This is a genomic window from Paenibacillus vini (assembly GCF_018403325.1).
Classification (GTDB): domain Bacteria; phylum Bacillota; class Bacilli; order Paenibacillales; family Paenibacillaceae; genus Fontibacillus; species Fontibacillus vini.
The window spans coordinates 56,494-110,694 of the sequence record NZ_BOSL01000017.1 but is presented as its reverse complement, the minus strand read 5'-3'; the positions used below and the strand labels follow the sequence as shown (position 1 = coordinate 110,694).

45 protein-coding genes, 2 pseudogenes and 1 other annotated feature (1 of these 48 only partly in view) are annotated in these 54,201 nt (G+C 43.9%); of the genes and pseudogenes, 27 read left to right on the top strand and 20 right to left on the bottom strand.

Going from position 1 to position 54,201, the window contains the following annotated elements; all coding sequences use genetic code 11:
• A partial coding sequence (locus tag KJS57_RS26735) for an HTH domain-containing protein (RefSeq protein ID WP_306434205.1) occupies window positions 1-114 on the bottom strand: 114 nt, incomplete at its 3' end.
• 112 nt (window positions 115-226) lie between these two features.
• Window positions 227-1,930: a biosynthetic-type acetolactate synthase large subunit gene (gene ilvB, locus KJS57_RS21710; RefSeq protein ID WP_213656329.1), complete on the bottom strand. Its 1,704-nt coding sequence runs from the start codon at window positions 1,928-1,930 to the stop codon at window positions 227-229.
• Between the two features lie 130 nt (window positions 1,931-2,060).
• On the opposite strand from ilvB, the gene KJS57_RS21705 reads away from it, so the two are divergent.
• Window positions 2,061-3,161, top strand: a complete 1,101-nt coding sequence (locus tag KJS57_RS21705; RefSeq protein WP_213656328.1) for a TIGR04053 family radical SAM/SPASM domain-containing protein — start codon at window positions 2,061-2,063, stop codon at window positions 3,159-3,161.
• 442 nt (window positions 3,162-3,603) lie between these two features.
• Here KJS57_RS21705 and KJS57_RS21700 read toward each other — a convergent pair whose 3' ends face one another.
• The 3 genes from KJS57_RS21700 to KJS57_RS21690 are packed head-to-tail and all read right to left on the bottom strand — an operon-like array spanning window position 3,604 to window position 4,475.
• A complete protein-coding gene (locus tag KJS57_RS21700; RefSeq protein ID WP_213656327.1) occupies window positions 3,604-3,858 on the bottom strand; it encodes a DUF2249 domain-containing protein in 255 nt (84 codons plus the stop codon).
• Window positions 3,855-4,217, bottom strand: a complete 363-nt coding sequence (locus tag KJS57_RS21695) for a hypothetical protein (RefSeq protein ID WP_211025372.1) — start codon at window positions 4,215-4,217, stop codon at window positions 3,855-3,857. Before KJS57_RS21695 ends, KJS57_RS21700 begins: the two co-directional genes overlap by 4 nt.
• Before the next feature lie 21 nt (window positions 4,218-4,238).
• On the bottom strand, window positions 4,239-4,475 hold the full coding sequence (locus KJS57_RS21690) for a DUF2249 domain-containing protein (protein ID WP_211025374.1): 237 nt from the start codon (window positions 4,473-4,475) through the stop codon (window positions 4,239-4,241).
• Window positions 4,476-5,451: 976 nt separating this feature from the next.
• On the opposite strand from KJS57_RS21690, the gene KJS57_RS21685 reads away from it, so the two are divergent.
• Entirely contained in the window at window positions 5,452-6,789 is a 1,338-nt protein-coding gene (locus KJS57_RS21685) for a DRTGG domain-containing protein (protein WP_211020989.1), read from the top strand.
• 10 nt (window positions 6,790-6,799) lie between these two features.
• Here KJS57_RS21685 and KJS57_RS21680 read toward each other — a convergent pair whose 3' ends face one another.
• The 3 genes from KJS57_RS21680 to KJS57_RS21670 form a co-directional block, all read right to left on the bottom strand.
• Window positions 6,800-7,099 (bottom strand): YtpI family protein, encoded by a 300-nt coding sequence (locus KJS57_RS21680; RefSeq protein ID WP_211020990.1) that lies wholly within the window; start codon window positions 7,097-7,099, stop codon window positions 6,800-6,802.
• A gap of 97 nt (window positions 7,100-7,196) precedes the next feature.
• On the bottom strand, window positions 7,197-7,703 hold the full coding sequence (locus KJS57_RS21675) for a sporulation membrane protein YtrI (RefSeq protein ID WP_211020991.1): 507 nt from the start codon (window positions 7,701-7,703) through the stop codon (window positions 7,197-7,199).
• Window positions 7,700-8,029: a YtrH family sporulation protein gene (locus tag KJS57_RS21670; RefSeq protein ID WP_211020992.1), complete on the bottom strand. Its 330-nt coding sequence runs from the start codon at window positions 8,027-8,029 to the stop codon at window positions 7,700-7,702. Before KJS57_RS21670 ends, KJS57_RS21675 begins: the two co-directional genes overlap by 4 nt.
• A gap of 127 nt (window positions 8,030-8,156) precedes the next feature.
• On the opposite strand from KJS57_RS21670, the gene KJS57_RS21665 reads away from it, so the two are divergent.
• The 9 genes from KJS57_RS21665 to argS all read left to right on the top strand — a co-directional run bounded on the left by KJS57_RS21665 (window position 8,157) and on the right by argS (window position 19,781).
• Complete coding sequence (locus KJS57_RS21665) at window positions 8,157-11,825, top strand: DNA polymerase III subunit alpha (protein ID WP_213656326.1); 3,669 nt, start codon at window positions 8,157-8,159, stop codon at window positions 11,823-11,825.
• 456 nt (window positions 11,826-12,281) lie between these two features.
• Complete coding sequence (locus KJS57_RS21660; protein WP_211020994.1) at window positions 12,282-12,770, top strand: phosphatidylglycerophosphatase A family protein; 489 nt, start codon at window positions 12,282-12,284, stop codon at window positions 12,768-12,770.
• A 178-nt stretch (window positions 12,771-12,948) separates the two neighbouring features.
• Window positions 12,949-13,137, top strand: a complete 189-nt coding sequence (locus KJS57_RS21655; protein WP_036624401.1) for a hypothetical protein — start codon at window positions 12,949-12,951, stop codon at window positions 13,135-13,137.
• Window positions 13,138-13,226: 89 nt separating this feature from the next.
• Complete coding sequence (gene accD, locus KJS57_RS21650) at window positions 13,227-14,132, top strand: acetyl-CoA carboxylase, carboxyltransferase subunit beta (RefSeq protein ID WP_211020995.1); 906 nt, start codon at window positions 13,227-13,229, stop codon at window positions 14,130-14,132.
• Complete coding sequence (locus tag KJS57_RS21645; RefSeq protein WP_213656325.1) at window positions 14,122-15,144, top strand: acetyl-CoA carboxylase carboxyltransferase subunit alpha; 1,023 nt, start codon at window positions 14,122-14,124, stop codon at window positions 15,142-15,144. Before accD ends, KJS57_RS21645 begins: the two co-directional genes overlap by 11 nt.
• A gap of 110 nt (window positions 15,145-15,254) precedes the next feature.
• Window positions 15,255-16,676, top strand: a complete 1,422-nt coding sequence (gene pyk / locus KJS57_RS21640) for a pyruvate kinase (RefSeq protein WP_211020997.1) — start codon at window positions 15,255-15,257, stop codon at window positions 16,674-16,676.
• A gap of 128 nt (window positions 16,677-16,804) precedes the next feature.
• Window positions 16,805-17,227 (top strand): acyl-CoA thioesterase, encoded by a 423-nt coding sequence (locus KJS57_RS21635; RefSeq protein ID WP_306434260.1) that lies wholly within the window; start codon window positions 16,805-16,807, stop codon window positions 17,225-17,227.
• 87 nt (window positions 17,228-17,314) lie between these two features.
• A complete protein-coding gene (locus KJS57_RS21630) occupies window positions 17,315-17,707 on the top strand; it encodes an FxsA family protein (RefSeq protein ID WP_211020998.1) in 393 nt (130 codons plus the stop codon).
• A 42-nt stretch (window positions 17,708-17,749) separates the two neighbouring features.
• Window positions 17,750-17,988, top strand: a binding site (T-box leader).
• A gap of 50 nt (window positions 17,989-18,038) precedes the next feature.
• Window positions 18,039-19,781, top strand: a complete 1,743-nt coding sequence (argS, locus tag KJS57_RS21625; protein ID WP_213656324.1) for an arginine--tRNA ligase — start codon at window positions 18,039-18,041, stop codon at window positions 19,779-19,781.
• 15 nt (window positions 19,782-19,796) lie between these two features.
• Here the strand turns inward: argS and ytvI are convergent, their stop codons facing one another.
• Window positions 19,797-20,915: a sporulation integral membrane protein YtvI gene (ytvI, locus tag KJS57_RS21620; protein WP_213656323.1), complete on the bottom strand. Its 1,119-nt coding sequence runs from the start codon at window positions 20,913-20,915 to the stop codon at window positions 19,797-19,799.
• A gap of 396 nt (window positions 20,916-21,311) precedes the next feature.
• On the opposite strand from ytvI, the gene KJS57_RS21615 reads away from it, so the two are divergent.
• From KJS57_RS21615 to KJS57_RS21600, 4 genes are all read left to right on the top strand, one after another.
• Window positions 21,312-22,424, top strand: coding sequence for a citrate/2-methylcitrate synthase (locus KJS57_RS21615; RefSeq protein ID WP_211021001.1), 1,113 nt, complete (start codon window positions 21,312-21,314; stop codon window positions 22,422-22,424).
• A gap of 104 nt (window positions 22,425-22,528) precedes the next feature.
• Window positions 22,529-23,824, top strand: a complete 1,296-nt coding sequence (gene icd, locus KJS57_RS21610) for an NADP-dependent isocitrate dehydrogenase (protein ID WP_211021002.1) — start codon at window positions 22,529-22,531, stop codon at window positions 23,822-23,824.
• 15 nt (window positions 23,825-23,839) lie between these two features.
• Entirely contained in the window at window positions 23,840-24,781 is a 942-nt protein-coding gene (mdh, locus tag KJS57_RS21605; protein ID WP_213656322.1) for a malate dehydrogenase, read from the top strand.
• Window positions 24,782-24,919: 138 nt separating this feature from the next.
• Window positions 24,920-25,342, top strand: coding sequence for a hypothetical protein (locus tag KJS57_RS21600; protein ID WP_211021491.1), 423 nt, complete (start codon window positions 24,920-24,922; stop codon window positions 25,340-25,342).
• A 65-nt stretch (window positions 25,343-25,407) separates the two neighbouring features.
• On the opposite strand, the gene KJS57_RS21595 is transcribed toward KJS57_RS21600, so the two are convergent.
• Complete coding sequence (locus KJS57_RS21595; RefSeq protein ID WP_211021004.1) at window positions 25,408-25,746, bottom strand: helix-turn-helix domain-containing protein; 339 nt, start codon at window positions 25,744-25,746, stop codon at window positions 25,408-25,410.
• Between the two features lie 175 nt (window positions 25,747-25,921).
• On the opposite strand from KJS57_RS21595, the gene KJS57_RS21590 reads away from it, so the two are divergent.
• Window positions 25,922-26,803 carry a glycosyltransferase family 2 protein gene (locus tag KJS57_RS21590; RefSeq protein WP_213656321.1) on the top strand — a complete coding sequence of 294 codons (882 nt, stop codon included), beginning with the start codon at window positions 25,922-25,924 and terminating at the stop codon, window positions 26,801-26,803.
• A 173-nt stretch (window positions 26,804-26,976) separates the two neighbouring features.
• Window positions 26,977-27,846, top strand: coding sequence for an SDR family oxidoreductase (locus KJS57_RS21585; protein ID WP_211021006.1), 870 nt, complete (start codon window positions 26,977-26,979; stop codon window positions 27,844-27,846).
• Between the two features lie 131 nt (window positions 27,847-27,977).
• Here KJS57_RS21585 and yfbR read toward each other — a convergent pair.
• Window positions 27,978-28,388: pseudogene (gene yfbR / locus KJS57_RS21580) on the bottom strand (5'-deoxynucleotidase); the annotation flags it as partial.
• Window positions 28,389-28,597: 209 nt separating this feature from the next.
• Window positions 28,598-28,927: a hypothetical protein gene (locus KJS57_RS21575; RefSeq protein ID WP_213656319.1), complete on the bottom strand. Its 330-nt coding sequence runs from the start codon at window positions 28,925-28,927 to the stop codon at window positions 28,598-28,600.
• 513 nt (window positions 28,928-29,440) lie between these two features.
• Here KJS57_RS21575 and KJS57_RS21570 point away from each other — a divergent pair.
• From KJS57_RS21570 to KJS57_RS21555, 4 genes are read left to right on the top strand one after another with little or no spacing between them, the layout of a single operon-like run.
• Window positions 29,441-30,970 (top strand): type I restriction-modification system subunit M, encoded by a 1,530-nt coding sequence (locus KJS57_RS21570; RefSeq protein WP_213656318.1) that lies wholly within the window; start codon window positions 29,441-29,443, stop codon window positions 30,968-30,970.
• A gap of 8 nt (window positions 30,971-30,978) precedes the next feature.
• Window positions 30,979-32,229: a restriction endonuclease subunit S gene (locus KJS57_RS21565; protein ID WP_213656317.1), complete on the top strand. Its 1,251-nt coding sequence runs from the start codon at window positions 30,979-30,981 to the stop codon at window positions 32,227-32,229.
• A 42-nt stretch (window positions 32,230-32,271) separates the two neighbouring features.
• Entirely contained in the window at window positions 32,272-35,406 is a 3,135-nt protein-coding gene (locus KJS57_RS21560) for a type I restriction endonuclease subunit R (RefSeq protein WP_213656316.1), read from the top strand.
• A 12-nt stretch (window positions 35,407-35,418) separates the two neighbouring features.
• Window positions 35,419-36,144 (top strand): M48 family metallopeptidase, encoded by a 726-nt coding sequence (locus tag KJS57_RS21555; protein WP_213656315.1) that lies wholly within the window; start codon window positions 35,419-35,421, stop codon window positions 36,142-36,144.
• 169 nt (window positions 36,145-36,313) lie between these two features.
• On the opposite strand, the gene KJS57_RS21550 is transcribed toward KJS57_RS21555, so the two are convergent.
• Window positions 36,314-36,511 (bottom strand): hypothetical protein, encoded by a 198-nt coding sequence (locus KJS57_RS21550; RefSeq protein ID WP_213656314.1) that lies wholly within the window; start codon window positions 36,509-36,511, stop codon window positions 36,314-36,316.
• Window positions 36,512-36,825: 314 nt separating this feature from the next.
• Here KJS57_RS21550 and KJS57_RS21545 point away from each other — a divergent pair, with 314 nt between their 5' ends.
• From KJS57_RS21545 to KJS57_RS21530, 4 genes are all read left to right on the top strand, one after another.
• Entirely contained in the window at window positions 36,826-39,465 is a 2,640-nt protein-coding gene (locus KJS57_RS21545; RefSeq protein WP_213656313.1) for an AAA family ATPase, read from the top strand.
• A gap of 326 nt (window positions 39,466-39,791) precedes the next feature.
• The gene (gene merR / locus KJS57_RS21540; RefSeq protein WP_001863748.1) at window positions 39,792-40,184 is read left to right on the top strand and encodes a mercury resistance transcriptional regulator MerR; all 393 of its coding nucleotides are present in this window, start codon (window positions 39,792-39,794) and stop codon (window positions 40,182-40,184) included.
• A 28-nt stretch (window positions 40,185-40,212) separates the two neighbouring features.
• Window positions 40,213-41,853 carry a mercury(II) reductase gene (gene merA, locus KJS57_RS21535; RefSeq protein ID WP_002440486.1) on the top strand — a complete coding sequence of 547 codons (1,641 nt, stop codon included), beginning with the start codon at window positions 40,213-40,215 and terminating at the stop codon, window positions 41,851-41,853.
• Between the two features lie 159 nt (window positions 41,854-42,012).
• On the top strand, window positions 42,013-43,335 hold the full coding sequence (locus tag KJS57_RS21530; protein WP_009374086.1) for an ISL3 family transposase: 1,323 nt from the start codon (window positions 42,013-42,015) through the stop codon (window positions 43,333-43,335).
• Window positions 43,336-43,420: 85 nt separating this feature from the next.
• On the opposite strand, the gene KJS57_RS21525 is transcribed toward KJS57_RS21530, so the two are convergent.
• Window positions 43,421-44,419 (bottom strand): DGQHR domain-containing protein, encoded by a 999-nt coding sequence (locus tag KJS57_RS21525; protein WP_213656312.1) that lies wholly within the window; start codon window positions 44,417-44,419, stop codon window positions 43,421-43,423.
• Between the two features lie 134 nt (window positions 44,420-44,553).
• On the opposite strand from KJS57_RS21525, the gene KJS57_RS21520 reads away from it, so the two are divergent.
• Window positions 44,554-44,919, top strand: coding sequence for a helix-turn-helix domain-containing protein (locus KJS57_RS21520; protein WP_244861662.1), 366 nt, complete (start codon window positions 44,554-44,556; stop codon window positions 44,917-44,919).
• A gap of 86 nt (window positions 44,920-45,005) precedes the next feature.
• On the opposite strand, the gene KJS57_RS21515 is transcribed toward KJS57_RS21520, so the two are convergent.
• From KJS57_RS21515 to KJS57_RS21490, 6 genes and pseudogenes are all read right to left on the bottom strand, one after another.
• The gene (locus tag KJS57_RS21515) at window positions 45,006-46,145 is read right to left on the bottom strand and encodes a YfbR-like 5'-deoxynucleotidase (protein WP_213656311.1); all 1,140 of its coding nucleotides are present in this window, start codon (window positions 46,143-46,145) and stop codon (window positions 45,006-45,008) included.
• A gap of 20 nt (window positions 46,146-46,165) precedes the next feature.
• Window positions 46,166-46,891: a hypothetical protein gene (locus KJS57_RS21510; protein ID WP_213656310.1), complete on the bottom strand. Its 726-nt coding sequence runs from the start codon at window positions 46,889-46,891 to the stop codon at window positions 46,166-46,168.
• Window positions 46,884-48,518 carry a tyrosine-type recombinase/integrase gene (locus tag KJS57_RS21505; RefSeq protein ID WP_213656309.1) on the bottom strand — a complete coding sequence of 545 codons (1,635 nt, stop codon included), beginning with the start codon at window positions 48,516-48,518 and terminating at the stop codon, window positions 46,884-46,886. Before KJS57_RS21505 ends, KJS57_RS21510 begins: the two co-directional genes overlap by 8 nt.
• 12 nt (window positions 48,519-48,530) lie before the next feature.
• Window positions 48,531-50,819, bottom strand: a complete 2,289-nt coding sequence (locus KJS57_RS21500) for a hypothetical protein (RefSeq protein ID WP_213656308.1) — start codon at window positions 50,817-50,819, stop codon at window positions 48,531-48,533.
• A gap of 24 nt (window positions 50,820-50,843) precedes the next feature.
• Window positions 50,844-52,070, bottom strand: coding sequence for a site-specific integrase (locus KJS57_RS21495; RefSeq protein ID WP_213656307.1), 1,227 nt, complete (start codon window positions 52,068-52,070; stop codon window positions 50,844-50,846).
• A gap of 218 nt (window positions 52,071-52,288) precedes the next feature.
• Window positions 52,289-52,498: pseudogene (locus KJS57_RS21490) on the bottom strand (YfbR-like 5'-deoxynucleotidase); the annotation flags it as partial.
• 164 nt (window positions 52,499-52,662) lie between these two features.
• Between KJS57_RS21490 and KJS57_RS21485 the strand changes: the two are divergent.
• Window positions 52,663-54,201, top strand: the 5' portion of a protein-coding gene (locus KJS57_RS21485; protein ID WP_213656306.1) for a fumarate hydratase. 9 nt of this gene lie beyond the right edge of the window; the window shows 1,539 of its 1,548 coding nt (coding positions 1-1,539); it begins with the start codon at window positions 52,663-52,665; its stop codon lies off the right edge, out of view.

Sequence of the window (54,201 nt, the reverse complement as noted above, 5' to 3'; positions counted from 1 at the left end):
GAAAAGCTGCTTAAATTCATCTGAATAAGTTATGGCCTTCGCACTTACATTCACCACGTACTTGTTTTGTGATAGGACCTCACGGTCCTCTTCGGTAAATCTCTTCTTGCTCATGCAATCCCCCCCCGATGCTTATTCCAGTATACAAAAAGGTACCCACAGCCTGAACACCTTTTTTCAAAGTGTCCAAACTATGGGTACCAGTTTACTTTAAGACAGCCTTTTTTTAATTTCGTTCATCCATGATCATCTTGTCATTGCTCTCTCCCGGAGGCACCATAGGAAATACATTTTGCTCTTCTTTGACGTTGAATTCCATCAACACCGGTCCCGGGATCTCCAGGCTTTGGCGGATGATGGATTCCGCCTCGTCCAAGGTTTGAGCCCGAAGTCCTGTCACTCCGTAGGCTGACGCAAAGGCTACGTAATCGGGCGACGAGATCTGGACGGAGGAGTAGCGGCGCTTATAAAACATTTGCTGCCATTGCCGTACCATTCCCAGATACCCGTTATTCAGCAAGGCAATTTTGATCGGGAGCTGATAATCTACCGCCGTCATCAATTCCTGCAGGTTCATCTGGAAGCTTCCATCTCCAGTAACACAGATGACCGGACTGCCGTCGCCTGCAATCGCCGCCCCGATCGCGGCGGGAAGTCCGAAGCCCATCGTACCGAGTCCGCCTGAGGTCAGGAAAGAACGGGTATGCTTGAATTTATAATGATGTGCCGTCCAAATCTGGTGCTGGCCTACATCGGTGGCCACGACCGCGTTTCCTTCCGTAAACTTGTGGAGCAGCTGGATAACCTCCTGCGGACACAACGTACCGGCCTCTGCGGTAAAATGAGGGACCTTCTTCTGCCAGCGGGTCGTTTCCTTGGCCCATGCTTCTGCCGCAGTAAGCCGGCCGGTCAGCGGGTTTAATTTCATCAGCAGGTCCCGGATATTGCCGTGTACGGCAACATCGACAGGGATATTTTTGCCGAGCTCCGCGTCATCGATGTCAACGTGAACCTTCCAGGACTCCGGCGAAAAGGATTTGATCTTGCCGGAGAGCCGGTCATTAAATCTTGCACCCAGCGACAGCAGGACATCCGCTTGATGAACGGCCCGGTTAGCCGCATAAGTGCCGTGCATTCCCAGCATCCCGAGATAAAGGGGATGATCGGACGGGAACGCGCCGATCCCCATCAAGGTGCTGACGACCGGAATTCCGGCGTTCACCGCCAAGTCTAGGAGGGCATCCGATGAGCCCGAAGAGACAACGCCGCCGCCGGCAAGAATGACGGGCCGCTCAGCGGAACCAAGCCGGTTTGCGATCTGTGCGACGGTTTCTTCGGGAATTTCCGGCGCAGGCTCATACCCGCGGATCGAGATTTTTTCCAGCGTTCCCAATGCCGTTTTGGCGTTCATGATATTTTTCGGTAAATCGATCAGCACCGGGCCGGGTCTGCCTGTAGATGCGATATGAAAGGCCTCCTTAATAATTCGGGGCAACTGCTTCACGTCCATGACTACGTAATTATGCTTGGTTACGTCCATGGTCATGCCGAATATATTTACCTCCTGGAAGCTGTCGCGTCCGATCAGGTCCGTGGAAACCTGGCCGGTCAGGACCACCAGCGGAACGGAATCCATGAATGCGTTAGCGATGCCCGTGACCGCGTTCGTAGCTCCGGGTCCGGAAGTCACCAGCGCCACACCGGGCCGGCCGGTTACCCGGGCGTAGCCGTCCGCCGCATGAACGGCAGCTTGCTCATGCCTCGTCAAAATATGACGGATATCGGAGCAATCGTAAAGGGCATCGTAAATCGGGATGACCGCGCCGCCGGGATAACCGAATATCGTGTCAACCTGTTCTCCCATCAGGCATTCAATGAGCAGCTCCGCACCGGTTATCGTTTTTTGCTGCCGAATAAGATCGTTAGCCATATGGTTCTCCCCCAGTTTTTTTTCTGACAATTCTATCTTAAATGTGAAGGACTCAAAGTGACTCCAGTCATAAGGGGGCAATAAAAATCCGGATATGATAGGTGAATACAATTGCCGGGAGATGAATGTAATGCAACCTAATTTCACTCAGGAACGGGATTATAACCACAATCCGTTCATCGTCATATGGGAAGTAACGCGTGCCTGCGCATTGAAATGTCTGCATTGCCGGGCTGAGGCGCAATATCATCCCGATCCGCGTCAGCTTACGCTGGAAGAAGGCCGAAAGCTGATCGACGATATCGCGGAAATGGATCGGCCGCTGTTTGTATTCACCGGTGGCGATCCGCTGATGCGCCCGGATCTCTTCGAGCTGGCCAAGTACGCGATCCATGAGAAAGGTCTGCCTGTTTCCATGACGCCAAGCGCAACGCCGAGAGTAACCTTTTCGGCTGTGGAAAAAGCCAAAGAAGTCGGCTTATCCCGCTGGGCGTTCAGTCTGGACGGTTCTACGGCGGAGATTCACGATCATTTTCGCGGAACTCCGGGTTCCTACCAAATGACGATGCGGGGAATAGATTACCTGCATGAGCTTGATATACCGATTCAGATCAATACAACCGTATCGCGTTATAACCTGGATGATCTGCCGCGAATTGCGGAGAAAGTCAAGGGAATGGGGGCCGTTCTATGGAGCGTCTTCTTTCTCGTGCCGACAGGGAGAGGCATGGTTGGCGACATGATCTCGCCGGAGGAGCATGAGAAGGTCATGGAATGGCTGGCTCGCTTGCAGAAGGAAATGCCGTACGGCGTGAAGGCGACGGAGGCTCCTCATTATCGCCGGGTCTTTATGCAGCAAAAGAAGAGGGAGGCCCAGGAGGGGCGGCAGGCCGAAGCTGTAAAGCGGGCCGATGTACTGGGCCGCTCACCGAAGGGTGTGAATGATGGAGACGGCTTTGTTTTCATCAGCCATACGGGCGACGTATATCCTAGCGGTTTTCTGCCGGTAAGCTGCGGAAATGTCAGAGAGTCCTCTTTACCTGAAATATATCGGAATTCTCCGATCCTAAGGGAGCTGCGTGACAAATCCCTCCTGAAAGGCAAATGCGGAGTCTGCGAGTTCAAGCAGCTGTGCGGCGGTTCAAGAGCGAGAGCCTATGCCGTGACCGGAGATTATCTGGAGAGCGATCCTTACTGCGCGTATGTGCCTAAGGCATATACAAATGGATGAAGTGTGTATGGAGCGTGGATAATGCGTTGGTGAATCGTGCGAGAGGCGTGGGTGATGTGTGTATGGAGCATGAATGTAACCTATGCTGTTGTATGAAGCGTATTAGCGAACCTCAGAAATGCTATTTGGCGAAAAAGCGTCATCAAAAGTTTCTAACGAACTGAGTTGGCCTTATACCCGTCAAATTCGTTTGATTCCCCTGATTTTTCACTAAATAAGCACGGTACGATTCCTTAGCCTAAATTTTGAGCGTTTATTCGGTAAATAAGGAACGTGGAGTTCTTTAGAGCTGGGACTGGGGGCCGGGGCAGGAACCTGAGGAGAGCAAGAGGAAGTAAGAGGAGAGCAAAAGGAAAGCTAACGTAACCGATAACAAAAAGCAAACGACCGCACACCGGATTTCTTCGGAGGCGGTCGTTTTTGTATGAAAGAAAGAATTGATTTAGTTGGTTTGCGGAACGAAGGTAACGATCCAGTGATCGCTGCTGACCTGCTCACAAGTGCTGGTGTATCCTTTTCCCTCAAGGAGGGGGATCAGCGGAGCCGGCTTCATGATCGCATGCAGTACAAAAGTTTCGCCGGGCTGCAGGTTTTTAAACGTATCCATGATGATGCTGAACGGTTCCTCGCCCGCTCGAAGCTGCGGACGTACATCCAACTCTACGATTCCGGTGCCGGGGTTGTTTTCCGAGCTCATCCTTCATTCACCTCCAGTTCCGTTTGCTCCATTGTCAGAACGCTGGACAGGCGGGCCATGCCGCTAAGTCCCTTCATACCGCCGTAAAGCGTGTAAAAGAAAGAGTCGGGCGCATCCAAGGAAAATGACAGGTACTGCTTCGGGTCGATCCCCAGCATTTTCTCAAACAGCATCGCCGTATCGTAGGCGTAAAAGCAAAAATAAGTATATTGGAATTCAGGCATTTTTTCGGCGATCATCAGAATCTCAGCAGCGTATTGTTCCAGATTGCTCTCCGCTTCCGCTATCATGCTAAGTGCATCTTCAAGATCCACCGCTATTTTGATGGTTTTCTCATCAATGACCGTTATGGTTGCCATGAACAGCGCCCCCCCGGATTATTAGTTTTTGCCGATTTTAACTTGAAATGTCTCAGGGCCTTGTTCAAGATATTCCCAAGAAAATTGTCCGGGATGCATCGCTTCGAATTGAAAACGCAAAGGTACCGGATCGTGGTCGTTCACCAGCAGCATCGCTTCACCAGACTCAAGGCTGTTGTAGGCGGCAAAGATCGTTTTATGCTTTAATTGCGGCGGATATTCCGTAGCATTGACCGTAACTTTAATATTTTCACTCATGATTAGTCCTCCTGATATTAAAAATTTTATGTTTCGCGTTCATTATATCAACGCACCTGACATGGATTGTGATACAAGTCACAAATTAGTCGCACCCATAAAAATGCTCTAAACAGCTTTGATTTTCCGTCAAGGTTAGTGTGACGAGTCTCACAAATAACCAACGCAATTCCTCTGCATAGAACAGATGACATCGATAATGACCATTTACCTCTCGTAATCAGCTGCAATTTCTACAGTTAATTTTCATCAAACGTCGATCAAAATGAAATTAGCTGGATTTTCTACATCTAATTTTGCGTTTTTACCTTCTTAGTCGCAAAAAGGGGTAAATTAAATGTAGTTTTTACAGTTATTTCGTAGCAAGAGCAACTTTGTCCTGAAATACCTGTAGTTTTTACAGCTATTTTAAATCGCAATGGAGAATTCGCAGGGGGAGACTCGCAAAAGTGATATCTGAAGAGAAAATTAGCCAGAGAAAATCCTCAAGCGAAGGTCCTCAAGTGAAAATCTTTAAGCTAGCTCTTTTAGCGAAGTCAGACAAGATTAACTGCAATTACTACAGTTAATTTTCATCAAACGCCGATCAAAATGAATTTAGCTGGAATTCCTACATCTAATTTTGAGTTTTTACCCTTCAAGTCGCAAAAAGGGGTGAATTAAAGGTAGGTTTTACAGTTATTTCGTAGTAAGAGCAACTTTGTCCTGAAATACCTGTAGGTTTTACAGCTATTTTAAAATCGCAATGGAGAATTCGCAGGAGGAGACTCGCAAAAGGGATATCTTCAAGAGAAGATTTTCAAAACGCAATAAGAGATTTGCGACTCCCCTTGCCTCTCCCTCAGCAAGCTGCCATCACCCATACAAAACGGTGCTGCTTCGGGAGTTTTCGCTCACGGAATGTCCGTTTTTATTTAATTCCAAAACGTGTATAATGAATACAGAATAGTACAGATTTAGATGGGGGGTATAACAGTTGCAGGGACATGAGGAGAGCGTCACAAAACACGAGCAGCTGCTGCAACACATCGAGAGTCTCAAGATCGGAACGAAAATATCGGTGCGCAAATTGGCCAAAAGCTTAGGTGTCAGCGAAGGGACGGCGTATCGTGCCGTCAAGGAAGCGGAGAATCTGGGAATCGTCATCACCAAGGAGCGGATCGGTACGGTTCGCGTGGAAAAGAAGCCGCGGAACATTTCGGATCAGCTGACGTTCGGCGATGTGGTAGAGATCGTGGAAGGGCATGTGCTCGGCGGAGCGGACGGGCTTGACAAGACGCTGCACAAATATGTCATCGGCGCGATGAAGATCGAGGCCATGGCCCGGTACATTGACGCAGGCAGTCTCCTTCTCGTCGGCAACCGGGAGAACGCTCATTCTCTAGCTCTGGAACAGGGGGCGGGCGTGCTGATCACCGGCGGTTTCGGGACAAGCCGTGACGTCAAAACGCTAGCGGACCGGTTATCCCTTCCGATTATTTCCTCCCGTCATGATACGTTTACGGTAGCCTCGATGATCAACCGGGCGATTTTCGACCGTCTCATCAAGAAAAAAATCATGCTGGTGGAAGATATCGTGGTGAGCAAGCCGAAGGTAAATATGCTTAAGGTGAACAGTAATATTTCCGATTTCGATCAGCTCTCGATCGAGACCGGGTATCAGCACTTTCCGGTCGTTGACGAGTGGAATCGCGTCATCGGCATCGTCAGCCGCAAGGATGTCGAGGAATTGAGCGGAGATCAAAGCATTGAGAAATGTCTGATCCGTCATCCGATCACGGTCGGACTGCAGACTTCACTCGCTTCGGCGGCACAAATAATGGTATGGGAAGGAATCGACTTCTTGCCGGTGGTGGACCGCAACCGAAAACTGATCTCGTCGGTGACCCGCCGGGAAGTGCTGCAGGCGATGCGGGACGCCCGGAACCAGCCGCAGTTGGGGGAAACGTTCGAGCATTTGATGTGGAACGGGTTTGCGGAGGAACGGGATGAAAGCGGAAGGTTGTTCTTCCATGGGGTTATTACACCGCAGATGGCAACCGATATCGGGACAATCTCTCATGGGGTTCTGACATCGTTAATGACCCAAGCGGGATTAAGCGCGGCGAAAGATGCCAGCGGCGGCGGGGATTATGTCGTCGATAATCTGACGACTTACTTTGTGCGTCCGGTTCAAATCGAGAATTCGATCGTCATCAATCCGGTATTGTTGGAGATGAGCCGCAGAGCCTGCAAACTGGAGATCGTCATGACGTATCAGGACCATTTGGTGTCCAAAGCCGTCATGACGCTGCAATCGATCGACCATTCCTAACCAGCCGGTCCTACTCGGGGCTTTGGCGGGAAATGATACCTAGGTTACGGATTCCGGCGAATATATTAAACGCGCCGATCACCATAAACAAGGCCCCAACCACAACGCGTACCGTCGAGCCGCTGAACATGAACATCTGGATCAATGCCAGCACGATGAGCATGAAGCCCATACTGATGTTCATTTTGGCTTGCGACAGTCCGCGGGTCCGAGGATCCAAAGAGCGGCGGGACTTTAAGCTGAAGACAATCGAACAGACGCTGGAGACGATCAATGCGGCGTACAAGACGTACAATAAACCTTCGATCATGGGAAGAGTCACTGCTCCTTTTTAAAAATAATAGTTAAAGAAAATTCAACCTAAGGTCACAGCTTGTCTGTGATCTTTTTCATTGTAGCATGAAAACTCAGCTCCGCACATAGGGCCGGATATCGACCCACACTTGCAGTACGCCCTCGCTTACCAGCATTGTTTTTACTTGAATCGCGTATTCCTTGTCACGGACGGCATAGATCTTCCTGTTTAATAGAGTTCGCGCCATTTTGGCGTCGGAGTCGATTTCAAAAATACTCCGTCCGCGCAGCACCTCCAGCTCCTCATGCAGCTGCTGCACGACCTCCTTGACCGCCAGCGTGTCCAGAGGGGGATCCCTCTCTTCCACGCGTACCTGAATCTCCTTGATGACGGTGGAGCGCTTGTGGTATTTTTTCAGCGTTTTATTGTCTTCTTCCGCCTGATAGAGCTGGATTTGCAGATCCTTATTCTCAACCCAGAGCTTGTTGTAGCTTGTCTGGAAGACGATATTGAAGGTGATGCTGCCTGCGACCATACCGAGCAGGAATACGGCGGTCAATTGCAAAAACCGTTTGAAGCCTTTTAGTGTCGGAGGCGTCGGCAGATTCCGTTCATTCATCCCCGGTTTCCTCCACACATCCATCTAACCAGTTCGGCCCCCATATGAGCGCCCATGAAGGCGAACAAGAGATACAGGATTTGCTTGATAGCTGGAGACAGGTTTCCGTCGAAAAAGTTGCTTTCGATGACCCTCATAGGATCAATGGTTCCGCCTACCGCGGCGGCGAGGGCCCAGATTTTGATCCGCCCCGCGATATCAAGCATGGTATGGGTCGGCGGCTGCATGGATACGATCGCACCGAGTCCGCCCACCATCGCTCCCCCGACGACGATGCCGAAGGCCACGAAAAAGTCCATGACAGCTTTGGTCAAAAATGTGCTCATAACCGGTGAACTCCCCTTTCCAGGACTGCGCTTGTCCTCTCCATACCATTCTATGGGCGCAATTCCGCAATGTATGATAAAATATTTAAAAAGGGAACAAATGTTTTGATTGAAAGGAAGGTTACGGATGGAAAGCTTCGTTCATTTACATGTACATAGTGAATACAGTCTCCTTGACGGCGCAGCCCGGCTGGAGGAGCTGGTCGCCAAAGCGGCCGGGTTTGGCATGAAATCGCTGGCACTGACCGATCACGGTGTGATGTACGGGGCCATTCCTTTTTATAAATTATGCAAGGCGCACGGCATCAAGCCCATCATAGGCTGTGAGATGTACTTTACCGCGGCGTCGCGGAAGGAAAGGGGAAGCCGGAAGGATCAGCCTATCCATCATTTGATCCTGCTTGCCAAGAATGAAACCGGCTATCAGAATCTGATGCGCCTCTGCTCGATCGGTCATCTGGAGGGATTCCATTACAAGCCTCGGATCGACTGGGAGGTACTCGAGCGCCATAAAGAAGGGCTGGTCTGCCTCAGTGCCTGTCTTGGCGGAGAAGTGCCGCAGCACCTGCTGAACGGCCGTATGGAAGAGGCGAAGCGCGCTGCGCTCCGGTACAGGGAGGCGTTCGGGGAAGATTTTTATCTGGAGCTTCAAGACCATGGAATGGCCGAGCAGAAAAAGGTGAATACGCTGCTGGTCGATTTGGCCAAGGAAACCGGAATTTCCCTCGTGGCTACGAATGATGTGCATTATCTCGGAGAGAGCGATGCCGAGGTCCAGGATGTGCTCATCTGCATCGGGACGGGCAAATCGGTGGATGACGAAGACCGATTCAAAATCGGAACGAACCAGCTATATTTGAAAAGCGGGGAGCAAATGGCGGCGCTGTTTCCGCATCTTCCGGAAGCGATCGCGAACACAGCGGAAATTGCCGATAAATGTCGGCTGGAGCTGGAATTCGGCCGTCATATTTTGCCGGCATTCCGTCCTATTCCCGATGGGATGACTCCCGAGAGCTATCTGGCATCGCTTTGTGAACAGGGGCTGGCCGAGCGTTACGGGCATCTGGAGGAATGGCAGGAAGAGGCCGAAAAGACCAAACTGAAGGAACGCCTTGATTATGAACTTAAAGTTATCGCGAGCATGGGCTTTTCCGATTATTTCCTCATCGTTTGGGATTTCATCGCCTATGCGCATCGTCATGATATAGCCACCGGGCCCGGGCGGGGATCCTCCGCAGGCAGCCTTGTCGCGTATGTATTGCATATTACGAATGTAGACCCGATGAAATACAAGCTTTTGTTTGAACGGTTTCTCAACCCGGAGCGGATCACAATGCCGGATATCGATATCGATTTCAGCGACGAGCGGCGGGACGAAGTCATCGCCTATGTGGCGGACAAATACGGACCGGAGCATGTCGCTCAGATCATTACCTTCGGTACGATGGCCGCGCGGGCGGCTGTCCGCGATGTGGGCCGGGCCTTGAACGTACCTTTCGGCGAGGTGGATAAGGTCGCCAAGCTGATTCCCGGGAATATGGGGATGACGATTGAGCGGGCCATCAAGGAAAGCCCCGATTTGAAGCAGCTTTACGATTCGCAGAACCGGGTTAAAGGATTGCTGGATATGGCACGTAAGGTGGAAGGGATGCCGCGTCACGCCTCCACGCATGCCGCCGGGGTGGTTATCTCGCGTGATCCGCTTACGGACGCCGTGCCGCTTCAGACGGGCAGCGAAGGTACGGCCTTAACCCAGTATTCCATGGAAAATCTGGAGGCGGTCGGGCTGCTGAAAATGGATTTTCTGGGTCTTCGCACCCTCTCCATTATTGAGCGCTGCATGCGTTGGATCGGGGAACAGACCGGACAAACGCCCGATTTTCGACTCATTGCCGACGATGATCCGCTGACTTATGAAATGCTCGGGCACGGCGAGACGACAGGGGTGTTCCAGTTAGAGTCCGCCGGCTGCCGCCGGGTTCTCCGCGATCTCAAGCCGTCGGTATTCGAGGACGTTATTTCGGTCGTGGCGCTGTACCGTCCGGGACCTATGGATTTTATCCCGAAATTTATTTCGGCCAAGCACGGGCAGACGACCGTGGACTATCCTCATCAGGATCTGGAGCCGATTCTAAAGGATACTTATGGCATCATCGTTTATCAGGAACAGATCATGCAAATTGCATCGCGTATGGCTGGCTTCTCCCTCGGGGAAGCGGATTTGCTTCGGAGAGCCGTTTCGAAAAAGAAACGCGAAGTGCTGGATGAGCAAAGAGAGCACTTCGTAGCCGGCAGCATCAAGCAGGGATACCGCGAGGAGGATGCTAACGCGGTATACGATATGATCGTACGCTTCGCTAACTATGGCTTCCCGCGCGCCCATGCTGCCGCGTATGGGGTGCTGGCCTTTCAAACGGCTTATTTGAAGGCCCATTATCCGGTGCATTTCATGGCATCGATGCTGACGGCCGTCATGGGCAGTCATCGCAAGGTGGCTGAATACATCGTTGAATGCCGTCGTATGGGCATTACCGTGCTTCCGCCCGATGTCAATGAGAGCCGCGTGCTGTTTACACCGCAAGCTGAGGCGGGCATCGGCTTTGGTACGGCATCTCTGGAGGTTCAATCTTCTTCTGACTTGGAAGGAACGGCTGCACCTTCACTCGGCGTGATCCGATTCGGGTTGGCCGCGATCAAGAATGTCGGGACCCAGGCGATGGAAAGCATTTTGCAGGAACGCGAGGAGCGTCCTTTCGACAGTTTGCTCGATTTTTGCCGCCGTGTCGATTTGCGCGTGTGTAACAAGCGCGTGATCGAATCTCTTATCCAGGCCGGAGCGTTTGACGGATTGCCCGGCCACCGGGCGCAACTGCTGGCGATGCTGGACGAGACGGTCGAAGCGGCTATGAAATGGCGTAAAGAGCGGGAGGACCTGCAGATTCAGCTGTTTGATTTCGTGGAGACGCCGAATTGGGATATCGAATATCCCGACATTCCTAAGTTTTCCGGTACCCAGCAATTGGAGCTGGAAAGGGAATTGCTCGGACTTTATTTGTCGGGCCACCCGCTGGACGATTACGATGAGCTATTGGAACAGGAAGGCACCGACCGGCTGATGGATTTGGCCGAAGCTCCGGACGACAGTAAAGCTATCGTTGCGGGTATGGTCGTTTCGGTGAAGGCGATTACGACCAAGCAAGGAAAAGCGATGGCCTTCATGGAGCTCGAGGATCAGATCGAGCGCTGCGAGGTCGTGCTGTTCCCGGAAGTGTGGCGGCGTTGCTCGCCGCACGTCGGCAAGGGCGCTCTGCTAGCGTTGCGCGCCACCGTCCAGCAGCAGGACGAAGGCTTCAAGCTGCTGGCCGACGAGGTGGCGCCGCTCAGCGCGCAGAGCCTTGCGCAGCTGAAGCGCGGCCTGGCTGCGCGCTCGGGCCGCGCAGCGGCCGGGACGCCGCCGGGCGCCGCCGCCAAAGGCGCCCGCAGCGCCGGCGCAGCTGCGCCTAGCGCGGCGCCAACGCCAGCGCCGCCTGCACCCGCGGCGGGCGGCCGCGAGCGCAAGACGCCTGCGGAGCAGCGCGTCTTCGTCAAGATCACGGCGGCGGCGGAGAACGCCCGCCTGCTGGAGCAGCTCAAGTCGCTGCTCGAGCTGCACCACGGTCCGGTAGGTACCGTGCTGTTTTACGAGAGCACCGGCAAGCTGCTCGCCTTGAATGAACGGTACAGCATCAAGCCGTCGCCGGAGCTGTTCCGGCAAATGGAACAGCTGCTCGGACCGGATACGGTAAAAGTGAAGTAAGCGGCGGCGGCCGGGATCCTTAAATCCGGCAAGAAAGATTGAAGCTTTTAATTAGAAGGAATCCTCTCCATACGGACAAATAGTTAAAATGTCCACCTAAAAGTGGACATAAGGGTCATCCTGACGATCTTTGGAGTAAATCACTATCTAGTTAGTGATAAGACTCACAGTTACTATATGTAGAATTTTGAGACGAAGCAGAGATTCTTTCATCTATGGAGTTTTGTCCACTATTTGAAAGACATTTTCATAGTTTGTCCACCTATCAAAGACAACCCTTGATTTCGATCACTGGTTTTTAATGAACATTTTACCATCCCTTTGCATACACTTAGGAACACGATGGACATAAAACCCCAGTAACTAAGTTCGGAGAAATGCGGCTCGGACAGATGCTTACACGCTGCTGCGACCGAAGTGCCGGGGAGTGTTTATCGCTATCCGGGAGGGATGCTCATGTCATATGAAATCGCGGTGGAGCAGCTGCAAAGACGGGGAGTCCGGCTGGAGGAAATCGCCGAAATCGTGTATGCTCTGCAAATCCCCTATCATGATGGTCTGGAGATGGAGCAGTGCATGGACAGTGTTAAAGCCGTGCTGCGTAAGCGCGAGGTACAGTACACCTTATTTACGGGTATCGCATTGGATGAGTTAGCGGAGAAAAAGCTGCTGCCCGAGCCGCTTCAATCGATTCTTGAGGCGGATGAGCCGTTATATGGAGTGGACGAAACGATGGCCCTGGGCATAACGAGCGTATTCGGAATGATCGGACTTACCAGCTTTGGTTATTTGGACAAGGAAAAGCCGGAAATTATCGGGATGCTTAATAACAAAGGGGATAGTATCCATGTTTTTCTCGATGATTTGGTAGCCGGTCTCGCTGCTGCCGCTTCGGCAAGAATTGCCCACAGGGACAGCAACGCAGCTACTTACCCTTCCGATTGATGCGGCCTATGCCGGAAAGCGTCTGAATACAGGAATTCCATTTTCTAGCGGAACTGCCGCGGTCAAGGCCTCCCTGACACTTTCTCCTTTGTTGCGGTATTTTTGAAAATTATGTTATCATAGCTCTATTATATAGGCTCAAAGATAAGGTCAGGAGTTGGGGGGCTTAGAAAAGGACATGTGGACTGTAATGTACATTGCGCCTACCGCAAAAGTTGCGGATATGATCAAGACGAAACTCACCGAAGAAGGCTTTCTTGTCCAAACACGTCCTGTTAATTTATCCAAACAACAGTTTGAAATTTTAGTTCCGTCTGGTGAACTGGAAGAGGTTCAGGAAGTTCTTAATTCGATATTGCATCCTTAGAGGCAAGGAAATAGGCCGGCTTATCGAAGCTATATTTCCTTGTCTTGCTGTGATGCGGCCAATAAATTAACGGCTGAAGAGGTGTAGTAGTGTTTAAAGACTTGTTTCAGAAAAAAAGAAAATACGCGACCATTCCTTCAGAACGTTTGGGGAACGATCTCAGTTCGCAGCCGGGGGACCGGCCGAAGCGTGAAATTCCGGAAGGTCTGATGAATAAGTGCAGCCGCTGCGGCACCATACAATACAGCAAAGAATTGGAAAAGAATCTTAAAGTGTGTCCTTCTTGCGGACATCATATGCGGCTGAATGCTTTGGAACGGATTCGCATGACTATGGATGAAGGAAGCTTTTTGGAATACGACGAGGACTTGGTTTCCGTCGACCCCTTGAACTTTCCGGGGTATGCCAGCAAGCTGGAGCAGCAAAAACTCAAATCCGGACTGCGCGAAGCGGTGGTCACCGGAGAGGGGACGATCGGCGGCTTTCCGGCCGTCGTGGCCGTGATGAGCTTTGACTTTTTCACCGGCAGCATGGGTTCCGTCGTCGGAGAGAAAATTACCCGTGCGATCGAAGCGGCCACGGAGAAGCGTCTCCCGATGATTATATTCTCTACTTCGGGCGGAGCGCGGATGCAAGAGAGTATATTAAGTCTGATGCAAATGGCTAAGACGAGCGCGGCCCTGGCCCGCTTGGACGAGCAGGGCGGCCTTTATATCTCGGTCATTACGGACCCGACTACAGGGGGCGTCTCGGCCAGTTTTGCTATGCTTGGCGACGTAATTATCGCCGAGCCGGGAGCGGTCTTCGGGTTTGCCGGCCGGATCGTTATCGAACAGACGATTCGCCAGAAGCTGCCCGATGATTTCCAGACGGCCGAATTCAATTTGCAGCATGGTCAACTGGATATGGTTGTCCACCGCAAAGAACTGAGAGCCACGCTGTCACAATTGCTAGATTTGCACGGAGTGAAGGGAGGAGCAGCCAATGGCGGGTGAATTGCCTTTTGAATCGCCTCTCGTGAAACTCCGCGAGAAGATACAGGAACTGGAGCAGTTCGGCAATGAAAAAGGGATCGATTTCAGCGAGGAAATCGCCCGGTTGGAAGAGCGATATAAGCAGCTGGAGCAGGAAATTTACAGCAATATCTCGCCCTCGCAAAAAATGCATTTGGCCCGGCATCATCAACGTCCGACTTCGCTCGATCTGATCTCTCTTATTTTCGAAGATTTCATCGAGCTGCACGGCGACCGGCTCTTCGGAGACGATCTTGCCGTTGTCGGCGGATTGGCCAAGCTGAGCGGTGTGCCGGTGACGGTGCTAGGTCAGCAGCGGGGCAAGGATACGAAGGACAATATTGCCCGCTTCTTCGGCAGCGCGCATCCGGAAGGCTTCCGTAAAGCGTTGCGTCTGATGCATCAGGCGGATAAATTCGGCCGTCCGATCATTACCTTCATTGATACGAAGGGAGCCTACCCGGGCATCACGGCGGAGGAGAGAGGGCAGTCGGAAGCGATTGCGCGCAACTTGCTGGAAATGGCCAGACTGCGCGTGCCCGTCATCTGTGTGGTTATCGGGGAAGGCGGCAGCGGCGGGGCACTCGCGCTTGGCGTCGGCAACCGGGTCCTAATGCTGGAAAACGCGATTTACTCGGCGATTTCTCCGAACGGAGCGGCTTCGATTCTTTGGAAGGATGCTTCCAAAGCGGACCAAGCGGCTGAGGCAATGAGAATTACCGCTCAGGATCTTCTGGAAATGGAAGTGATCGAGGAGATCGTACCGGAGCCGAAAGGCGGCGCTCACCGGGATTATGAGACTACGGCATCGGCGATCAAGGACGGGCTAATCCGACATTTGGAAGAGCTTACCGTAATGAACCCGGACGAGCTGGTAGAAGACCGTTACCGCAAATTCCGCAAAATCGGTGAGTTCGCCGAAGGAACGCCAAAAGAGAATCCCGTACAGGTGGAAGAATCCATTATAGATTCGTCCCTAGTGGGTAATGACTAGGTAGACTGTTACAATATGAGAAACTTCCTATACAAAACGGGTATTTTGTAGTAAATTTAGTTGTTGGAAAAGATGTATAGAGAGAACTTAATAAACGGAGGAAACCCAAAATGCGCAAAACAAAAATCGTCTGTACTATCGGTCCTTCAAGCGAATCGTTAGACAACACCAAGAAACTGATCATGGCCGGGATGAATGTCGCTCGCCTGAACTTCTCCCATGGAGATTTTGAGGAGCATGGCAACCGGATCAAAACGATCCGCCAAGCGAGCGAAGAGCTGGGGAAATCAATCGCCATACTGCTGGACACAAAAGGTCCTGAAATCCGCACCGGCAAATTGAAGGAAGAACCGATTGAGCTTGAGCAAGATGAGTTCATCACGCTGACTACAGAAGAAATTCTCGGCGACAAAGACCGCCTCTCCATCACATACAAAGAATTGCCTGGAGACGTGGAAGTGGGTTCGACCATTCTGATCGACGACGGTTTGATCGGTTTGACTGTAGTGGATATTCAAGGAACGGAAATCAAGTGCCGCATCGTCAACGGCGGTACGATCAAGAGCAAGAAGGGCGTAAACGTACCCGGCGTAAACATTTCCCTGCCAGGCATCACAGAGAAAGATGCTAACGATATCAAATTCGGGATCGAACAAGGCGTCGATTTCATTGCGGCTTCCTTCGTTCGTAAAGCCAGCGACGTGCTCGAAATTCGCGAGCTGCTGGAAAGTCATAATGCAACTCATATCCAAATCATCTCCAAAATCGAGAACCAGCAAGGTGTCGATAACCTGGATGAAATTTTGGAAGTGTCCGACGGTCTGATGGTAGCGCGCGGTGACCTTGGCGTGGAAATTCCAGCTGAAGACGTGCCTCTCGCGCAAAAACGCATGATCGAAAAATGTAACCGCGCTGGCAAGCCTGTAATCACAGCTACTCAAATGCTGGATTCCATGCAGCGCAACCCAAGACCTACACGCGCTGAGGCGAGTGACGTAGCGAACGCGATCTTCGACGGTACAGATGCTATCATGCTGTCCGGAGAAACAGCTGCAGGGAAATATCCTGTAGAATCCGTTCTGACGATGTCCCGCATCGCAGAAAAAGCGGAATCCGCTTTGGAATATCGTGAAATTTTCATTAAACAAAGCAATGCACAACAAACAACGGTTACCGAAGCGATCAGCCAAGCGGTTGCTAACTCCGCTCTGGAGTTGAATGCCAAAGCGATCATCACTTCGACCGAAACCGGCTATACGGCTCGTATGGTATCGAAATACCGTCCAAAAGCCCCAATCATCGCCGTAACTACCGTTGACCAAACTTGCCGCCGTCTTGCCCTTAATTGGGGTGTGACACCGGTGAAGGGTCAAGTAGCTACTTCCACCGATGAGATGTTTGATAACGCCATGAAGGGCGGACTGGACTCCGGCCTCGTTAAAGAAGGCGACCTCGTTGTTATTACAGCGGGTATTCCGCTGGGCCGTTCCGGCTCGACGAACTTGGTTAAAATCGGCCAAGTCCGTAAATAATAGCAACCATATACTTGAAAGCAATGGGACGTCCGGAAACGGTCATTCCATTGCTTTTTTGATATATTAAGAACTATGGATTCATAATGCGCTGAAAAGCGGATATTCTCGGCAAAAGGGGCGTAATCATGATGTATATCAGTGAATTGGAAATCAAGCCTAAATATTTTGAATTCGATATGATGGGGATTATTTATCATGCTCATTATCTGGGATGGTTTGAAGCCGGCCGAACCAAGCTGATCGAGGATTTGGGCTTCAATTATATCCATATGGAACAGGCTGGCTATATTTCACCCGTGCAGGAAATGCGGATCGAGTACAAGAAAGGCATCCGTTACGGAGACGAAGTCCTGTTAAAGACATGGATCAGAAATAACGGCGGGGTAAAGACCGAATACGGTTATGAAGTCTGGAACGGGGAAGGGGAGTTATGCGTAGAAGGCGTCTCCACTCACTATGTGGTCCGGCGAGAGGATTTTAAACCGGTCCAGTTTAAAAAGGTTTTCCCTGATTGGTATGCGGCTTTTGAGGAAGCGAGTAAATTTTGATTCTGCTAAACCAAAACGGTACAATACTCTTAGAATCGATTGTCGGCATCATAAAGTAGATATGCTGCAAGAAAAAGGAGTTATTATATGCGTAAATGGATAGCCGTTTTGATTGTTGTGGTCCCGATCGTTGAATTTTGGGGTTATGTGGAAGTTGCGGAAAGACTGGGCGTAGGCAAAACGATCTTCTTGACATTGGCCACATCGGTTATCGGCGGCTTAATGATGCAGTTTGAAGGGCGAAAAGTGCTTGCGGATGCGAAGGCGCAGATGAACGGCAGGCAGATTCCGGGCAAGACTATGATTGAGGGAATGTGCGTATTCGGCGGAGGAATTTTGCTGCTGATTCCGGGTTTCGTGACCGATATCATCGGATTTACAATGGTCTTTCCGTTGACTCGGCCGCTATATCGGCTATTGCTAATGAAGTGGATCGGCAAAAAAATCAAGGACGGCTCGATCACTTTTTTCCGGCGTTGACTTTTCTTTGATTTTGCTATATATTAAGTTCCAATTATTTTCTTAATATCTGTGAACGGGATAGTATGTTGCGTGAATCCATGACAGCGAGCCGGAAGGGTGGAAGCCGGTATGGAGGCCGCGAAGGAATCGGACCCGGGAGATGGTTTGCCGAATTGAAGCCGGTATTGGGCGGCTTAACGTAGGCAAATCCGGTGGTTGGCCGTTATCCTACAGAGTGGCTGATGCAAGTTTCAGCACTTAGAGTGGTACCGCGGGAATTTCAAGCTCTCGTCTCTTATTTGAGACGGGGGCTTTTTGTATTTTAACAATTGGAAGGAGCGTCGCTGTAATGGAGTTGTTCAAAAAGACGATTGCCGCAAAATTGTCCCCTTTGCTGGACGGAATTTCTGAGGAAGAGGTGCTCGCGTTGCTGGAGTACCCGCCGGATAACACGATGGGCGACATTTCGCTGCCTTGCTTCAAATTGAGCAAACGTCTCCGCAAGTCCCCAGCGGCCATTGCGGATGAACTGGAGGCCGGTATTCAGGGAAGGGATGAGAAGCCCGGTGAAATAGCCCGGACCTCCTCGGTGTCGGGGTACTTGAACTTTTATTTGGATCCGGCAGTTATTGGAGACCAAGTTATTAGCGGAATTTTGTCCTCCGGGGATCGTTATGGCTCGCAAAACATCGGAAAGGGAAAAACGATTGTTATCGATTTTTCTTCTCCCAATATCGCAAAACCATTTCATGTCGGACATCTTCGGTCCACGGTGATCGGGAACGCGCTCTATCAAATATTTTCGTTTCTGGGATATACCTGCATCGGGGTCAATCATCTCGGCGACTGGGGTACCCAGTTCGGCAAGCTCATTACGGCTTATCGGATGTGGGGAGATCCGAAAAGGCTGGAGGAGGGGGCCATCGATGAACTTCTGAGTCTGTATGTTCGTTTTCATGAGGAGGCCGATAAGAATCCCGGACTGGATGACGAAGCAAGATCGTGGTTCACGAAAATAGAGCAGGGCAATCCGGAGGCGTTAAAGATTTGGCGTGAATTCGTGGAACTTAGCCTGGCCGAATTCGAAAAAATTTACGATCTGCTCGGCATTCGGTTTGATCACGTCACCGGAGAGAGCTTTTATAATGACAAACTGGAGCCCGTCATCCGCGAACTGAAGCAAAAGGAGCTGCTTGAAGAAGATGGAGGAGCCTGGCTGGTCAGGCTGGAGGATTATGATATGGCCCCCGCGCTGATGCTGAAACAGGATGGCAGCTCGCTTTACCATACACGCGATGTGGCGGCGGCTTTGTACAGGAAGAGTGCCTATCAATTTCATAAGGCTGTTTATGTTACGGACTACTCGCAGAGTCTGCATTTCCGCCAGTGGTTTAAAGTTGTGGAATTGATGGGCTACGAGTGGGCGGAGGACTTGGTCCACGTTCCATTCGGACGTGTAAGCCTGGAAGGGGCAAGCCTTTCGACGAGAAAGGGAAATGTCGTCAAGCTGGAGAATCTTTTGCACCAGGCTGTTTCGAAGATCAGGGATATTATTGAACAGAAGAACCCCGGGCTGAAGAGCAAGGAAGAAGTGGCAAGACAGGTCGGCGTCGGCGCGGTCATTTTCAATGATTTGAGCGCGAACCGGATCAAGGATATCGTGTTCTCCTGGGAGGATGCGCTCAGCTTTGAAGGAGAGACCGGGCCTTATGTTCAGTATACCTATGCGAGAGCCTGCAGTGTGCTGCGGAAAGCGGTGGGGGAAGCGGGGCGGAAGACGGCTGCGGCGCCGGGCCAATTCTTAGACTTTAATTCTTCGCTTGTCACCGGGGAAGCCGAGTTTGCTCTTGTCAAGCAACTGTCTCTTTTTACCGAGAGAGTCGAGCAAGCCGCAACCAAAATGGAACCGTCCATGGTCACCCGTTATCTCGTGGATACGGCCCAGGCTTTTAACCGGTTTTATCATGATTGTCCGATATTAGTCGAAGACTCCGATTTACGCACGGCAAGGCTTGCTTTGGTGGAAGGGGTGCGAATTACGCTTCGAAACGGACTCAAGCTGATCGGGCTGCAGGCTCCCGAAGAGATGTAGGTCTATCGTACACGATTAACGCAGCCTTCCGTTTACGATGTAGTTGCGCAGGTCGCGAAGTACGCCCGCACGAACGATTGCCCCAAAAACAACGAAAGAAACCGGGCCGATAATCAGTCCGAGCACTCCGAACAGCTTCAGGCCGACGAACATGGAAATCAGGGTGGGCAAAGGATCGAGCCCGACGCTGCTGGCCAGTACTTTAGGCTCGATCAATTGCCTTGCCACCAGGATGATGCCATACAGAATGGACAATCCGATGCCGAAGCCCGTGTCGCCCGACATATAGGCATACACCAGCCAGGGAACCATCACCGTTCCGACGCCAAGATAAGGAAGCAGGTCCACAAAGCCGATCAGGATCGCGTAGGTGAAAGCCGAATCCACACGCAGAATAAGCAGTCCGATCAGAACGATAACTGCGGTAATCGATATCATGATAAATTGGGCGCGAAGATACCCGAAGAGCGCTTTTTGCAGGTCTTTCCATACCTCGCTTCCGGTTTTTCGGAACGGGGAAGGAACTAGGCCGACAAGAAAAGTCATGTTTCTATCCCAATTTTTACTGATAAAAAAAGTCGCCAGCAGGATGACGATCAGAATGACACCCAAATTCGGTAGCGAGGTGAGCAGGTTCACGATCCCGCTCAGAAACCCGCTGAGGAGGCGTGAAATAGCGGAGCTTATCGTTGATGTAGTGTTGTCGATATTTTTGTTGATCGTATTTTCATAGCCGGGATTGCTTGCGATAAAACTGTTGATCTCATTAATAATATTTTGAATTCCCTCGCTCTGGCTCCATTCGACGAACCAGCCTCTCCATTCCTCTATGTGGAGGTCCAGCGACTCGGCCAAGGTAATCAGTTCTTTTACAAGCCGGGTAACGGCCGCGGAGAGAACGATGCCGGCACTGCCGAAATATAGAAGCAGCGAGGCGGTAACAGCCAGCCATCGAGGCAGCTTTGCCGCGGACTGGAGCCAGCGGACGAGCGGATTCATGGCGTAGGCGATCAGCCAGGCGATCAGGAACGGATAAATTAACGGCAACAGCCAATAGAATAGAGCGGTCAGCGCGATCAGCACGATACAAACCCAACTGCCGCGCAGCAGGCGCTTTGTCATCACATGATCCAAACGACATCCCTCTTTTCCGGACAGGTCCTCTTCTACCCTATTACTTAGCCTATTTTTATATTCCGGAAACAAGGATCACGGTTACCTCTCTCAAAAAAAATATTACTATATATACACAAATTGGAATTTGGTATGTGACAATTGTCGTTGCTAACGAAAACGATTACAAAAAATTATTTATATACGTGATAAAACAATTTGATGCAGATGTCCGCGTTGAACGTGTTCCTTTGATCTCTAAAATCCAGTATGATTATTTTGCAGGCCATAAATGTTTCATTTTTTTGTCATTACGGGCTACGTATTGCGCAGCTCTGGAAATTTTAAACTTTTAAATTGAAAATGTTTTCATTGGCTTGTTTGGCTCATATTTCGGTTCCAAAGGAGAGATGTATTATGACAGCTACCAAAGGCCTCGAAGGTATTGTGGCAGCTACTTCATCGATCAGTTCCATCCACGACGGGGTTCTCGCTTATCGCGGGATTAACATTGACGACCTGGCGGAACGTGCGAGCTACGAAGAGACTGCTTATTTGCTTTGGTACGGCAAGCTGCCTTCCAAAAACCAATTGGCAACCCTGCAGGAGCAGCTAAGCGATTATGCTCCGGTTCCTGAAGCGGTACTAGAGCAAATGAAGTTGTATCCAAAAGACGCCAACACGATGGCTGTCCTGCGTACGGCTGTGTCGGCTCTTGCTTTGTATGATGAGCTTGCTAACGACAATACCCGGGAAAGCAATCAGAAAAAGGCGATCAAGCTGCAAGCCCAACTGCCTACATTGATAGCCGCCTTTGCCCGGATCCGCGAAGGGAATGAGCCGGTCGCTCCGCTGAAAGGCGTATCCATCGCTCATAATTTCCTTTACATGCTGTCCGGCCAAGAACCGGACCCAGTTGCCGTTCACGCACTGGATCAAGCACTCGTACTGCATGCGGATCATGAACTGAACGCATCCACCTTCTCGGCTCGTGTTACGATCGCTACGTTGTCGGACATCTATTCCGGCGTGACCTCCGCAATCGGAACGCTGAAAGGGCCGCTTCACGGGGGAGCTAACGAAGCAGTCAGCCGGATGCTGAGCGAAATCGGCACCCTGGATAAGGCTGAGCCTTACATTCAGAGCAAACTCGCAAACAAGGAGAAAATCATGGGCTTCGGCCACCGCGTTTATAAGAACGGGGATCCGCGGGCGAAGCACCTTCAAAAAATGTCCCGCCAGCTCGGGCTGATGAAGGGAGACACCACGCTTTATGACATCTCGGTCAAAGTGGAAGAACTCGTTACCGGCCAAAAGGGACTGAAGCCGAACGTCGACTTTTATTCTGCTTCCGTTTATACGATGCTGGGCATTCCGATGGATCTGTTTACTCCGATTTTTGCGATCAGCCGCCTTTCCGGATGGACCGCGCATATTCTGGAGCAGCTGGACGACAACCGCATTATCCGCCCGCGCGCGGAATATACGGGAGCGACCAATCAGCAGTACATTCCGATCGATCTTAGATAAACACTTGGCCAACCCGGGTAACCGGGTTGCCATTTATGTTAGAATGAATACCGTAACGAGAAAATTGAGCTACGCCAAATTATTATGAGGAGGAAACCATAGACATGTTGCAATTAGAAAAGTTCAGCCTTCCTACCGAAGGGGAAAAAATCGTTATCGAGAACGGCAAGCTGCAAGTACCTAACAATCCGATCATTCCTTTTATCGAGGGTGACGGCACAGGCCGTGATATTTGGAAAGCTTCCAAACGCGTACTGGATGCTGCGGTCGACAAAGCATATGGCGGCGAGAAAAGCATCGCCTGGTACGAGGTATTCGCGGGAGAGAAGGCCTTCAATACATACGGTGAATGGCTTCCGGCGGATACGCTGACTGCTATCCGCGAGTATATTGTGGCTATCAAAGGACCTCTTACAACACCGATCGGCGGCGGTATCCGCTCCCTGAACGTGGCGCTGCGCCAAGAGCTTGATCTGTACGTATGTCTTCGTCCGGTACGTTACTTCGACGGCGTACCATCTCCGGTTAAGCGTCCTGAGCTTGTGGACATGGTCATTTTCCGGGAGAATACGGAAGATATTTATGCCGGAATCGAATACAAAGAAGGCTCCGAAGAAGTGAAGAAGGTGCTTCAATTCCTTCAAAACGAAATGGGCGTCAATAAAATCCGTTTCCCTGAAACGTCCGGAATCGGCATCAAGCCGGTATCGGCAGAAGGTTCGAAACGTCTGGTCCGCGCTGCTGTCGAATATGCGATCAAGCACGGCCGTAAGAGCGTGACGCTGGTTCACAAAGGCAACATCATGAAGTTTACCGAGGGTGCGTTCAAAAACTGGGGTTACGAAGTGGCTGAAGCCGAGTTCGGCGATAAAGTGTTCACTTGGGCACAGTACGACCGGATCAAGGAAGAGTCCGGCACCGATGCGGCTAACCAGGCTCAGAAGGAAGCTCAGGATGCAGGCAAGATCATCATCAAGGATGCGATTGCTGATATCGCGCTGCAACAAGTGCTGACGCGTCCGACCGACTTCGACGTAATCGCTACATTGAACTTGAACGGCGACTACTTGTCCGACGCTTTGGCGGCTCAAGTCGGCGGGATCGGTATCGCGCCTGGAGCGAATATCAACTATGTGACGGGTCATGCGATTTTCGAAGCGACGCACGGTACGGCTCCTAAATACGCAGATCTCGACGTAGTAAATCCGGGTTCGGTTATCTTGTCCGGCGTAATGCTTCTTGAGCACTTGGGCTGGAATGAAGCGGCTGACCTCATTTATAAAGGCCTGGAGACCTCCATCAACAACAAAACGGTAACCTACGACTTCGCCCGCCTGATGGAAGGCGCAACCGAAGTGAAATGTTCCGAATTCGCGGATCAGGTCATTAAGAATATGTAGGAGGTCCTGTTTAACGTGGCCATTCAACGCAAAAAAATTACGGTTGTCGGCGCCGGCTTTACCGGCGCGACGACCGCGCTGATGCTGGCGCAAAAAGAACTCGGCGATGTCGTATTGCTCGATATTCCGCAACTGGAGAACCCGACCAAGGGGAAGGCGCTCGACATGCTTGAAGCGAGTCCGGTTCAAGGGTTTGACAGCAACATTATCGGCACTTCTTCTTATGAGGACGCTGCCGGTTCCGACATCGTCATCATAACAGCTGGCATCGCGCGCAAGCCGGGTATGAGCCGGGATGATCTTGTGAATACGAATGCGGGTATTGTGGCTTCCGTTTGCGAAAACGTGAAGAAATATTGCCCGGATTCCATTGTCCTCATCCTGAGCAATCCGGTCGATGCGATGACTTATGCGGCTTATAAGGCGCTGGGCTTCCCGAAAAACCGCGTCATCGGCCAGTCGGGCGTGCTCGACACCGCGCGGTATTGTACGTTTATTGCCCAAGAGCTTGGCGTTTCCGTTGAAGACGTGCGCGGCTTCGTGCTCGGCGGACACGGTGACGACATGGTTCCGCTCGTCCGGTATTCCAGTGTCGGCGGCATTCCGATCGACACGCTTATATCGCAGGAGCGGATCGAGGCGATCGTACAGCGTACGCGCGTCGGCGGCGGTGAAATTGTGAGCCTGCTGGGTAACGGCAGCGCTTATTATGCTCCGGCTGCCTCGCTCGTGCAAATGACGGAAGCGATCCTGAAGGACAAGAAACGGATTCTGCCCGTCATTGCTCTGCTGGAAGGCGAATATGGCTACGACGGATTGTTCATGGGCGTACCGGCTCTCCTGGGCGGCGAAGGCATCGAGAGAGTATTCGAGCTGGAGCTAACGGCGGAAGAAAAATCGGCCTTGGACAAATCGGCGGTATCCGTTCGCAACGTAATTGCGAGCATTAAAGGCTAACCATGTCCGAAATGTGAACATATGAAAATGAGGAACCCTTCCGGAATGGTAGGGTTCCTTTCTTTTGAGGTAAACAATGGGTATAATAGATTATAATAAATCTAATTGACTGAGAAAGGGTGGTGTGATATGGAAACGATGTTTGTGATTATGTTGTTCTTGCATATCGTAGGGGCATTGGCACTGGGCTTTTACCTGATTTTGCCGATCGTATTCAGTAAAGTGACCAAATTGACTCCGGCTGCGCAGGAAGGCACGGTATCTGCCGTAAAGACACTGAATACATACGCTCAGATCGGACTGGTTATCCAATTGCTGACTGGCGGATATTTGATGACCAAGGGCGAATATTCGACGGCTTGGATGGTTATCGTTGTGATTCTTTTTCTCGCAATCGGCGCATTCAGCGGCATTATGGGCAAACCTCTTCGCCAAGCTTTGGAGGGAATTCGCTCCAATAAAGGAATTGCGGAAGTCGCAGGTAAACTCCGTATGTTCGGTACGCTTTTGTGCGTATGCGTTTTGTTAATTTCGTTCTTCATGGTTTACAGAGTAATTTAATCTGGATATATTGCAATTGCAAAAGCCTGCCGGTAATCCGGCAGGCTTTTTTGTGTGCATAGCGATTATGATGGATCCATATCGTCCAGGTGGGCAAACATCAATTTGATGACGTCCAGCGCAAGCTGTTTTTCTTTAGGCGACCGGCTCAGCATAATTTGCCGGATTTGATTCATAAACCGGTCATCGGTGATCTCAATCGAATCATGCAGCAAATAATCAACGGTTACCCCTAGTTGGTTCGCCAGCTTGACCAGAGTTTCCAAAGACAGGCTCCGCTCGCCACGCTCGATTTGTCCTATGTATGCGTCGGAAACCTCGACTTTTTCAGCGAGTTTTTCCTGGGTCCAATTCATTTTATGCCGTTCCTGCCGCAATCTTCTGCCTAGAGCATCGTAGTCCATAACACCCCTCCTGTATTTACCATAGTTAGTATGAGAGGTAAAGATAATAAACTATCAGTTTTGTTTTTGTTTACTGAAAGCATGAAATGGGTTATTATGGAATCCAGAAGCAGTTATACTAACTCATCCTAATGTCGCGCATAATTTATGATTTCCGACCCTAAGGAGAATTATCATGCCTTCCCAAGCCCAGGTATCAATCATTATCACGGTCAAAAATAGCGGAGTAGATCTCCTCATGACGATGGAATCGCTAAAGGTTTCTATGACCTCGTTACGTTATGAAGTGATCATTGTAAACGAAGGCTCTGTTGACGGATGCTGCGATTTTTTGATGAATTACAATTTCCCCCGGCCTATCAAGCTCCTAAAAGGCCAGCCCGGTCTTCCTTCGCGCAATCTGGCTGCCGCTCACGCCTCAGGAGACTATCTGATCTTTTGCAGCCCCCGACTTTATTTCGAAGATCATTGGATGGAATCGCTGCTGGAACCAGTAATCCTTGGAGAAGCGGACTGCGTTTCGCCCGAAGTGGAACTTCACGAAACTTCCCGGATTGAGCCCGAGTATCGCTACGAAGGAGCGCTGCTTCAGTCGCTCCAAGTTTTTTCGGAGAACAAAGCGCTTGGCGAAATACCTTGGTTATCTAGGGAATGTTTTGCCGTCGGTCACGCCAGATTTCAGGAGATCGGAGGAATGGAGGAAGGATTTCTTGGCAAAGAGCTGGAGACGGCCGAGTTTTCCCTCCGGCTCTGGTTGCTTGGAGGAAGCTGCCGGTTCGTTTCCGGAGTTTCGTTAAAGGTGGTCTATCGGCAAAATTATCCTTGCGACGACAGCGGCAGCAGATGGGGGGAAGACCTGCTGAATATCGCTTATCTTCACTTCACCAGTACGCGAATCGAGCGTTGCAGAGAGCTGGTTTCCCTGATCTTTGGACCCGCAATATTACAAAATGAAAGCGAAATTTTGGAGCGGACGGCCTTGTCCAGAAGTAAATACGAAGAGAGACGAATTCGGGATGACTCCGCGTTTTTTCAGCATTTTGACATATCAGCTTAAAGTCTGTGAATGTTTGGCTTTTTCCTTCCGGTGGTAAGTTAGTTCTTGAGTGGGAATAATCCATTTTGTATGATTCCTGTCTGTATATGCTTTGGCATAAGCTTAAGCATGCTGGCTTATCCTAAGACGTGCAGATGATCATGGACTACTAGACAGTGGAAGGAGAATGAATCATGTCAGGAAATGGACAAGGTAAACAAACAATGCCTCCACAGCATCAGAACCAGCAGCCCGGAATAGAATCGGAAATGCATCCACGCCCCGAATATGAAGGGGTTTATCTGGCCGCAGGGAAATTGCGGAACAAGGTCGCGCTGATTACCGGGGCCGACAGCGGAATCGGGCGTGCGGTTGCCTTGGCTTATGCCAAGGAAGGCGCCGATATCGCGATTGTATATTTAAATGAACATGAGGATGCCAATAAAACAAAGTCGGAGATTGAGCAGGAAGGGCGTAAATGTCTGCTGATTCCAGGCGACGTCGGCGACGAGAGTTTTGCCGGACAAGCTGTGAAACAGACGGTGGAAACGCTCGGCGGCCTCGATATTCTGATCAATAACGCGGCCGAGCAGCATCCGCAGAAAGGCATCGAGGATATTACCTCGGACCAGCTGGAGCGGACGTTCCGCACGAACATCTTTTCGATGTTTTATTTTGTGAAGGCCGCGCTTCCGCACCTGAAGAAAGGCAGCGCCATTATTAATACGGCTTCGGTTACCGCCTATAAGGGAAATCCGACCTTGATCGACTATTCTTCAACCAAGGGGGCCATTGTCAGCTTCACACGCGCGCTCTCGATGAACATCGTCGGCAAGACTGGGATCCGCGTCAATGCGGTAGCTCCCGGTCCGATCTGGACGCCGCTCATTCCGTCCACGTTTGACGCCGAGCAAGTGTCCAAGTTCGGCGGAGATACGCCGATGCAGCGCCCGGGTCAACCGGAAGAGCTTGCTGCAGCCTATGTATATCTGGGCTCTGACGATTCCTCCTATATGAGCGGTCAAGTGCTTCATATCAATGGCGGCGAAATCGTAAATGGCTAGTAAGCTGTAATGAAAACCTCAACAGGCCTTGTCTTCGGATTTGAATTCGAAGACAAGGCCTGTTTTTTGATTAACCTTATAATTCGTAATGATCTGCTTCGTCGTGGACAGATGACTCTTTGAACAACCTCTTATAATGCCGAGGAAGGTCCATCCTCTGACAACTCATCCAGCGTCATTTCGAAGCTAGGAGCGAAATGCTCCAGAAAATAAGCGGTCTCAGGCAGATTCAAGCGATCCAGCTTGTCCAGAAGCTGCTGCTTGGCGACGGCGAATTCGCGGTTGCCGGCAGTCAGCTCCCAAGCGCATTTCAAGTAGGCATCCAGCGTGTCGGCAGCCTTCACCATCTTCATTAATTCCGCATCTCCCGATGGTCCGGAGTGATCTCCCGGGGAGAGAAGCGGGGCGTACGTTTCCTGCAAGGCGGGAGGGATCATGGATAAGAGCCGTTCCGCAGCGATGCCCTCCATTTCCCGAAAATTGGACAGCAGCTTCGGATTGTGGTGCTTGACGGGTGTGGGAATATCTCCGGTGAACACCTCAAGCTCTTATCTATATAAAGATATATGTACGAAATAGAAAAACTATGGAAATACCTTGATATTAAAGAAAGGAATTAAGTTAAATAGTACTGCACAAATTAATTTTTTGTACATAAATATTATTAATTATTAGTAAGAATGCACATAAAAACGTAATGGGAACCTAATTTCAGCAGATGTATTTTGTGGCCTCCCTCTACGTTGAAGTTCTACAATCGAAAAATTAAAAAATACAAAACTGCTATAGCAATCACAAAATAAATGACTTTTTTAAGTGAATCTCCAGCCTTATCCAAATCTTGCTTGTCTTTTTCATACGCTCGATTCATTGCTGTTCGCTTTGTCCGTTGGGATTGGAACCCTCTGCCATCTGGATTGTATGGACACTCCATTGGGTTGCCATTACAAAATTGTCTCAGGATCACTGGATCGTGTATTATGTAACCCTTTCTTGTTTTTGATTGAAGTGGGGTTTTGCTTTTGTAAATACCTCCACCACAAGCGGATGCTCCGTGTAGAAAATGTCTGCATTTCGCCATAATAATTTAATACCTCCGTAATTAAAATTAATATTTAATTTCTACTGCTTTTAATAATGAGATCAGCACCGAACCAGTAATATCATCCAAGTGTCCTGGTATCTTGAAATAATAAAGTGATGGTTCCTGCCTTCTATTGAAAATAGCATTGAATATCAACTTCGTCTATAAATATTAAAGTAGATGCAGTACAAGATCTTACAACAACATTATAAAGTTGATTATCGACAGATTTGCTCATTATTCTATCCGCATTCTTATACACTTCTTAAGATTTGAACCGTAGTAATCTGATTAAATTCACTCTTACCCAAATAGGCATCGATTCGACATGTTTTTCAAAGGTGAGATCTTTTATATTTCAATGTATCTAAGCGTACTTTAGGTATGCTTAAATCTACATCTACATCTTTAATAGACAAAAATGTTTCGATGGATTCTAATAGGTACAGTAAGTACAAAAAATGATAAAATAGTTTTACAATAAGTTACTTACCAATGGAGGCATCAGTAATGAATGAGAAGATAACGTCACAACAAATAAATACAGTTTTATGGCAAGCGGCGGATACGTTTCGGGGGAAAATCGACTCCAGTATATATAAGGATTACATCCTAACGATGTTGTTCATCAAGTATTTGAGTGATTCGTACAAGGAGCATGTGGAGGAATATACAAAACGTTATGACGGTGACAAACAACGTATTGAGCGGGCATTAACCAGGGAACGTTTCGTGTTGGATGAGCAATCGACATTTGATTATTTGTATAGTAAAAGGACCGATTTAGAAATTGGTGAGATAATCAATAAAGCATTGGAGCGTTTGGAAAACGAAAACACAGGGAAACTGCGTGGAGTATTCCGCAATATCGACTTTAACAGTGAAGCGACACTTGGTAAAGCAAAAGAAAGAAATGCAATGCTTCGTGCTTTGTTGGAGGACCTGAATAAACTTATTTTGAAGCCTTCCATCGTAGGAAGCGAAGATGTCATCGGTGATGCATATCAATTCATGATCGAACGTTTTGCCTCGGATGCAGGAAAAAAAGGGGGAGAGTTTTTCACTCCTTCAATGGTATCCGAACTTCTCGCTCGATTGGTTAAGCCGATAGAAAACGATCGCATTTATGATCCAACTTGTGGCTCAGGCTCCTTGCTGATTAAGGTAGCGAATCAAGTTCCGAGCAAAAAGGTTGCTATATACGGGCAAGAACGAAACGGACAAACGCATTCCTTAGCCCTTATGAACATGTACCTGCACGGAATAGATGATGCGAAGATAGAATGGGGTGACACATTATCAAATCCACTTCACTTGGAAGATGGCAAGTTGATGAAGTTCCAAGCAATCGTTGCTAATCCACCCTTCTCTCTCGACAAATGGGCAATGGGCTTTGCAGGTGAAGGAAATAATGATGAGAAGTTCAAAATGGAAGTAAGCTTGGATCAGCATAGAAGATTTGAATGGGGTGTACCACCTGCATCCAAGGGAGACTATGCGTTTGTCCAACATATGCTATATTCGTTAGCTGAGAACGGGCGAATGGCGACAATTTTACCACATGGTGTATTATTCCGTGGATCAAGTGAAGAAAAGATTCGTCAGCAAATAATCGAGATGAACTTACTGGATGCTGTAATAGGTCTTCCAAAAGATTTATTCTTCGGCACGGGTATTCCAGCATGTATTATGGTTTTCAGAAAGGATCGCAAACGTAAAGAGGTGCTGTTTATTGATGCATCGGGCGAAGAATATTTTGAAAAGGGAAAGAACCAGAATAAGTTGCGAGAAGAAGATCTTCAACGAATCGTGGAAACATATGAGAAGTTTGAATCCATTGAAAAGTATTCATATGTTGCTACGCTGGATGAGATCAAAGAAAACGACTTCAACCTAAATATTCCACGTTATGTTGATACATTTGAGGAAGAAGAGCCAGTTGATATGGAGCAAGTGAAAGAGAGTATATCGAAAATTAAGCAGGAGCTTCAAGAAGTTGAATTGCAGATGGATAAATATCTTAATGACCTTGGAGTGTAGGTGACGTAATGGAAAATTTGGTAACTGCGGAAGGGATAATTGGGAAAGACGGGAAGAACTCCAACTTTGATAACTGGAAAATAATCCAATTGAGTGAAATAATTGAGTCATTAGAGGCAGGGGTTAGTGTTAATTCTCTGGATTATCCAGCGGGAAGTGGAGACTTTGGAGTATTAAAAACAAGTGCGGTGTCTAATGGTTATCTTCACATTAAAGAAAATAAAAAAATATTAGATGAAGAATTAGGTCGAGCGAAATTGAATCCCAAAAAAGGGGCTATATTAATAAGTCGTGCTAATACTCCTGAACTGGTAGGCGAGGTTGGGTATGTTGATAAAAATTATGAAAGACTCTTTTTGTCTGATAAAATTTGGCAAGCTAATTATAAAGTAAAAGTAGATGGAAGATGGCTGGCAAATACACTATCCTTAAATACAATAAAAAATAGAATAAAAGTATTAGCTACAGGCACGAGTAATAGTATGAAAAATATATCAAAAGAAAACTTTTTATCTTTGGAGATACCTTTTCCAGAATATGAAGAACAACAGAAAATTGCTTCCATTCTATCCATCTGGGACAAAGCAATAGAATTAAAAGTAAAGTTAATTGAGAAAGAAAAAGAGCAGAAAAAAGGGTTAATGCAGAAGTTGCTGACAGGAAAGAGCAGATTGCCAGGTTTTGGAGGGGAGTGGGTAGAAGCTAAGTTAGGAGATCTGTTCAAAGAAAGAAAAGAGATAGGTTACAATGATCTTGAGTTATTAGCAATTACCTCTCGGAAAGGAATTGTGCGTCGTACAGAGGTCGATATAAAAGATAATTCAAGTGAAGATAAATCAAAGTATAAACGGGTAATGCCCTTAGATATCGGTTATAACACTATGCGATTGTGGCAAGGCGTGTCAGGTGTCTCGAAATATGAGGGAATAGTAAGTCCAGCATATACTATTTTGAAGCCAACTAACCGAGTGGATTCTTATTATATGGGCTTTCTATTTAAACTTCCATACACAATTAATCTATTCAGGAGATATTCTCAAGGTTTGGTGGATGACACTTTAAATCTGAAGTATGAAAACTTAAAAGGCATCAAGGTTATAATCCCGCAAGATGTAAGTGAACAAAAGGCGATTGCAAATGTATTAATTTGTCTGGATAACTTAATAGAACTCATGGAAACTGAACTTGAATATATTCAACAGCAGAAAAAAAGTCTTATGCAAGGCTTACTGACAGGAAAAGTGCGGGTAAAGGTCTAACCTTTGCCCATTTCTTCTAATCCCAAGCTTGGAGGTGTGGATGTGGAACGCCCCAAAAGTTTTGACGAGATGTATATCAGTCAACAACCTGCACTTGAGGTTTTGCAAGGATTGAATTATAAGATTCTGACTCCTGAGCAAGCTCAATCAATGCGTGGCAGTTTCAATGAAGTTTTAATTAAAACGGTATTGGAAGAAAAGATAAAAGAGTTGAATTCCTACGAATACAAAGGTGTTACGTATAGATTCAGTCATAATAACATCCATCAAGCTATACGGGATTTAGATGAGCCGTTGACTGATGGGCTTGTGAAAACGAATGAGAAGATCTTTGAGACGCTGATGATGGGGCGTAGTTACACTGAATTCTTACCTGACGGCTCAAAGAAATCCTTCACGATTCATTACATCGATTGGGAAAACATCGAAAATAATATTTTTCATGTGGTTGAAGAATTCGCTGTAGAACGGATGGATGGGCGTGGCACGGTACGTCCCGATGTTGTGTTATTTGTGAATGGTATTCCCTTTGTGGTTATTGAATGTAAGAAGGCATCCATCTCGATGGAACAAGGTATAAGCCAAATGATTCGAAACCAGGGAAAAGAGTATGCTCCTCAGCTCTTTAAGTACGTACAGATTGTCATGTCAACGAACAAAAATGAGACAAAGTACGCAACATGCAATACACCAAAGAAGTTTTGGTCGGTTTGGAAAGAAGAGAAGGAAGAATGGTTGAAGGAGTTGTTAGATGGAACAGTTAGAGATCGCTTGCCAACTATGCAAGACAAGAACATCATCTCGCTTTTTCATCCTGAACGCTTATTGGAACTAACTTATTACTTTACCCTCTTTGATAAGGATGCCAAAAAGGTAACTCGATACCAGCAATACTTTGCGATTAAGGAAATCATTAATACTGTTCAAGAACGCGATGATAGCGGAAATCGTCAATCAGGTGTCATTTGGCACACTCAGGGTTCGGGTAAGAGTTTGACAATGGTGATGTTGGCTAAGTATATCCTAACCGAGATGAAAGAGGTTAATCCTAAAGTAGTCGTTGTTACCGATCGTGTGGAGCTGGATAAACAAATTCATAAGACATTTAAGCACACCAGGTTAAAAGCAAACAGGGCAACCTCAGGATCGCATTTGGTGGAACTTATTAACGATAACAACGCAGATATTGTAACGACTTTAGTACATAAGTTTGATACTGCGTCATCTAAACAAAAACCTATTGAATCCAAGGATATATTTGTCTTAGTTGATGAATCTCATCGTACTCAGTATGGAGAGCTTCATATCAAGATGAAAAGGGTATTTCCAAATGCTTGTTACCTCGGATTTACGGGTACACCGCTTATGAAGCAAGAAAAGAGCACCATGATTAAGTTTGGTAAGGTGATTCACACATACACGATTGCAGACGGAGTTAAAGATAAAGCTATTGTCCCCCTTCTTTACGAAGGTAAAATGGTCGATCAAACTGTAAATCAAAAGGCTATAGATACTCGACTTGAAATGATTACTCGCAATTTGAATGAGAAACAAAAAGATGAAGTCATGAAAAAGTGGAGTCAATTTGAGAGAATAGCTTCATCAAATCAACGTATCAGCATGATAGCCTTCGATATTAACCAGCACTTTCTGGACAATTATAAAACACAGGGAAGCCAGTTTAAAGCTATGCTTGCTACCAATAGTAAGATTGAGGCTATTCGATATTTTGAAGCTTTCGAAGAGCTTGGAGATCTTACATGTGCCGTTGTTATATCACCGCCTGATCAACGTGAAGGACATGAGGTAGTTGATGAAGTTTCAAGAGATAAGGTGCTGAATTTTTGGACCCGAATGATGAAACGCTATGGCGATGAAGAATCCTATGAAGATGCTGTGAAGGAGGATTTCATCGATGGCGATGACATTGAGTTAATAATTGTTGTTGATAAGCTTCTTACGGGTTTCGATGCACCGCGTGCAACTGTTTTGTATATTGATAAGCCAATGAAAGAGCACACGTTATTGCAGGCAATCGCCAGAGTCAATAGATTGTATGATGGTAAGGATTATGGGTTCATTATTGATTACAGAGGATTGCTGGATCGACTAGACCAAGCATTAGAAATGTATTCAGGTGCAGGGCTTGAAAACTTTGATCCAAAGGATTTGCAAGGAGCTATCTATGATGTAATTAGCATTATTGGTTCCTTGAGGCAATATTACTCCGATTTGCTCCATATTTTTTCCTCCATTAAGAATAAGCAGGATATGGAAGAGTATGAGGTTTGGCTTGAGGATGAGGAACGGAGACAAGAGTTTTATGGAGTTCTCTCGAAGTTTGGAAAAAATCTTGGGATCGCGTTAGAGTCTGAGAAAATCTATAATGCACTGCCCCAGGAGGAATTGACGAAGTATAAAACTGATTTGAAGTTTTTTCAGGAACTTCGTAAAGCCGTTAAACTACGATATTCTGATACCATTGATCATAAGGAATATGAAGCAAAAATGCAGAAGCTAATGGATCATTACATTTCTGCCGAAGAGGTCATTCGTATCACTAATCCAGTGGATATTCTCAATGAAAAGGCTTTCGAAGAAGAGCTTGAACGCTTAGATTCGAAACGTGCTAAAGCGGATGCAATTCGTACTCGACTTACAAAAAGTATCAATACTAAATGGGATGAGAACCCTGCGTATTACAAGAAGTTCTCAGAACGGATTAAGGAAGCAATTGACGCGTACAAGCAACAAAGAATTTCTGAGGCTGAGTATTTGCAAAAAATGAATTCTCTCAAAAGGGAATACCAGCAGGGAGAACCTGTTGAGAATTATCCCGACAGCATTAAGAAAAATTCAAATGCACAGGCTTTCTACGGTGTAACTAAAGACATCATTAAAGAGCAGTTGGCTTCCTACGATGTTACGAAAGGCATCAAGAATGGGCAGAATTTAAGTAAAGAATTGTTAGCTGAATTAGCATTAAAAATGGAAGGTATTATTCGTGCACATACTAAAGTGGATTGGCATGATAACATGCAAGTTCACAATCGGATCGCCCAGGAATTAGATGATCTTATCTTTGACTTTACGAAAGAGCATAATGTCCGGCTTGGCTTCGACCAAGTAGATAAAATTATTGAACAAATAAAGACAGTGGCATTACGTCGTTATTAAGGTAGTGACAACATGGAAAAACATCAAATTGTATATGCAAATCGGTTAATCGAGTTTTTCGTTGAACGAAAAAAAGTTAAGAATGTTAATCTCAACATTAAACCCAATATGACGATAATGGTATCTGCTTCAGATAAAGTCCCTCTCAGCTTTATTTACGATTTTGTGAGGAATAAAGGTGAATGGATACTAAAGAATATTAAGACTTTCGAAAATGTACTGCCATATAAACAAAGAGATAGAGAATATGTTAGCGGCGAATCGTATATGTATTTAGGTAAACAATATCGTTTGAGGGTAGAAGTCACAAGGGAAAGTGAACTCGTAAAGTATTACCGTGGATTTATTGTCCTTATGGTCCAAGACCCCAATAATTATGCTCGAAAAGCTAAATTAATGGATGAGTGGTATCGTGAGAAGGCGATTAAAGCATTTGAAGAATCATTAGATAAGCAATATACATTGGCAAAGAAATACGGTATCAAAAGACCGAAAATTGAAATAAGAACAATGAGGGCACGTTGGGGTTCGGCACTCATCGACTCAAATATAATACTAATTAATTCAGAGTTGATTAAAGCACCTAAGTATTGTATTGACTATGTGATTCTGCACGAATTGATTCACTTCCAATACAATGATCATAGTGAAAAATTCTATAATATGCTTTTTACATTAATGCCGGACTGGGAATTAAGAAAGTCAATTTTGGATGAAGAAGTAGTAAAAGAATTGTAGGTGAAATATTATTATACTGTGGTGCTTTTATTAGTGTAAGAGTAAGAGTAAGAGTAAAACATATCAATCAATGAAAAACCACCAGTAATGGTGGTTTTTTTCTTGCTCTTTCTCGTTTGAATTGGCTTAAAGAAGCGTTTTGGACAGTAATGATATTATCAACCGAATATTAAAGTGCTGATCTTTCCATATAGTACATTTTAAGCAATTTAAATTCGTCAATAAGCTTTTTGATTTGAGGATTGACGATTCTTGTCGGCTCATTGTATATATCTCCCATATACAAGCCGCAAACCTCTAAACTATATTCTATTAGCAAATCTTCTAAGTCTTCATCTGTAAAAAAATTGTCTATATCAACATTCATTTTACGCCTCCTTTTATGTTTTTATTATAGTCCTTATAATATCTATTTACAATTATATATATATATGTTGTAGGGGTATATAATAATTCTTGTGTAAAGAAGTCAGTAATTTTGAGTATTATATTTTCGAATAGTCGATAAACGTATTTGTTTTCTCTAATTCACTTTGTCTTAGATGATAATGCATAAAAATTTTATGACAATATAAATTCTTATAAAAATTAGAACTTGAAGATTATTCACAAATCTAAGGAGGTAATTTGGCACATGCAGTAGAATAGATAAAAAGTAATGGTCGGAAAGGAGGTTTAGTCTTGGAGAAAAGAAGTGGTATTGATTTTATAAAAGAGCTCAGATCATACGGGAAAGAAGAATGGTTTACTAAGCTTGTAGACATCATGATGCTTAAAAAAGGCAGTTTATCTGATAAGGATAGGGAATCCGTTATAGGTATTTTATTAGGTGAGGAGGCAATTGAGGATTTTGAAGAAATAGAAGTAGAAGATTCATTTGAACAAGAGCAAACAAACTCTCAGTACTCTTTGGTAAAATTACATAACATCAATAATGTAGGTGCATTGAAAGAAAACTCAGAGATTACATTTAGTCCACATCTTACGGTCATTTATGGAAAGAACGGTGCAGGAAAATCAAGCTATTTTAAAGCATTGTCTGTTTTTTCTAAAAGAGCATACCAAATAAAGGGATATATAAACCAAAGCATAAATAATGATGGTAACGAAAAAAGAGTCAGTCTCTCATATTGTAATAGAACAGATCACGTTTTAATGCACCATGACCCCACTCAACAGATTGAAAGTTTATCACAGGAATGGATTAGTACAGAACCTTCTTTTATAAGCGGAGTTAAAGAATATATAGATATTTTTGATAATGAAAATATTGATATTGTAGTCAAAAGGGGAAAAAATTTAGATTGGAAGTTAGAACCTTTTAAGCTGCATTATTTTGAAATATTAATAAAAGAAGTAGATCAAATTCAAGTTTGTCTTGACAAAAAAATCAGTGAAAATGAAAGAACAGTAGATCTTATCCAGAATAATTTAAAGAGTGTTATAAAATTTACTGAGGTTATAGATTTATTAAATAATTCGGATAGCATGCTTGATTCTTCATTATTTACACCCCTCACTACTGAGGAATTAACTAATTATGAACAATTATTAGCACAGAGGGAAAGAATACAACAGAACAGTAATGATAAGATAAGGTTACTAACAAACGAAACAATTAATCTCAATAGAATAAAAGATGACTTAAATAAGTTAGCAGAGAAGGATAGTATTCAGGCCAAGCAGAAGAAATTAGAACTCGAGTATAATGAGGCAAAAGACATTGAGGAAACACAACAATTATCTGCCTTGAGAAATATGGATTTGGCACATATCGATAAAGTGGGTTGGCAAGAGTTTATTGGACATGCGGTACACTTTATAAAAAGCTTCGAATACCCTAGAGATAATGATACATGTATTTTTTGTAATCAAGCACTTGATCAAAAAGCTTCCGAATTAGTAGAACAATATAAAAATCTGTTTTTACAGAATAATAATCACTTAGAAAAAAAGAAATTTGAGTTAACGCAGATTGAAAAGAAAATTGAAGAATTGAAATTTCTTGAGTCTCGATTAATCTCGGAAATAGTCGGTTTTGGAGAACAAAACAAGGAGCTATTAGCGTCACTGAGGGAAAGCGACGGTATGTTAGAATCCGCCCCTACAGCTAGTCCTGTTTTATTAAATAAGGAACAGATACAGACCTATTTGGAAATATTAGATCAATCAATAAAAGAAAAAGAAGAAGAAATAGAACGATGTAAAAAAATAGAAGAAAATAGAATTATTGAATTAGAAGGTGTTAATTATAAATTGGACAAAATTGATGTTAGGAAGAGAGTCATAGAAAATAAAGAATCTTTTGAAATGATTTATGAACTCATTCAGTTAAATTCAAAACATAAAAAGTTAATTAACGCTCTATCTACCGTAAAAAGCAACATTACAAAGAAACAAAATGAAGCTACAACTAAACTTCAAATTGATAAATTTAATGAATTGTTTAATACAGAACTCCAATTTTTTAAATATAAATTTAGTATTGATTCTAAAGTAAAAAAGGGACGTTTAGATCGTAAGTATTTTGGTGAAGAACTCAATATAATTTTAAGTGAAGGGGAAAAAAACCTGCTCGGATTGGCAGATTTTTTCGCTGACATCAATTACTATGAAGATAATTGTAATCCGATTATTCTTGACGATCCGATTACGAGTTTTGATCTAGATAAAATAGATTTACTCTCAGAGAGGATTGTTACGGAAAGCAAGAAGCGACAGGTTATAGTATTCACACATAGTAAACCCTTTGTGACAGCTTTGAAGAATAAAGTTTCATTCGAAAACGGAAGAAGAGGAGCAAAGTGTAAGCTTTGTTCTGATACTTTTAAATGTAACGAGACAACGAAAATATTTTGTGCAAAGTGGTATGAAGTTTATTCTTATGAAGGTTTATCAGGTGTATTAGCCGAGGTTCTTCCTTATCAAGCACCAAAACATTTAAAGGAAAGAATTGAAGGGATACTAGCTTCACCCTGTTCTTCTGCAATTGACACTCTTGAAGGCTTTTTTTACTTAAGGTTAATGATTGAATTTTTTATTGATACATGTCTACTAAACTCAGTAAGGTCTCGTTTAGATCCTGAGGAGGACAATATAAATTGGGATAAACTCCATGGTTTGAAGGTGCTCGTGGATAACGATGGGAAGAAGGGAAGTAATAGTATTATCAGACGTACCTATTCAAAAATTAGCGGAATATCAGTTCATATTGATAAAAATAATCAAACTCTAACGTATAATAAATCCGATTTATTAGATGAACTTGATCAAATGAGAAACCACAACAATGAATTTAAAGCGTGGTATAACTCACTTTAAAGTATAAAGTTCCGATTCTGATAAAAGAAAGCTTTGCATTAAAAAGGTCGACCGCTATTTGTTTAAGATTTGTTGGCAAAAATGAATTACATCTTGTAATAATTAAAAGAGGGTCTTCGGAATATATAGTGGAATTACTTTCTTAATAGTTTAAAAACAACTGGTGTTTAAATCGGATTTTCTGGTGGGATGTTAGGATAATCAATAGTATTATATAAAAGTATCAATCACATACGAGTGATACTTTGGGAAAAAAATAAAATAGTCCAATTTACTTGACCGTGTACTATGGTACACGGTTTATAATATTCATGGGGTGAAATAAGATGATTTATCGCATTAGTGAGTTTGCAGATAAATGTGGAGTTAATAAAGAAACGATCAGATATTACGAGCGAAAAAATTTATTACAAGAACCTCACCGAACGGAAGCTGGTTATCGGATATATTCATATGATGACGTTAAGCGTGTTGGGTTTATTAAACGAATACAGGAACTTGGTTTTTCTTTAAGCGAGATTTATAAATTACTTGGTGTTGTAGATAAAGATGAAGTTCGTTGTCAAGATATGTTCGAATTTGTTTCTAAAAAACAAAAGGAAGTGCAAAAACAAATAGAGGATTTAAAACGAATTGAAACTATGTTAGACGACTTAAAACAACGATGTCCAGATGAAAAGCAATTACATTCGTGTCCAATAATAGAAACATTAACATGAGAGATTAATTAACGAAAGGAGCTTTTTTATGAATAAATTTAAGGTAAACATTTCAGGAATGACTTGTACGGGTTGTGAAAAACACGTAGAATCAGCACTTGAAAAGATAGGTGCTAAAAATATTGAGTCTAGTTATCGTCGTGGTGAAGCAGTATTTGAACTGCCCGATGATATTGAGGTTGAAAGTGCAATAAAGGCGATTGATGAAGCAAATTACCAAGCCGGAGAAATTGAAGAAGTATCATCACTAGAAAACGTGGCGTTAATTAATGAAGACAATTATGACCTTCTTATTATTGGTTCTGGTGCTGCTGCCTTTTCTTCGGCAATTAAAGCTATAGAATACGGTGCAAAAGTTGGAATGATTGAGCGTGGAACGGTTGGGGGAACCTGTGTGAATATTGGCTGTGTTCCGTCAAAAACTCTTCTTAGGGCAGGGGAAATCAATCATTTATCAAAAGACAATCCGTTTATAGGTTTACAAACATCCGCTGGAGAAGTGGATTTAGCTAGTTTAATCACGCAAAAGGATAAATTGGTGAGCGAACTTCGGAATCAAAAATATATGGATTTAATTGATGAATATAATTTTGATTTAATTAAAGGTGAAGCAAAATTCGTTGATGCTAGTACGGTTGAGGTCAATGGGGCAAAGTTATCTGCAAAACGCTTTTTAATTGCAACAGGTGCATCGCCTTCGTTGCCCCAAATTTCAGGACTTGAAAAAATGGACTATTTAACTAGTACAACACTTCTTGAGTTAAAGAAAATACCAAAACGATTAACTGTAATTGGTTCAGGATACATTGGAATGGAGCTTGGACAACTATTTCATCATTTAGGTTCAGAAATAACGCTTATGCAAAGAAGTGAGCGACTTTTAAAGGAGTATGATCCTGAGATTTCAGAGTCAGTTGAAAAAGCGTTAATTGAACAGGGTATAAACCTTGTCAAAGGGGCAACTTTTGAGCGTGTTGAACAAAGTGGAGAGATAAAAAGGGTTTACGTAACAGTAAATGGCAGTAGAGAAGTCATTGAATCAGATCAGTTACTTGTTGCCACTGGAAGAAAACCAAATACGGATTCTTTAAATTTAAGTGCAGCAGGTGTTGAAACTGGAAAAAATAATGAAATCCTGATCAATGATTTTGGTCAAACAAGTAATGAAAAGATTTATGCAGCAGGAGATGTGACTTTAGGACCACAATTTGTATATGTAGCAGCCTATGAAGGTGGAATTATTACTGATAATGCTATTGGTGGATTAAACAAAAAAATAGATTTATCGGTAGTTCCTGCTGTTACGTTTACGAATCCGACGGTTGCAACGGTTGGTTTAACAGAAGAACAAGCAAAAGAGAAAGGGTATGATGTGAAGACATCTGTATTACCTTTAGATGCTGTTCCAAGAGCAATTGTAAACCGTGAAACAACCGGTGTATTTAAACTAGTAGCAGATGCAGAAACACTAAAAGTATTAGGGGTTCATATTGTATCTGAGAATGCAGGAGATGTCATCTATGCAGCATCATTAGCTGTTAAATTTGGCTTAACGATAGAAGATTTAACAGAAACCCTAGCACCATATTTAACAATGGCTGAAGGGCTAAAATTAGCTGCACTTACGTTCGATAAAGATATTTCGAAATTATCTTGTTGTGCAGGCTAAGGGAACTTTTTTACAACTCCCTATTCAAGTGAACCAGCTAATGCTTTAAGGGATTTTCTAAGTGCATTTGTGGTCACAAAAATAATTTAACACTGATGATTTCGACATCAAATCTATAATTGATACCTTAACACCGCAGAGTAATAAAGGATGAATAATATGTCAGACTTATTATCCCTACCAGACATTAAAACAATAGAACCGCCACAAGAAAATGAAACCGATATGATGTTTAAAGTTGAAGCAGTCGGACCACCTGAACGTTGTCCTGAATGTGGTTTTGACAAGTTGTACAAACACAGTTCAAGAAATCAACTAATTATGGATTTGCCCATTCGTTTAAAGCGAGTGGGCTTACAATTGAACCGTAGACGATACAAGTGTCGTGAATGCGGATCTACCTTCTGGGAACGCCTAATATCTGTAGATGAAAAGCGTAGTATGACCAAAAGGCTTTTAAAGTCCATTCAAGAGCAATCCATGTCTAAGACCTTTGTAGAAGTCGCAGAAAGCGTTGGTGTTGACGAGAAAACCATTAGGAACGTTTTTAAGGACTATGTGGCACTCAAAGAACGTGAATACCAGTTTGAAACTCCTAAGTGGCTTGGGATAGACGAGATACATATTATCCGTAGACCTCGGCTTGTATTGACTAATATTGAACGCAGGACTATTTATGACATCAAGCCTAACCGTAACAAGGAAACAGTCATCCAACGTCTTTCAGAAATCAGTGACAGGACTTACATTGAGTACGTCACAATGGATATGTGGAAGCCCTACAAAGACGCAGTGAACACTATCCTTCCACACGCTAAAGTTGTCGTAGATAAGTTTCATGTAGTTAGAATGGCTAATCAAGCCTTAGATAACGTCAGAAAGTCTTTGAAAGCCCATATGAGCCAAAAAGAAAGACGTACCCTTATGCGTGAAAGGTTTATCCTTCTAAAGCGTAAACACGATCTAAATGAACGTGAATCATTCCTCTTAGATACTTGGTTAGGTAATCTTCCTGCTTTAAAAGAAGCCTATGAACTCAAAGAAGAGTTTTACTGGATATGGGATACTCCTGATCCAGATGAAGGTCATCTTCGTTATAGTCAATGGAGACACCGTTGTATGTCCAGCAACTCTAAAGACGCATATAAAGACCTCGTGAGAGCCGTAGACAACTGGCATGTCGAAATATTCAACTACTTTGATAAAAGGCTCACTAATGCTTATACGGAGTCAATTAACAGCATTATTAGGCAGGTAGAGCGAATGGGTAGAGGTTACTCGTTTGATGCCTTACGAGCCAAAATCCTTTTCAATGAGAAGCTCCATAAAAAGCGTAAGCCACGATTTAATTCAAGTGCTTTCAATAAAGCTATGTTATACGATACTTTCAATTGGTATGAAGTGAATGATCACGACATTACAGACAACTTTGGTGTCGATTTTTCCACACTTATTAAGAATTTGGAGAAGGGTGATTTATAAGCCCTTTTCCACCATAAAATCCGAATACCCTTAAAAGAGAAGGATGAGCACAGCTTGTGTGTCCTTCTCTTTTATGTTGACGAAATCAATTGCCAGATTGCATTAAATCCCTTAAATCGGTAGAGAGGGATTTCGATCCATTTAAACCCTTAAGGTATTTTAGAGGGCCATTTACTGACCAATCTACTTTTTTAAGCCCGTTAAGACCCTTTAAAACTACTTGTTGATTTATTTGTTTACTATTCTCATGTTTAGCTTTTAACAAAAGTTCTTTGCCTACAATTGATAGTGCATCAAGACAAACAATATGAGTTAATCTAAATGATTTATAATCGTACCATTCAGCCGTAAAAAGATCTTTTAAACCTCCATAATAAATTAATGCAATTTTTAATTTTTCCTCTTTAGAAAATAAAGAAATTGAAGGATCATTAGTTAATAAATGCAGCATTTTATATAAGTTTTGCAAAGTCACATGTCTACCCTTCGTGCGTTTTCCAATTATACTTCCGATTTCTCTAAAAGGACTTTCCTTTATCATCATCAGTTCAGTAGCAACCCAACTAAGGTCATCAGAATCCCTTCGAAGGTATTTGCTTAACGAAAGTCCAATACCTTTTGCTTTCGTATTTATTGTATCAAAGAGTTTGATTTCTTCTTCATCATCCAAGCAATGAAATGCTAAGAAAGGGACGCTAATGTCCGAATTAGTTTCTTGTATATATTTTTGTATCCCCCCCATTCGATGTTGGCCATCCATTAATGATGCTTTATCTTTACAGAATAAGCGACCGAAATTGGGGCGTTGTTTATCATAGACAACAAATTCCCAATTAGATGCCGCATTTATAAGAATTGGGGTGAATAACGAGTCATCACCCAGGGATAAATACTTTGAGAAATCATCACATCTCTTTCGGTTTACAGGACGTTGGTATCCAAATCCAGAAGGTAGATCGTATGGCTTTACAAAAAGAATTTGAGAGGCTATAGCCGCTGTAATTTGACTTTGATATACAATCTTTCCACGCATTTTCCCTAACAAGACATTTTCAATAACAATTTGATTTGTAAGTTGAGTCATGTTGTTATCTTTCCTCCCAAGCAATTTATGGTTTGATTATAGATCTTATAAGATCTAATTTCAAATGGATATATATGTTATAAGGGTGTTTAATAAATGAGATTACTTGCCTACTCTGTAGAGGGGTGAGAAATTTGAAAAATTTATTGACTATAGTCGGTGAACGTATACGCTATTTGCGAAAAAATCGGGGACTAACTCAGGAACAACTCGGTGAATTAGTGGGCCTTCCTCAGTCATATATGGGTGGGATCGAAAGGGGAGAAAAGAATATATCCTTGGAAACATTAGAACGTATAGTGAATGCACTAAATGTTAAACCCGAAGAAGTTATTTTTCGTACAAATGATAAAGCTGATTTTGAAAAAGATAAATTGATTGACATAATTTCTGTCCTTTTAAAAGGCAGGGAATTAGATGAAGTAGAAATTGTGGAGAAATTGGTGAAGGATGTATTGAAAGCTTTTGATGAACGTGACAAGAGGAGCCCGATGGAGTAAAGTGATTTGATTTTATTCGATTTAATTAAGGCAAAATAATTAACAACAGACTACCGTAGTAGTCTGTTGCAAAAAGTTTGACAATTCTAACGTAAAAAGTTGGTATACGATAAATCGTGTAATATATATGCGAGAAAAAAAATAACACATGGGTTCTCATAATTGCGTTGAATAATTGTAAGTTGTTGGTAATACCTTTCACCGTAAAGAGGGTTGTTTCTCATTTCTAAGTTGCTTTTAATTAGAGCGTCAATTTTGTCTGAAATTTCAACTAATTGCCCTTCGTATGAGTTGTCTTTTGAATTTACCATGAAATCAATTAATTCATCATGAAATATAGAGGGGAGTTTTACGAGCATTGATTTTGCAACTTCTTTCTCGTATTTCTCAAATGCTTTTCGAACCTCATTTGAAGATTTTTTAATTGGTGAGGCTACATCCCCGGTTATACCCTCGACTAAATCGTGCATTAAGGATTTTCCTAATAAACGATATGTATCTATATGTTTATTTCCAAACCGTTCTGATTCAAGAATACCATTAAACAAAGATAGTGCCGCGACACGAAATGAGTGAGTTGCATCATTATCAGGGATCAGATTAAAGTTTCCAATCCACCGCTCTACTTTATCCAGATTTAAAATATGAGAAAGTAACTCATAAAGCCCCTCTTTTTTTTCAAATTCACGTACCAGCCATACGATTGATTGGAAATCTGAGTGTAGTAACTGATTATGAAAGTGCTCATATTGTTTTTTAAAATATGGATTAGAATCTGAAGTAAATTCACGTAAGCAAAATAACATTGCGTCAAAACTATCGATATGCATAATCAGTTGACCTATATAGCTATCATCTTCAGCATTTACGATGTAATCAAAGAAGAAAGGCTGTAATGACTTTGATAAATAAGAAACGATTTGTTCACTTACTTCCCGCTCAAGTCGTTGGATATGATTCGCAACATGTGGATCTTTTTTTGTTATATGTTTTATTGAGCCAGTTACAGTTTCGTTCATATCGTGTAATAATGCTCTTGCAACTAACTGTCCTTTATTTAAAGGATTATTGAATAATTTCTCTTCTATAATTCCAACAAATATTGCAATTGTTGCACATCTGAAACTATGACTTGCCGAATTATCCTTAAATCGTGGCCCATATTCATTCCACCTTGAGACATATTGCATTTGTAATATTAGACTTGTGAATTTCCCGTTTTTCATATTTCACCTACCTATATTTTTTAGTCGAAAAGGTTAGGAGCCATATTTTTTATTATCTTCAAGTTCTCATTTGTTCTATCCGAAGCAGTATCAGATTTAGTTGTTTGTGGAAAATGGTTCTCAAGGTTTTTTAGTGACAATGACTCTGCGTTCTTTTTGAAATTGAGTAAATTGTGATTTAAATCCAGCTCTTTTCTCAAGTGCGGGAAGGTACTTGCTACTGTAATTTGTTCATATAAAGCTTTATAATGTTCCGCTTGCTTCTTGTATTTTTCGATTTTTATTTTGAGTTGTGAAAAGTCCTCTTTATATTTTCTTAACGATTGTAATTCCTCTTTTAATAAAGCAACTTCAGCGTCCTTCTTTTGATATTGGAGTTCAAATTCATTCAATTCATTATATAAGAGGTTAATGTCTCCATCGTAAGTTTCAACCAATGCTGAGAAATTAGGATAGTATACATCATCATTTGAGTTAATCTTGTGTGGTAGTGAAATTGGATTGTTTAGGGTTTCAATAAAATCAGGGATTTTACGGCTCCAAGTGTTTCGTCCAATTCCTGTTAGCTTCTGTAATTTTAAATAAGAAAGTTTAGCTCCATTGATATCTTTTTTAATTTTCAATGCAATTTTTTTTAATTCTTCAACAGAGTATTCTTCAGTTCTACCACGTTTAGCAGGTGTAGTGACTTTCTTATTGTTCTTAACGATTTTATTATTTTGAAGTAACTTGTTTTTTTTATTCATATGAATCAACCTCTATTCTAAATGAATCAACCAATGCCTTCGCTTCTTTTAGTTGGGAAAGTGAACGGGACTTATTTAATAGTGATTCTTCAACACGTATCGTGTTAATCGTGTTGATTCTTTTACCAATTTTAAAGATGTTTTCGATTTCTTGTGTGATCCGATTTCCTAACTCACATGAATACTCAGTTAGATTTTTTATAGCTGCTTCTTGTTCGTTTATCGCCGGCTTAAAAATATACAGCGTGCAACTCATACAATTGTCTGTACAGTTATCAGGGAACTCAGGCGTTAAGTCTTTACAATAACCATACTCTACTTTTCTAAAATGTTGTAGTTCATCGTATGAATACTGAAGTCCATTATTATATACATCACGTTTATTTCCCAATAAAGTGTTTGTTATTTTCTCGTTTATCCTGTTTTCATGCTTTTGTTGTGCTAAATGATATATATGTGATTCAGCAAAATGAACTGCATGATTGTAATAATTCTCTTGAGTAGCAATTTTATTATGTCCAGCCATACGAGCAATCGATAAAGGATTATATCCTTGTAAAAACATATTAATTATAGCAAAGTGGCGAGTATCACCTGGTCTTATTTGGTTGCATTCTTCATAGCCATAATATTTCACAATCACTTCATGGTGGAATTTCTTTAATTGAATCTTAAACACATGGAGATCCATCCTATTATGGGCAACTGTTCGGCTTTTTTTGTTTGATTTTTGATAGAGCGAATAAGGAAGCAGATATTCTGGGGTTGTTTTTGTTACATGTAAAATTTCCTGTATATTCTTGAACTGTTTTATAAATTGATAGGTGGCGTTATCAATTTTCACTTTAGAATAGTTCAACTTTTCATGTTCCGTTCGGTCTCTTTTTTCTTCTTTTATTCGTGTTATGTTAATCCAAAACTCATTAGATAAATTATCGAATTCTATGCAATTGTAACGCAAAAGGAAAAACTCGCTCGGCCTCATCGGGAGAATATTGGTTAACCGCCACCACAACCATATTGGCAAGTATTTAATTGTTTCTTCTGAATCAAATTGTGTGAAAAAATGTTCGATACATTTGTCGTAGATCATTACAGAATGAAAATCAGGGAGTTCTCTGTTACTATGTTTTTTATACGAATATCTTTCGCATGCTTCAACGATCTCATGCTTATTTGGTAAGCCGGCGAAATTGATAAACATTAGTAATGTTTTTGTGATTCGACTCGATTCAGGTGATGATAAAGTTGCACACATTATGTGATATTCATTGATAGCACGAAATGCATCAGTTGCATTAATTATTCTTTTCAAGTAATTAATTTCTAAAGTTATGGTAGTAGGTGCAACTCGGTTGACAATCCTAATTATTGAGTATGCCTTCAATAAGTAATTGAACTCCGAATGTATTTCTAAATCAAAAACTAATGTAAATGGGACGTTGTAGACTTCGCTTCTATATTTCCATTCTGTGTCTTCAAAAGAATTTACTTCAATAATCCCTGTGTCTTTTAAAAATATGAAAGTGTTTAAGATATCGGCCTCATTGCTTTCTGTCATAATAATGTTTTCAATTAATTCAACTTTAGTTATTCCGGCATTAAATAATTTCTTTCGCACAAGCATGGAAAGTTCAACTCATTTCTGTGGTATATCTGATTTTAATTTCAATAAAGGGATTAGTTCTTTGAGTGTGGCCTGGAACTCTTGATAAGAAAAAAATGAATCAACATATTCTCTATCAAATGATTGATAAGCTTCATTAAATAGTAAAATAAGATGGAGCATAAATCTTGAATCTCTTTGCAATAATGCATCGTATTTTGATTCTTTGATAAGCTCATACAAACGTTTAAATTCATCTGCGGCTTCAGTTAAAACGCTTGAATGAGGTATGAAATACTCGCAACCAAAGCAATTCTTTCTTAACGGATATTTGCAATTAGGATAGACCAAACATTGTCCACCAGGTGTTCGAGCAGGCAATCTTCCAGCCATGATCTTTTTTATCAAGAGAATAAAATCTTCAGTTGTGCGACGGGTCAGATTAGATAGTACAGAATTTTCTTGTTTTGTTTTAGCGTTGATAAATTCCCCCCAACCCTCGACCTCAAAGGGTTTCAGATCTGACCTTAAATTTTCTATAAGTGCAGTTCTGTTCTCGTTTGAAAGCTTCTGAACAAGAGGTGATACTGACATGTCTATAATGTGTTTGTATAGCCAGCCAAAATGTCCACGTCTGAAAATGTTTAGTGAAACTCTGTTTAATGACCCGTCCTTGTTTGTATTATTAAGATAAATTTCTGTTGAGTTTGGGGATTTATGAGATCGAGAAACCTTTGCAAGTTCTAATGCAACGTCTGCATCTGATCCATCTTCTTCGACAATGGAATAAAAGAGATAGGTGAGTGTACTTCTATTCATTTTTCTTGATTGAAAACCCATTAATTGCTGATTTTCACTAAACATCAATCGTTTAGTAAAATCGGATATGCGGTAACTACTCAAAGTGCTTAACAAAAACTCATGGTTTTTTCTTCGTCTATGTAGCTCGCTAATTATGGCCGCATTAGCAAAAGGAACTACCATATCGGGTATTACAAAAAAGTTTAATATTGCTTTTGTTTTACTTGATAAAGCTTGTTCAACCTTTTTACTGACTTGTTGAACTATTTGGGATGCTTGGGATAAAGAGATACAGTTATCATTAAACCAATCAATAGAGTCAATTCCTATTGCTTCAATATCAATTGCTGGTAAGTTATTTACGATGTCGGGTGCTCTCCATGCATCGGTTAAGTGCATAATAATAAATAACCAAGCATTAGAGACTTTTTGTGAGGAGGTAGAAAGTGGAATGAGGTAATCAAGATTTTTTACGTAGTTCACATATTCAAAGTATAATTCTGGTGTATATATTGACTTTTCATCAGAGTTTGTTTTCTTTTTTTCGTATCTACTTATCACGATATTCTTTGAACGTCTTATATTGTATAGGCTATCGCTATATCTGATAAAGTCTAATAAGATTTCTTTTCTGTTACTTGAAATATCTTCTCGTCTCATTAGTAGTTCTACTTCCGAATCAGATAACTTTGCAAGTTTGAAAATAAATTTTGAAACGTATCGTTTATATGTTGATACATAAATAGATACATTCTGGTTTTTTTTACGTAATGAGGCCGCACTACTTTTTAGCTTTAATAAACAGAAGTCTATATATAGGTTTGTAGTCTCAATCGGGCAGTCATGTTTAAAATTCAAAACTTGATCTTGTAATTTAACAATCAGTTTTTCCACTGTTTTCGGGGCAGTTGCTTCTCTCTTATTTGACTCAAAAGCCTCAATATCGCTTATTAGAACGAACTTAGTTCCTAAAAATAAAATAGGTTTTGGTAATAAATTTTTATCAAAGTACTTGTATACGGACTTATAGCTATTCAACTTCAATCTAACAGAAAGTTCACGGATACTCATTGTTCCCTTTGGTCTAAGTCCCATATAATCTGACGGCGTGTTATTCATTGATAAATATCGAAAAGGTTCATAGTGATTCTTAAAATGTTCAAAGTCAGGTTTGGATATCAAGTAATGTATGCCTTGCTTTATAATCTTCCCTAGTAGATTATTGTCTCGCATCTTCTTAAACGTAGCTTCGGGAGAAGGGAATCCATTTTCCATAAGCCATTTCTTTATTTCAGAACTGTGTACGTATTCACCGTTTAATACTGGCTTTTTCTTCTTCAATTCATAGCTCTCATAGTATTCAATTTCGTCCAGACATATGTAAAGTTTACGGTCGTGCATAATATTTCGTTTGAATTTAACAACGATAGAGTAAACTATGTTACGACTTAGCTCCCAGCGTTTCTGCAACTCCGCAATATTTATCATTCCTTGTGGAGCAACAATATCTTTTTCTTCCATAACTCGCCTCTCTTTTTGACTGGATTAGTTCCTTTTTCTTTGCTGAATAAGCATAGGAAGATAATTAGTGGTCATATTTTGCAACTTTTCTTCAATCTTTCTTTTCATTCTTTCAGTTCCACTCATGTATGAAAGGGAAGAGGTTAACTGTTTATCCCCACGAGGCTGGGCAATATCATATGGATTCTCCGCTTCTTCAGCAAGTAAGTTAGTAAATGTACCTCGTCCAATGTGTGTAGACCATTTAGCTGTATATAAGTGATTCCCAAGCAGAACATCATCCTTATAATGACTCTCTCGTAATCGTTTAATAAAGTGTGTTTTAGCCTTTTCAAAGTATTGTCTGTAACTACCTAACGACATTGCTTTACCATCTCGATTGATAAACAAGGCATTAGAACCATCTGTAGGTATATATAATTTGTAGTGGTTCTCTTTAAAAAGGCTTAACCAATCGTGAATTGACATTATTCGTTGTTGTCTTGGTCGTTTTACGCTAGCATCACCAGTTCGTATATCAGTTCGAAGATTATTGTTATTTAATGAGATGAGTATTTCTCCAGTTGGCTTCACTTTAACGTCAGATCTCTTAATGTTAACAACCTCACCTGCACGTAATCCTCCAAAGATTTGGAAGTAAACTCCAAGTAAAATCGGATTAGCTGTGGTAATAACGGACTCTAAAAACATTCCAATGTATTGATAAGGCAATATATGCTCAATTTTTCTTGCCTTTATTGATGGGTAAATTGGAGTGAATGGGGATTTGATATATGTATGATAAGGTCCTGTATGCTTTTCGAATGCATTGTCTTGAACATGCTTCAGTATTTCATGCTTGTACAAAAAAAGGTATAGCTGTGTAAGTGTTTGCTCTGCATCCTTAACAGTTCCATATGCTCTTGAATTCGCTGTCAAGTGGTTCAAAAACTCATTCGCGTGTGAAAGGGTAAGGTCTTCTAAAGTGGATACTTTGAAATCGTTTTGGCGATCTAATATGAAATTTAAGAATGCGACTGTGGTTATTGTGTGCTTTCTCATTGTGTTAAATTGCTTGTTATACCATTGAAGAACAAACTCAGATATGGGATGAACCACCTTGCAATCTGTTCTTAAATCTTTAAGACAGATCACCATTACCTGTTTCTTTTCAATTTCCTCTTTATTTTTAAGTTTAATCCAATCAAGCCACACTGGCTCCGCAATAAACCGAATATATCTGTCATGATTAAAATCTACAATCTTGTCCAAATGTACTTCGCCCCAATATGCGTATTTTTGTGTGCAAGTACGTACATTAATGATTATTGAAGATAGTCAACAAATACAATAATACCAACGTTTCCAATTATGTGCAACGATATTTTAAGAAAAAATATCTCAGGAAACGTTGGTATTATAGGGTTTTGACTATAGTTTATATATCTATATTTGTACACTATATTCAATGTGCAACTTTATGTAGATAAGGTCGCATCGTGAAACAAGGCCAGGGTGGCCGCACGTTCTGCATTCAGATGGCGTCCGAACATTCCGTTTCCGATTTCGCACAGGAGATGCGCGAGCAGGGCAACATGGAAGGAATGCTCCGCCACGTTTTCGGGAGCGGTGCTTCGCATCAGGCTCCAGCGCCGGATGGAACGAAGGCGATACATATAAGCGGAAAAATGGTAGCTCATCAGTGAGAAACCTCTCTTTTCGGGATGATATATTTGACTATATTTTCAACCTCTGATTAGGTACTATGATATTATAAAGCTATTGAAGAAGAGAATGCTATCCGCAAAAATACGTCAGACATAACCTGCAATGAATTCGAAGACAAGAGAGGGGAACTTGGATCATGCATCAGTTTGAAGAGAGCGTATATCAATTAATTGTGGAAACGTCTACGAACCTGCCCGGGGATGTCCGGAGGGCGGTAAATCGCGGCCGGGCGATGGAAAACCAGGATACTCGCGCAGGACTCGCCTTGTCGACCATTACCCGGAACATTAATATGGCCGAGGAGCAAATTTCCCCGATTTGTCAGGATACCGGGATGCCGACATTTATTGTGCATACTCCGGTTGGCGTGAACCAGATCGAACTGAAAAAAGACATTAAATCGGCCATTCAACGAGCAACCAAGAACGGCAAGCTGCGGCCGAATTCAGTCGATTCGCTTACCGGCGAGAATAGCGGCGACAATTTGGGTTCAGGCACACCGGTGATTCATTTTGAGCAATGGGAAGAGGACTATATCGATATGCGGCTGATCCTAAAGGGCGGCGGCTGTGAAAATAAAAACATCCAATACAGCCTGCCGGCTGAACTTGAGGGGCTTGGCCGCGCGGGCCGGGATTTGGACGGCATCCGCAAGTGTATTCTGCATGCGGTGTATCAGGCTCAGGGGCAAGGCTGCAGCGCCGGCTTTATCGGCGTAGGTATCGGCGGCGACCGGACGACCGGTTATGAATTGGCGAAGCAGCAGTTGTTCCGTGCTGTGGATGACGTCAATCCGGTTCCGGAGTTGGACCAGCTGGAACGGTATATCATGGAGGCGGGCAACCAGTTGGGCATCGGTACGATGGGCTTCGGCGGCGAGGTAACGCTGCTGGGTTGCAAAATCGGAACGGCGAACCGCCTTCCGGCAAGCTTCTTCGTATCCGTAGCGTACAATTGCTGGGCTTTCCGCCGGCAAGGCGTAAAAATGGATCCCGTAACAGGAGAAATCGGTGGCTGGTTATATCCTTCCGGCAGCGAAGTAGCCATGGAAGAGCCGGTGCAACAGAATGAAACCGCCGCCGCGGGTTCCGTTCCGCCTAAGGGACGGGAAATCGTGCTGCAAACGCCGATTTCGGAAGAGCAGATCCGCAACCTCCGCGTTGGGGATGTCGTAATCATTCAAGGTGAAATGCATACAGGACGCGATGCGCTGCACAAATACCTGATGGATCATGATGCGCCCGTCGATTTGAATGGCGCGGTTATTTACCATTGCGGACCGGTCATGCTTAAGGATGAAGAGGGCTGGCATGTCAAAGCGGCCGGGCCTACGACGAGTATCCGGGAGGAGCCTTATCAGGGCGACATTATTAAGAAGTTCGGCATCCGTGCGGTCATCGGCAAGGGCGGGATGGGCGCGAAGACGCTTGCCGCGCTTAAAGAGCACGGAGGGGTATATTTGAACGCCATCGGCGGAGCGGCTCAATATTATGCGGAGTGCATCAAGAAGGTGAACGGCGTCGATTTCATGGAATTCGGCATTCCGGAAGCGATGTGGCATTTGGAGGTCGACGGTTTTGCGGCGATCGTTACGATGGATTCGCATGGGGAGAGCCTTCATGCCGGAGTAGAGAAAGAATCTTTAGAAAAGCTGGCCACGTTTAAAGAAGCGGTG

Excerpts from the sequence above, each read along its gene's own strand:
- ilvB (WP_213656329.1), bottom strand. The coding sequence starts at position 1,930 with ATGGCTAACGATCTTATTCGGCAGCAAAAAACGATAACCGGTGCGGAG.
- KJS57_RS21705 (WP_213656328.1), top strand. The coding sequence starts at position 2,061 with ATGCAACCTAATTTCACTCAGGAACGGGATTATAACCACAATCCGTTC.
- KJS57_RS21700 (WP_213656327.1), bottom strand. The coding sequence starts at position 3,858 with ATGAGCTCGGAAAACAACCCCGGCACCGGAATCGTAGAGTTGGATGTA.
- KJS57_RS21695 (WP_211025372.1), bottom strand. The coding sequence starts at position 4,217 with ATGGCAACCATAACGGTCATTGATGAGAAAACCATCAAAATAGCGGTG.
- KJS57_RS21690 (WP_211025374.1), bottom strand. The coding sequence starts at position 4,475 with ATGAGTGAAAATATTAAAGTTACGGTCAATGCTACGGAATATCCGCCG.
- KJS57_RS21680 (WP_211020990.1), bottom strand. The coding sequence starts at position 7,099 with ATGATCGAAGGTTTATTGTACGTCTTGTACGCCGCATTGATCGTCTCC.
- KJS57_RS21675 (WP_211020991.1), bottom strand. The coding sequence starts at position 7,703 with ATGAATGAACGGAATCTGCCGACGCCTCCGACACTAAAAGGCTTCAAA.
- KJS57_RS21670 (WP_211020992.1), bottom strand. The coding sequence starts at position 8,029 with ATGAGCACATTTTTGACCAAAGCTGTCATGGACTTTTTCGTGGCCTTC.
- KJS57_RS21665 (WP_213656326.1), top strand. The coding sequence starts at position 8,157 with ATGGAAAGCTTCGTTCATTTACATGTACATAGTGAATACAGTCTCCTT.
- KJS57_RS21660 (WP_211020994.1), top strand. The coding sequence starts at position 12,282 with ATGTCATATGAAATCGCGGTGGAGCAGCTGCAAAGACGGGGAGTCCGG.
- KJS57_RS21655 (WP_036624401.1), top strand. The coding sequence starts at position 12,949 with ATGTGGACTGTAATGTACATTGCGCCTACCGCAAAAGTTGCGGATATG.
- KJS57_RS21645 (WP_213656325.1), top strand. The coding sequence starts at position 14,122 with ATGGCGGGTGAATTGCCTTTTGAATCGCCTCTCGTGAAACTCCGCGAG.
- pyk (WP_211020997.1), top strand. The coding sequence starts at position 15,255 with ATGCGCAAAACAAAAATCGTCTGTACTATCGGTCCTTCAAGCGAATCG.
- KJS57_RS21635 (WP_306434260.1), top strand. The coding sequence starts at position 16,805 with ATGATGTATATCAGTGAATTGGAAATCAAGCCTAAATATTTTGAATTC.
- KJS57_RS21630 (WP_211020998.1), top strand. The coding sequence starts at position 17,315 with ATGCGTAAATGGATAGCCGTTTTGATTGTTGTGGTCCCGATCGTTGAA.
- argS (WP_213656324.1), top strand. The coding sequence starts at position 18,039 with ATGGAGTTGTTCAAAAAGACGATTGCCGCAAAATTGTCCCCTTTGCTG.
- KJS57_RS21615 (WP_211021001.1), top strand. The coding sequence starts at position 21,312 with ATGACAGCTACCAAAGGCCTCGAAGGTATTGTGGCAGCTACTTCATCG.
- icd (WP_211021002.1), top strand. The coding sequence starts at position 22,529 with ATGTTGCAATTAGAAAAGTTCAGCCTTCCTACCGAAGGGGAAAAAATC.
- KJS57_RS21600 (WP_211021491.1), top strand. The coding sequence starts at position 24,920 with ATGTTTGTGATTATGTTGTTCTTGCATATCGTAGGGGCATTGGCACTG.
- KJS57_RS21595 (WP_211021004.1), bottom strand. The coding sequence starts at position 25,746 with ATGGACTACGATGCTCTAGGCAGAAGATTGCGGCAGGAACGGCATAAA.
- KJS57_RS21590 (WP_213656321.1), top strand. The coding sequence starts at position 25,922 with ATGCCTTCCCAAGCCCAGGTATCAATCATTATCACGGTCAAAAATAGC.
- KJS57_RS21585 (WP_211021006.1), top strand. The coding sequence starts at position 26,977 with ATGTCAGGAAATGGACAAGGTAAACAAACAATGCCTCCACAGCATCAG.
- KJS57_RS21575 (WP_213656319.1), bottom strand. The coding sequence starts at position 28,927 with ATGGCGAAATGCAGACATTTTCTACACGGAGCATCCGCTTGTGGTGGA.
- KJS57_RS21570 (WP_213656318.1), top strand. The coding sequence starts at position 29,441 with ATGAATGAGAAGATAACGTCACAACAAATAAATACAGTTTTATGGCAA.
- KJS57_RS21565 (WP_213656317.1), top strand. The coding sequence starts at position 30,979 with ATGGAAAATTTGGTAACTGCGGAAGGGATAATTGGGAAAGACGGGAAG.
- KJS57_RS21555 (WP_213656315.1), top strand. The coding sequence starts at position 35,419 with ATGGAAAAACATCAAATTGTATATGCAAATCGGTTAATCGAGTTTTTC.
- KJS57_RS21550 (WP_213656314.1), bottom strand. The coding sequence starts at position 36,511 with ATGAATGTTGATATAGACAATTTTTTTACAGATGAAGACTTAGAAGAT.
- merR (WP_001863748.1), top strand. The coding sequence starts at position 39,792 with ATGATTTATCGCATTAGTGAGTTTGCAGATAAATGTGGAGTTAATAAA.
- merA (WP_002440486.1), top strand. The coding sequence starts at position 40,213 with ATGAATAAATTTAAGGTAAACATTTCAGGAATGACTTGTACGGGTTGT.
- KJS57_RS21530 (WP_009374086.1), top strand. The coding sequence starts at position 42,013 with ATGTCAGACTTATTATCCCTACCAGACATTAAAACAATAGAACCGCCA.
- KJS57_RS21525 (WP_213656312.1), bottom strand. The coding sequence starts at position 44,419 with ATGACTCAACTTACAAATCAAATTGTTATTGAAAATGTCTTGTTAGGG.
- KJS57_RS21515 (WP_213656311.1), bottom strand. The coding sequence starts at position 46,145 with ATGAAAAACGGGAAATTCACAAGTCTAATATTACAAATGCAATATGTC.
- KJS57_RS21510 (WP_213656310.1), bottom strand. The coding sequence starts at position 46,891 with ATGAATAAAAAAAACAAGTTACTTCAAAATAATAAAATCGTTAAGAAC.
- KJS57_RS21505 (WP_213656309.1), bottom strand. The coding sequence starts at position 48,518 with ATGCTTGTGCGAAAGAAATTATTTAATGCCGGAATAACTAAAGTTGAA.
- KJS57_RS21500 (WP_213656308.1), bottom strand. The coding sequence starts at position 50,819 with ATGGAAGAAAAAGATATTGTTGCTCCACAAGGAATGATAAATATTGCG.